Source organism: Cylindrospermopsis sp. CR12, from assembly GCF_001432185.1.
In the GTDB taxonomy this organism is placed as follows: Bacteria; Cyanobacteriota; Cyanobacteriia; order Cyanobacteriales; family Nostocaceae; genus Raphidiopsis; species Raphidiopsis raciborskii.
Window position 1 is genome coordinate 57,672 of sequence record NZ_LMVE01000021.1, and the last position, 57,671, is coordinate 115,342.

The following is a 57,671-nucleotide window of genomic DNA, read 5'->3' on the forward strand; positions in this document are numbered from 1 at the left end:
ATGTAATTACCTCTGTGGCCTGGTTTTGCTCCTCCCACCGCTGCCATTGGCTTTGAACCGTTTTTATCGCTCTTAAACTACGATTGGCTTTGCCTTTTTTTGTCTCATCTTTCTCATTTTCTACTTGAAGTTGTATATCCCTAGTGCGATCGCTCAGAGCCAATTCAAATACCTCCCCCGTACCCACACTTATACCATTGAGTAACATTTGGTAGATTTGATCCACGGAGCTAATTTTGCCTTTTAGTGTGTTATTGACTATCTCGTCGATTAAAGCTAGGTAGCGATCGCGTAAAGGAAGAGATTCGGACATAGGGAGATTAGAAACAGGTGAAGATAGAAATCCTATAGACATAATAACATTTTTAGATATTGGATATGGCAACGTTCTTTAAAATATTCATAGGGCCAATGTCCTTAACTAGCTGCATTTGTGCGGAATTTTTAACCAATAAACTACCTGCAAACCCCAGGGAATTGATAGGAATGGAGATAAAATCCTCCTTTGATCTTGGTACAACCAACATCCAATTTCGGGTTGCCAGAAAATTGTAGGCTGCGGATTGTTGAAGATTATCAGTTGCTGTAATGCTAACCATGTCTAACAAAGCATAATACTTAGACAGGATGTCTTGAGGAGTTTCATCGGGGGAAAAAGCAGTGAAAGCATGAAGGAAAGGAAATGCTGGTATGGTAGTAATGCCATTTTCCAATTTAGCTGTAGTCAATAATGGAGCTATGGGAATTTCAGTTTCAGCTAGGGGAATAATTTGTAAATGTTTATGGCGCTGACTAGCACCAGCAACTTTACCGCCATTATAGAATGCCAGTCCATCAAATTCGGCTAAACAGGCCCACATTGCTGCCAAATCTTCCCCAGTCAGCAGACTCTCTTGTTCTACGAAAGCACGGGTAATAATCAATAGGTGATAATTAACCACATTGAACTTATTCAATATACAAACATGAGTTTCTGAGATATCAGCTACAAATAGATCTTCTTGATATGGCAGAAAAGGGTTAAAGTCTGTTCCGGAAACCTTAATAATTTGATCTTGTTTTTTTTGGGCACTTTGTTTGCGATTCAGGTTAGACAAGACTCGTACTAAAAAGATTACTCCATCTTGTTCAACAAATTCGGACTTGGTAGATATGGGTATGAGTGCACCGCACTGTAAAGCATGGTGAGTAGTTTCCTGGAGTTTTTTCCACAACGTCCCAGGAGGGAGTAGGATTTGACTGTATGTCATGGGGAAGAAAACGATTCTGGGAGAGGTTCAATCAGTTCTCATGATAAGTGACAACTAAAGAAACATTAATCATTTAAGATATGAAAGTTATTTTTTTGTACGTTACATGTAAAGACCGGGATGAAGCTCTTAGTATAGGTAAGCTATTAGTACAAGAGCGTCTTGTGGCATGTGCTAACATAGTAGAAAATATGGATAGTATTTACTGGTGGAATGGTGAAGTTCAAGTAGAAAAAGAAGCAATTTTAATTATGAAATCTCGCCAAGATCTATTTGTACAAATAAAGGATAAGATAAGTTCCCTACATTCTTACGATACACCTTGTATTGTGGCTATGCCAATTGATTATGTAAGTGAGACTTATTTAAGCTGGCTAATTAAAGAAACAAAAACATTATGGAATATGGGAGCAAAAAACATTGAACTACTTTAACAACTGCATAGCATCATTGAAAAATTGACGATATAGATATCTAGTAATCAAAATTGCCGTTAGTAAATTAACCAGGACTACCATAAAAACGATAAGAATTTGGTAGGATAAGGCTTCCAGCGGTGACATACCTGCCAGTAATTGTCCGCTACTAAAAGTAGGTATGGTTACCATCCCCATGAACATCATTTGATTAAGTGTGGGAAAAAGAGCTGTTCTAATTGCGTCTCGGCGATATTGACTAACAGCTTGTTGTGGCGTTGCGCCTAAACTGAGATGGGTTTCGATTTCTTGAGGAAATTGACGAATACTGCCAACTAATCTTTCCCCTGCTACTGCTGCTGCATTCATGGCATTAACAAGCAATATGGCGGATATAGGAATTAAATAACGTGGTTCATACCATCTATCAAGTTTAATAATCAAAAAGTTTATATAGATAAGAATTAGTGATGTACTGACAAAAATAGTTATCCAAACCAGGGGAAGTAAGAAAGAAACTTTGGTACTGATACGGTTTCTGGCTACAATAGCTGTAATTGTCAACATAACCAGGAAAAACCCCCCAATAACCCAAACATTATCAGTGGCAAAAACGAAATCTAAAACGTATGCTAACACGACCAATTGGAAAAAGCTTCGCAACCCTGCTATGACTAGGTTTAATTCCAGTCCCAATTTTTCCCAGACGGATAAACCAATGGTAATAGCCATTAAACCCAGAGCAAAACCCAAATCCGTAATGTCCAACCTAACTAAATCTGACATAGTTCAGTAATACTAGTATATGACCATATTATAAATATAATAAATAGTATGACTAACCAGTACAATTAGAACAGGCGAATAGAATAGCCATTCCTATTAGAACAATACTTTTCCGTCTGATCCCTATCCCGCAATTAAGATAAAAACCATGATCCAAGGTGTAAATTCCGTTCCCGCATTTGATATCAAACAGCAGTATTTGGCCATTGAGTCCAAAATTAGTCGTGCTGTGTTAGAAGTTCTCAGTTCCGGACGTTACATTGGTGGCCCCGGAGTGGAGGGGTTTGAACAGCAATTTGCTGCCTATCATGGTGTTAACGAGTGTGTAGCTTGTAATTCCGGTACTGATGCCTTGTATTTATCGCTACGGGCTTTGGATATTGGGGCGGGGGACGAGGTAATTACCACACCCTTCAGCTTTTTTGCGACTACGGAAGTGATTAGTGCGGTAGGGGCTATACCTGTATTTGTAGATATTGACCCCACTACCTTTAACTTGGATGTGAGCAAAATTTCAGCGGCTATTACCAAAAAAACTAAAGCTATAATGCCTGTACACCTGTTTGGATTACCTGTGGATATGACAGCTTTGATGGAGATTGCTCACTCCCATAATTTAGCTGTTATTGAGGATTGCGCTCAAGCTACAGGTGCGAGTTGGGAGGGACAAAAGGTTGGTAGTATAGGAAATATTGGGTGTTTTAGCTTTTATCCCACTAAAAATTTGGGGGGTTGTGGTGATGGGGGAGCAATCACCACTAACGATAGAGAAATAGCGGACAAAATTAGACTATTAAAGGAACATGGTAGCAAGACAAGATATATTCATGAGGAAGTAGGTGTAAATAGTCGTTTAGATGCTCTCCAAGCTGCAATTCTGGAAATCAAACTACCCTATTTGGATATTTGGAATGAACAACGGCAAAAAATAGCCGCCTATTATTATCAACATCTGGGACAAATTTCTGGGATTACCCCACCGCAAGAATTATTGGGGGGGATAGGAGTTTGGAATCAATATACTATTCGCGTTTCCAGTCAAGAGAGAAATGGCGCTAGTTCTAAATATAGGGACTGGGTGAGAACTGCGCTACAAGAAAGGGGAGTGAGCACCATGGTCTATTACCCTGTACCTTTACACCTGCAACCAGTATATCAATGTTTAGGTTATGAGTGTGGAAGATTGCCAGTGTCTGAAGCAGCTTGTCATCAAGTTATATCCTTACCTATGTTCCCAGAACTGACTCAGGAGCAGCAAGACAGGGTGATTTATAGTTTGAAGGACTGTTTGAGTTAGTTGAATATGGGTTTGGTCCAGGACCAAACACCCTTTAAGAATTCTCTGACAACCGCTTACACAGGTGAACTAATATTACTATTAGACAAAGATTCTACTAGAGAGCGCACAGAAGCAATCATAGCAATTTCACTGTTAAGTTGATTAATCGCCGATCCTACGCCCACACCAGCAGCGCCAGCAGCTACAGCTAGGGGTGCGGTGACATTGGAAATACCAGAAGCGCACAAAACGGGGATGGACACAGCACGAGAAATTTCAAATGTTGCTGCTAGGGTGGGAGCAGCTTTTTCAATTAAACCCAGGGTTCCAGCATGGGTTGCTTTACTACTAGTTCCCCCTTCGGTTTGAATAATGTCAGCACCAGCTTGAACTAGGGCTTCAGCTAGTTGCACCTGTTGGTCTAGGGTGAGAATATGGGGAACAGTCACAGATAGGGTTATTTCAGGCAGTAAGGCACGAGTTTTATGGGTTAGGGATAAAACTTCGTCGGCTTCAAATTTGCGACCTTGTGCGTAAAATGAGTCAAAGTTGCCAATTTCAATTAAATCGGCACCAGCATTTACAGCCAGGACAAACTGCTCTGGTTCCACAGCAGATACACAAACTGGTAAGCTGGTTAAACTTTTGACTAAATGGATTAATCTTTGGTCAGCAGCAATATCAACGAATGTTGCACCGCCTAAATCCGCCGCTTTAACTATAGCAGCTACACTGTCAAGGTTGAAGTTATTTAAACCGCTAATTACTTTTAAAACGTTGCGGCGAAGAAAAGCATTTTGCAGCTGAGGAAGCATGATCATAGTTTTTATTTCTGGTATTTTTGGACTATTTCAAGGTAGAACTATTTTTACACCTTCTGAAGATATTCCACAAGACTAACTGTCGAGATAGTTGCCCTATGTCTGATCAAACCTGGCTGTCAAAATTAAAACAACATAAGGCGATCGCTGTTATTCGTACCCCAAAAATGTACTGGGGTGAACAGATGGCTATGGCCGTAGCATCCGCAGGTATGCAGTTAATAGAAATTACTTGGGATAGCGATCGCGCCCGGGATTTAATTTCTAAGTTAAGAGTTCATTTACCCCATTGTCTAATTGGGACTGGTACCCTATTTAATGTTCAACAATTACAAGAGGCGATCGCTGCTGGGGCCCAGTTTCTTTTTACCCCCCACACAGATGTAGAAATGATTAAAATGGCAGTTTTTAAAAACGTGCCCATTATTCCTGGAGCTTTAACACCTACAGAAATCATTACAGCTTGGCATCAGGGTGCAAGTAGTGTCAAGGTGTTTCCTGTGCAAGCTATGGGGGGAGTTAACTATATTAGGAGTTTACAAGGTCCTTTGGGTCATATTCCCCTGATTCCCACAGGTGGGGTGACTATAGACAATGCCTCAGCTTTTTTGCAAGGGGGAGCTATTGCAGTAGGTTTGAGTGGGGAATTGTTCCCTAAACAATGGGTACTAACGGAAAACTGGTCAGCTATTAGCAAGCAATCTAAAGATCTCATGGTAAGATTAAATGGGAGTTAACCTACTTGCGCAATAGCTGGGATATGAAATATTGGGTAGCGAGGGTAGGTTGTTCTGCTTCCATAAGCGACCTTACTACAGCTACGCGCTGGGCCCCAGCCTTGATGACATCATGAATGTTACCCATATCCACACCTCCAATGGCAAACCAAGGAATGGGACAGTTTCTAGCTGCATAACTTACATACTCAAATCCTGCTGCTGCTTTTCCTGGTTTAGTTGGTGTTTCATATACAGGACCGACACCAATATAATCCGCACCCTCTGTAATTGCTGCTTGCATCTCCTGGGGGTTGGTGGTGGAACGTCCTAGGATACGTTGTGAACCTAATAATTCCCTAGCTACAGCAACTGGTAGATCTTGTTGTCCTAAATGTACTCCATCCGCATCAACAGCTAAGGCTAGGTCTATACGGTCATTAACAATAAACAAAGCACCATAAGTTCGACACAACTCTCTGAGTTTCTTAGCCCTATCCCAACGCACCATGTCATCAGCTGTTTTTTCTCTATACTGCAGTATGGTCAGTCCACCTTGGAGACAAGACTCAACAATAGCTAATAAGTTATCCGCAGGAGACGTGACTAAATACAAGCGAGACTGCCATAATAGGTGATGACGTTGATGACCCATCAAGGTACTTTCTAGGGTATACACTTGATAGCGCATTTGCTTAAAAGTTTTCCCCATTTCTTCGTGATGTAGCTTGCCGTATTCTTCTAAAACCCTAAAGGCTTCCTGAATACGGCAAAAATTAGCCTGTAATAGGGATGTAATAGAACTACGCTGTTCCTCTTGAGGATGGCTCAAAACCGTGCCAGGATCACCTACAGTATCTCGTGCTGCTCTGATTTGTGGTGTGTGCCACCTAGCAACTTCTTGACGTAGGTTTTTACAGGTTTCAGCTAGGGAGGCATCATTTAAGCCAAAACGACACCATTCTTCAATGATTCGCAGCCCCTCCCGGGATCTATTTAAATTTGCATCTAGGATACGATAAACCACAATTGTATGTTGTAATTATATTTTGATTATATTTTGGGTAGGAGTTGATTTTACCTTGGGCTAAAGGATGCGATCGCTATATTATTTTACAGCTTGTGGGGAACTGTGGTTAAATAAAAATTGCTCAGATCAGGTAATTTTTTCTAGAATTTATCAAGAAGATCACGAGGGTAACAAGATTGGACGATAACTACCAAACCTACTTAAATCGGTTAGCGAGAATGACGCTACCAGATTCTTTCAGAACCCAGGTTCAACATATCCAGGAATCCTCTAAATTCCAGTCCGTAGATGGTGTCCTCAGAGCAACCCCCTTTCCCGGTTATACCCTGATTACTCCACCAGCAAGTGAGGATCCGCAAAATGCGGACTTTTACAAGCAAATAGAGACTTTTGGGCAATTGCTGTTAGAGTTACCAATTGCTTCCGATTTGATTGTACCCTTACCGGTGAGCAGTTTTCATGTTACTTTGGCAGATTTGATTTGGGATCATGCGTTTATTCACGCCTGCGAGAAAAAGCCTGATTTTGAAGAAGAGCTAAACTCTTATCTAGGAGACTTGTTTGGTCAGTACCAAAAATTGCGTAGTTCATCGCAAGGTCCCATTTCTTGGCAAGTCTTAGGAGTAATAGTAATGCCTAGAGCTATAGCATTGGGTTTAATACCAAAGGATGAACGCTCATACGAAGAAATTATTCAACTACGACGACTAATTTATCAAAATCGCAAATTAATGGGACTGGGCATTGAACAGCACTATCACTTCACAGCCCATATTACGTTAGGTTATTTTAGTGAAATCCCTGCTAACTTAGACCGGGTTAATCTGAGTAATTTATTATCGGAATTAAATCAATATTGGCTGTTAAATTTCTCAGAAATTGTGGTCAGTCAAGCTGAGGTAAGAAAGTTTGATGATATGACCCATTATTATCGTCAACCAAACTGGTCTAGTTTCAGGTTTTAAGGGGATAGGGGGAAATGGGGACTATAAATGCGATCAAACAAATTCCAATTTTTGATATCCTAGATAGACAGCTTCTAAAAACACATCAGCTGACATATCACCGGGCAAAACTGATAAATTAATTATGGACTGAACCTGCTGAGACAATTCCAGTGATAAAGAAGCTTTAGCTTTAGAAGACATACCACCACGGGTTTTTAAATACTCACGAATCACCGCAAAATCATCGGGCAACAACTGGGACAGGTCACAGTTTTGCTGCAGCTTGACACAAAGCAACTGCGCTTCTGGAGAAATAGTTAAGTTGACAACTTTATTTTCTATTTGAGACTGGATTACTATAGTTCCAGCAACCATATCACCCAGACGCTTTTCATTCTTAGCTAAGATGATTAAAAAAGCACCGATGAAAAAAAACTCATCCACAGGACGGAGTAAAGCTCGCAATACCGACTGTTGTAGTCCCACTAGTCTACCATCATCTCTGATTACCCGAATTTTAGCCATGCGTTTACCAGGGGTCTGTCCTTGCCATAAAGTCTCAAAAAAGACAAAATAGCCCGTATAAATAGTGAAAACAGTCAGGAAAGCGATCGCCCATATCCACAAACCAAAAGCTGAGTCTAAAATTGTTGATATAACTAATTGACTAAAGATAAATACCCAAGCAATGATCACCAAAATTAAAGTGGTAGTCAAGACCAAATAGTCAATTAAAAAAGCCCAAGCACGACTTCCTATACCAGCTAAGGTAAATTCCAGCTCCACACTTTCGGGAGTATTAAATTTGACTTTATTGAATAAGTGCATGGTTTAAATTTCCCGTTCTCGTAACTTTAAACCCAATCCTTCGCGACGACTGCGTAAGTCATAATAAATTACAGCTCTGAGAGATTGCCAAAAAGGTAAAATTAGGGCACTACCGCCTATAAATATAGCAATAAAAAGGAGGGGATTATTGTCAGATGTGAATTCCAATATTCCCTGAACAATAAAGGAAATAATTTGTAATAAAATTTGCATTGGTAAAGTGATTAAAGATGCTACAAAAAGGATGAGAAATATTCTCCATACATGACCTTTGGTTAACTCCCAGCTGCGACCAATAGTAGAGGTAGCATCCACATTTTCCTCAATTGCTAGAGGGAGAGTTACCAGAGAAAACCGAATTTCTAACCAGATAGATCCTACAATAGCGACAATAGCCAACAGAAGAACTAGGAGAAATATCAGAACCCACCAAGTACCTATATTAGTGGGATTCTGAATGTCTAACCCACCCAAAATTGCCGTAGGAATAAGCACCAACAAAAATCCTAGAATAGAAAAACTAACAAAAATCCCAACGTAGATGAAAAACATTAAAATCAATGTGCCTAAAAACTGCCACAATCGGGAATTAACAAATCGTTCACCCGAGTGAACACTTTCTGGTTGATTAACCAAATCACCAAAACCTAAACGACTAATCAGAGCTGATAAAGCACAAAATTTAGCCCAACCGTAGACTGGTACAAATATCCATAGCCAAGCTTTTAAAGACAGCAAAAAGTAGTCTTTAAAATGGGAACGATATAAGCGAACTGATGCGCTAACTGCATTTCCCACTGTTAAAACCTGTCCGGTGGTGTAAAAACCTCTATTCTCAGCCATAATAAAAAACACTCCAATTAACTACTAAGTCAGATCACAGTAGGCAATTTGCAAAAGGAACGGATATTATTGAGAGTAAGAATATATTAAACTAAATTCACCTCAGTACCGTAAATTTAATGAATATTAAACGTTGGATTAGCACAAGGGAAGAAAATTGGCAACGGTTAGACTCCCTTTTGAGCAAAATAGAGCGAAAAAGACTAAAATCCCTGAAATCGTCAGAAATTAGAGAGCTGGCTAGTCTTTATCGGTCTATAACAGCTGACTTAGCACGAGCGCGCACCTACAACGTGTCCCATACTTTATTTCAAAGTTTACAACTCCTAGCAACCCGTGCTTACACACAAATTTACCAAGGTTCTCGAAAACAAGAATGGGAAGGAGTCATACAGTTTTACCGTTGGAGATTTCCAGCTATAGTACAACAGACCTTTCCCTATATCATTGCTGCTACAGGACTATTCATCTTAGGGATGTTAGTAGGTTGGTGGTATAGTTGGCAAGATCCCAGTTTTATGTCCCTACTGATACCTGAGAGTTTGATTTCCCAAGTTAGAGATCAGGGTGAGTTATGGATGGGTTCCATAGTCGGTATAGAACCCTTAGCATCCAGTAATATTATGATTAATAATATTTCTGTTTCCTTTTCTGCTGTTGCTGGGGGAATTACGGGGGGAATATTCACTATTTACATATTAGTATTCAATGGATTATTGATTGGCTCTATTGCTACTTTAGTGGCTGAAAATAATCTAGCCTATCCATTTTGGGCCTTTGTATTTCCCCATGGTGCCCTGGAATTACCTGCCATATTTTTTGCAGGGGGAGCAGGTTTATTATTGGGTAGAGGAATTCTATTTCCTGGTAAATATTTACGTCTAGAAGCAATTAAATATTACAGTTCCCTTGCTGCACAATTGGTTTTTGGAATTGTACCATTACTAATTATTGCTGGAATAATCGAGGGGTTTTTCTCTCCCAACCCCATAATACCAGATCCAGTTAAGTATTTAGTGGGATTGGCAATATTTATTCTATTAGTGATGTACTGTAATCGTAAATAGTAATTGATAGAAAAATGAATAAATTATTATATAATATAGCCGACCTATCCCATAACACTATCTAAATACGCTAATCTTTCGTGAGGTAATTATGGAATTTAATATAGATAAACAAACTGTTCAAAATAAATCCCACTTATTGGAACATTTTAGAAAGCTGGTAGAGGAGAAAAGAAAAAACATTACAAAAAAAGTAAATAATGCTCCACAAAAATTAAGTAATGAAAAGCACAAGTTAGAGGCAAAGGAAATAAACACGGCAATATACCAAATTAAGGAGGGTTTTGTACGTAGGGTTATTGAAACTGCAAGGGAAAATAATTGGAATGATCAAGAGAAGTTATCATCGCTCCTTTTTGTAGTTTATTGCTCTCAGGTTGTGATGCTTGATTTACGTCATCAAGTTTGGGCTTATGAATATATGGCCTTTTCCCGAAGAGTTGGCGAACTCTGGGAGGATTTTGTTAAATTGCCATTTTTGCATCCACCCAGAACAGTGGATTTAGTTGAGTTTGTACCACCACTATTTTCCGATGTCATAAAGAATCTCAAACAAAGTACAGAAGAATATATTAGTGTATTACCTATTTCTTTAAAACAGAAACACGACTTAATCAAGTATTATGAAAAAGTGTGGGTATTAATTAATACTGGCAATATCAGCCTTGAGCTGGATTTTCATGCTACTATTAGAGGGAAAAAATTTAATATAGACTTTAAAAGTGGATTTGGATCCAACGAGAAAGGAAATACTAATCGGATGCTTATGATAGCAACTATCTATTGTAGTTTGTCAGACGAATATAATAATGTTTTATTTATTCGTGCTGAAGAAGATTCAAATAATCACTACTTTAGAACTCTAAAAGAATCCGGAGTCTGGAGTGCTTATTGTGGTCATCAAGCATATCGAAAAATTGCTGATTTTACGGAGTTTGATATTCATAATTGGATTAACTCCAATATTGACTGGGAACATGATTTATTAAATAGAACTGTTCAGGACTTTACTAATCGTAATTTAATGGGTTATCTGCAATGGTAAGTGAAACAATACTAAAAGATAAGTATCAAACTTATTTTACATCGAATAATTGCTTGTCCTCATATATGGTTGCACTTTTAAAACTGGAAAACAGTGACCAATTACTTGAACCCTCTGCTGGAGAAGGACATCTTTTAGAAGCAGCACTTCAATGTAACAATGCCATATCATCTGTCGCTTATGAATTACATCCAGAACATGCTAAAAAATTACGTTCCAAGTTTAATGACGTTAAAAATGTCCAGATCAGAGAACGTGACACCATTTTTTGCCCGGATTTGGATTTATGCGAGTCTTTTGGCCGCAAATTTACTAAGATTTTAGGAAATCCTCCCTATGGTGCTTGGCAAGACTATGAGCGTCGTAATCAATTAAAAAAGAAATATCCGGGATTTTATATTAAGGAAACTTATACGGTTTTTCTCCTGCGTTGTCTCAAATTACTTGCAGATAACGGAAGACTAGTCTTTATTATTCCCGATACTTTTTTATATCTTCACCGTCATATTATGCTTAGGCGTTATCTTCTTGAGGAATTTACTATTGAAAGTATAGATGTCTTTCGTTCATCTTTATTTCCAGGTATTTCCTTTGGCTATGCGGGTCTTTGCGTTGTTTCAATTTTTTGTCAAAAACCACAATCTCATCATGGCTTTTATGTTAGATCTGTTGATAAATTGGCAAATTTGCACTTATCTTTGAATCTTAAGGAATACAATTCTGGCTATGGTTCTAATCATAATTATATTCTCCAAAAAGATATTCGTATTACAGAATCTTTATCCATTCCCATATCAAGGAATAATTCAGTTGTTGCTGAAATATCTGATCATACAACCAAAATGGTTGATGTTGCTGATTGTGTGACAGGTTTTTATTCAGGAAATGATAAATTATTCCTACGTAAAGCATCTGGTTTAGTCAAGGGATCTAAAGATTACTTATTAGTGGATCCTATTTCTATTGAACCTAATCCTTGTAATTTGGAAAATTCTCTGCGAGGAATAGAGGGAACAAAGCATTTTGTACCTATGCTTAAAGGTGGGGGCTATAATTTTCTGAAACCAACTCAATGGTATGTGGATTGGAGTTTAAAAGCAGTTGAATTTTATAAAAACAATAAGAAGTCTAGATTCCAAAATTCTTCCTATTATTTCAAAACAGGAATTGGCTTTCCTATGGTAACCTCTAAACGTCCGACAGCAGTATTAATTGAGCAGACTCTTTTTGATCAGTCTATAGTAGGAATTTTTCCTAAATCTTCCATAGATTTATTTTTCTTATTAGCTTATTGTAACTCTCCTGCTTTTTGGCATTGCTTAAAATCTATTAACCCTTCAGCAAATAATTCTGCTAAATATATTTTAAAAACTCCTGTGATTTTGCCAGATGAATATGTGATGCAAGACATCTCTTGTCGCACTCAGGAGTTAGTATTACAGATGAAACACGGTCATAAAACAAGATTGTGTGAAATTCTTGAGGAAGAAATCATTGCTTCTATTATGAAATATATCAATCGACAGATATCTTCTAAGCTGGTGAATACATCTGTTATGAATATATTTTCTAGTTTTTAAGAATTCCTCAAACGGTAGAGGTGAAAGCACAAATATGTGAGTTTAGACAATCTAAACTCCAGAAATAACTCATATAATTAAATAACCACGCCAAACTAATGGTTGGTTTTCCGCACTTTTCTCAGGTATGAGTAGTCGCCAGCTTTTACCTTCCTTCTGAATTTGTAAATAGATATTAAAATGGTTGTGCGATTGAGTGATTTGTCTACTTGGTAATTTAACCTTCAAATCATAAACTCCTTCCAGATGATAACCCGGTAAATTTTCAATTGTGAGAGCTTGTTGCTGATTAATTACCAAATGTTCCACAGTAAACCCTTCAAAATCCAAATCTAGTTTTTGTTCCAGCTCCTGCTGAGCTTGCTCTATCTGCATACTGACCGCCTTAACAACTAACTCATAAGTTGGAATTAATACAAGACTACTACATGCAGTTATAGACAAAACTAATAAAGTTAAAATCCCTCCAAAAAGCAATCGTGCCATAATTACCCAAATTAAGTTAAAATACCAATGTAAAATATCTTAGAATCAATTAACTTGTTAATTAACTTGAGTAGTGAGAGCATACAGTAGCTTACCGCTGGTAAAAAATCCTCAGCAACTAGAAAGTCGCTTATCAGAAATCCCTCACGCACCAGGGGTTTATTTGATGCGAGATGACAGGGATACCATTATATATATTGGTAAATCACGAAAATTACGCTCTCGAGTACGTTCTTATTTTAGGGATTACACAAGTAAAACCCAACGTATCAATACAATGGTGCAACAGATTACAGATATTGAATTCATCATTACGGATACAGAAGCGGAAGCTTTAGCATTAGAAGCAAATTTAATTAAACAGCACCAACCCTATTTTAATGTTCTACTTAAAGATGATAAAAAATATCCCTACCTATGTATCACCTGGTCAGAAGAATATCCGCGACTGTTTATCACCCGTAAACGTCAACGGGGAACACAAAAACTTGAAGGAGATAGACCACGCAAGGATAAATATTATGGACCCTATACAGATTCAACCCTATTGCGGGGAGTTTTACATATATGCCAACAGATATTTCCCATGCGACAAAGACCTCAACCTTTATTTAAAGACCGTCCTTGTTTAAATTATGATATTGGTCGCTGTCCGGGAGTATGTCAAAAGTTAGTTTCTGTAGAAGACTATCATAAAGTTGTAGAAAAAGTGGCTATGGTATTTCAGGGAAGAACGGAGGAACTAATTGATATTTTAACATTACAAATGGAAACCGCCGTCAGTGAATTAAAGTTTGAAGCTGCTGCTGGAATTAGAGATCAAATTATTGGTTTAAAATCCCTAACTGCTCGTCAGAAAGTATCCCTACCCGATGATACAATTTCTCGAGATGCTGTTGCTTTAGCCACAGACAATCAACAAGCCCATATTCAGTTATTTCAAATTCGTGCTGGCAAATTAGTAGGAAGATTAGCTTTTGTAGCCAATGGTCATGCTGACCCAGGAGAGATTTTACAGCGGGTTTTAGAAGAGCACTATCAAACTGCAGATAGTGTGGAAATTCCCACAGAAATATTGGTGCAATATGAATTACCCCATGGAGATATTTTAGCTGATTTTCTTAGGCAACGTAAAGGCAAAAAGGTGAATATTATTACTCCTTTGAGACAAACTAAGGCAGAATTAATTGAGATGGTAGAGAAAAATGCCCAGTATGAATTAAAAAGAATGCAAAAAATGGGTGAGGTTAATCAAAAATGTCTGGAAGATTTAGCAGAAATTCTGGGTTTATTAGATTTACCTCATCGGATTGAAGGTTATGATATTTCCCATATTCAAGGTAGTAATGCGGTAGGTTCCCAAGTAGTGTTTATTGATGGTCTACCAGCTAAACAATATTACCGTCACTATAAAATTAAAAACTCTAATGTCACCATTGGTCATTCTGATGATTTTGCCAGTTTAGCGGAGGTTATTTATCGTAGATTCAGACAGTATATTGAAAATCCCCAATTGCCAAGACAGGGAAATGATGACTGGCCAGATTTAATTATGATTGATGGGGGTAAGGGTCAACTATCTACGGTTGTGAATATTTTACAAGAAGTTGACTTGTTAAAGGATTTACAAGTGATTAGTTTGGCAAAAAAAAGAGAAGAAATCTTTTTACCCCAGGAGTCTCAACCTTTGATAACTCAAACAGAGCAACCGGGTGTACAACTGTTAAGAAGACTTAGGGATGAAGCTCATCGATTTGCTATAGGTTTTCATCGTCAACAGAGAAGTAATCAATGGCAAAGGTCTTGTTTGGATGAAATTCCTGGTTTGGGTGTCCATCGACAGAAGCTATTATTGGCTCATTTTCGCACTATTGATTATATTCGTCAAGCAACAGTTCAGCAATTAGCAGAAGCTCCTGGAATTGGATTGAAGTTGGCACAGCAAATTTTTGCCTATTTCCATCCTTAAAGTAATGATACGCTACAAATAAAGAGCGATCTTTTCCAATCGCATTTATATCTCATAGGGGGTGTTGGGTCTAGTTCTTCTTCCGGTTTAGGTTTAATTGGATGCAGAAAATCTTGATTAAAATCTGTCTTCCTGGTTTTTGGGACTGATTATGTTTTTCTTCAATTAACTGTTGTGTCAATAGTTCTATGCGGTTTTCGTATTCTTGTTGCTGATTTAAATTTTGCTGTGATTGTAATTGGGCTTCCCTAAGTTTATTTTGTAGTTCAAATGATTCATTTTGGCACTGAGATTGTAATTGAGCTATTGATTGATTCAAAAGACCAATTTTATTATGCAACTGCTTAATTTCCTGCTCAAATTCACTTCTTTGACTATCTATTTGGACTTGTTGTAATTCACGTTCCTGAATTTTTTCCGCCAGGTCTATTTGCAGCTTCCTATTATTTTCTTGTAGTTTTTTTTCTCTTTTTCGAGCTAAAGTATGTTCTAAAGTCATCAAAATAATCATTACAATAGTGGCAATTATAGCGACAGCATAAGACTCAATCCAACCGCTAGTAGAAAAAGGATTAGCAGTTCGTTCGGTTGCACGAGGATTAGCATATACCGATTGAGGAAAAATAGCAGGGGGATCAAGCAGCAGGTCATAAGGAGGATTTTTTAATTCTTCAGGGTTAAGAGCTGCTCTCCAAGATATGGGTGTTGAAGAATTTTTACCAGAATAGGAGATAATATTTTTTCCATTTGGATCTGTAAGTATTAAACCAAATAATTGGGTGGGTGGAATTAAATATAAGATGAACGTAGGTTGGGTTGAAGTATGAAACCCAACGCCCCCATGGGTAACCCAATGAATATTAGAAGCAATTATACTACCTATACCTGTAAATATAGATGTTATTATACCCAGTCTAACTAATGCTTCTTTTCCCCGAATTCTACTTATTGATGTACTCATTTTATATTCCTTAACTTGGTAAGTAAACTAAGGCTTAAATACTGTATATCATAGTATTAATGTAAATTTACCATTGTCTTGATTATTGGTGCTTCGCAATCCCGTTTATATCCCATGGGGGTGTTGGGTTATTAAACTCAACCCAACCTAGATTATTCGCATTTCACATTCGGATCCTGCTTGATCAAAGATTGAGGATAAAGGGTTTTGGGGTAGGGGGTAGAGTGTTTTTAAAAACATGAGATCGCAAAGCACTCCACACGCGAGATTGCTACTTTAAAGGATGTTTTAAGTTCTGGGGCGATCGCATTTCTCTAGTTGTTCATGCGATCGCTAATTTAATAGCACTTCCCAAAGGGAAGTGCGCTTTAGTGCATACGAAGGACTTACGCAAAAAGGAAAGTATGGGTAATTCATTAAGTCCTATTAGATGTGGTTAGGGGAAAAATTTGTAAACAATTAGAAGGATCTTTTGTTAATTGCTGAACAAAATCTCGCCGTAATCCAGTGGTTGCACCAAACACAGTTATCACCTGATAATCAATCCCTGTTACATAATTTAATTGACGAATCCAAACAGGGGAGGGAATAGAAGATTTTCCACACACTTTTTCCTTCTTGTAAAAAGAAGGACCATGCAATACAGAAAGCGCAAAACATTTGTTACCACTTTGTTTTCCTTCACAGACGAAAATTTGACAATTTTTATCGACTGATTCAATCCATTCTCTACTTGTAGTCTGAACGGTTTTTAACTCATTATAGTCAAATGCTATCAGACTAAAAGTACGTAAACCTCTATAAAAGTCTTTGAGTCGGGTTCGGAATAATTCTTGAAATTCTAATATAGTATCAGGTAAATTCCAAAATTCGCCAGTTGTATCTGGGGGAATTAAAGTGGAACCGCGCCAATATGGATTGCTACTTCTCTTATAACAGGGTCGTCTTGCGCCTTGTCCAACCCCTCCTAAACGAAACATTAACCAAGTTAAATTATAGAGTAAAAGGCTTAAAGCTTGTTGTCTATTTTCTGGTAAATTTTGTGATTGAGAATTGTGGTGCAAGGTTAATTTACCTGAGAGAAAATTTGGTAAATCTTGCGAGTAATTTTCTTTAACTTCTATTTCTTCAATTTCTACCCGAAAAAGTCCTGTGTGAGAATTATCTGTTCTTGGATTTTTTTCAAGTCCTCCAAATATTTCCATCTCTAATCTTTTAACGTCACCAGGTGATAAAACCCCTAATGCTAGAGTCCGAAACCAATAACGTATCATTGACCGAAAAGCGGTGGGGCGGACTTCTGAAATTGCTTTCCCTCTGTATTTCCCAATATTGTTTCGTTGCCAGTGTTCGAAAGAATATGACCCATGAATCAATTGACCTTGTAATTCAAATTTAATCCTGAGAATAGGAGATAGAGGAACAATAATTTCCTTATCTTTAAGTTCTTTAACAAATTTTATTGATGGTCTTAATTTTCCATAACCAGTATTTACTCTATAACCGATTCCCTCAATTAATCCTTTAATTAACCAATTCCTAACTTTATATAAAATATCCTCCTCTTCATTGTTTTGTTTTGGAGAATATTTTGTTCTCCGTAAACCAATTACAAAAGAGGGGTTTTTTAAAGATAGAAAAATGCTAGGATTAGGATTACTATATTCAGGCGTTTTATCTCCATTCCATGTCCAAAGCATATTGGTCATATCACCCGATAATCCAGCTTTTTTATCCTTTCCAGGTAATGGATAAGCATCTAGAAAAATAACTTTTCCCATACTAGATTTTGTTTCAATATCCCCGAAAATATCTTTAACTTCCCCTTCCGTTATTGTTGAATCTTGCATGGCTATAGCGCGGGCAATACCTCTGAGCGTACTACTGGGAATATAAGGCATTCCTAACGCATCAAACACTGGTAACAACATCGATTCTGGTCCCTTATGTCCCCCCACTCGTATACGCCAAGGACATTTAACTTCAAAATGAGTATCCGCTAATCTAATTATCCGTTCAGTTAATCTTTTTAAGGGAATTGACCAATCCTGATCTTTAAACTCCTCGAATAATTCTAGAATTGTTCCACTATCAACAGTAGTATCCTTAGAAGGGGAACGCATCCAACGCAAATATTCAACAAAACTAGCATCCTTACTAGGTTGAGATTCTAAGTTTTTAATCCAAGGGTTCGGTAACATAATCACCACTCAAAGTAAATGAACATAAGAAAAATCAAATTCAGTCAAATTCATGATTTTGGATAAATCGCTTCCGCCCAAAAAGCAAATTCCCGCGCAACTTCTAGAGCTAATCCAGTTAATCCTAAATATTCAGACCCTGATAAATTATTTTGGGTTAAATAATCTAATCCTCCCTTGTCAATAAGAGTAGTCACTGGAGGAAGGTTACTTGTAGGTTGACTGGGTTGACTAGGTTGATTAAGTCGTCTAATAATAATAGGTGGGTTAGCAAGATTAGGCGGTTTAGGTTTATTAACAGAAATAGCTTGCTGATTAGATTGAGTGGGTTGTGGAGGAGTTAAATCTTTGTCTAGGGAGCCAAAATGAATCTCTTCTAAAATCTGAAAAAAACATTTGACAACTTTGCGTTTATTTTCTTGCGATAGGGCAAATTCTTCCGCTTTGAGTCTTAACAACCCCCAAGTGGCAATATAATTATAAAGCTCAACAGCTTGACCTTTTTGCTCTCTCTTATCATCAGCACTTGTTTTAGCGTTTAACTGATTTAGCTGAGAATACACTTTACTAGAAATAGTACGAGGATCATAGGTAAACATTATTTACTCCTTATTTATCGTTGTACGTCCAAATCTCCACAAAACCACGCCCTAAACTTTCTTGTCCCCCAATTTGAAAAGTTTCATGTGACCTTAAAAGAGTTTTTAAACATTCTTGGGCCTGCGCAGCATTTCTATTAGCATTTGTCGTTGTTCCCCAAGGAAAATACATCAAGGTTTCTGGGGGAATCGCTTCTTCATACCGAAAACCACCATCAACATTTTTGTTTTCATTTAGCTTAATTTTCACTTGTTGCCATAAGCTTAATTGAACCAATACTTGACAGTCTCTATCTGTTAAAACTAATGCTTGAGATATGATATCTGTTTCTGTACTTCCTGGAGGTAGATATTCTTTCCATTCATTTCCCCAGGGTATTAAGTCTCCCCTTTTAAAAATGGCATCTTTTAGATAAAGATTCTGGTTATTCCCCCCGCTAAAACTCCCTGGTTCCGGAATTTGTACGTTTGGCTGAGTCAACCGTGACCAACGACGCAACAAAAAGGGAGATGTCACCCAAACCACCCCATGACTCAGAGAAGGAACCGGAAACCACAGAATTGACCCATCTCCTACCCATAATTGACCTTGGGTGAGATTCTCATCTGCACACTCAGGATTGCGCACATCCTCCAGGGTATTTCCCCAAAGTTGATTACGTAGATTACTGTCGGTTTCCGCTCTTAAACGACCCCGTATGGTGCTAGAAGGAAGATAAGGAAGGTTAGTATGGGTTTCCCGTGCAATACCGACTAAGTTGCCTTCTTGACTTGCTCCCCCCGTATGTAAGGGCGAAAGTAAATATAAATGGGCTATGTTTGTCCTCATTGGTTTATCCCCCACAAAAGTTTGCCATAGTTAAGTGTGTAAAAACTTTTCAACCATTGTTGCTTTGAGTCATTTTTAGGTAAAAGGTGTGTAGGGTGTGTTAGTTTTGATGGCAGTTTTTTAAACCGATACACCGTCCCTGATGGCACAAATGCTCGTTGAGGTAATAGGGCAAATTCTTTGTCTCCTTGCTCCCCATTTGTTGACCTCTGTTTAATTTGCTCATCTTTATTTTCATAACCACCTATTTTACGCCTGATTTGGGAAACACCACCCCACAATAAAGGGCGATCGCTCGCACATCCTGCTAAGATAGATTGCCAATCAGAGGGATAAATGCCATAAACAGCTTCTTCCTTAACCCCCAGTCCGGGTGTGAGTAAATAAGCAAAGTTTCCCTTTTTCGGGGGGTCAGAATTAAACATTCTTCTTTCTGTGTCAGGTACTTGAAAAGGGGTCACTAAAGCTCGGTGTCCTTCACCACCCAAACGGATCACCGTTTCTGGCAATTCAACGCTAATCCCTGCAACTAATCGCCAACCTGGTTCTAGACGAATTGCTACTTCAGTGAAATAGCCATCTTCGTCTTTTACCTGTCGCTTATTGGCCTGCATTTGAATATGAGGCATAATCTGCACATCCCAAGGGGTTTCCTGAAAATGTGTAGGTTCTGTCAGCTCTTTTCCTTGCAAATATTCGCTTAAAGCTTGTGCTGTAATCCAAGGATAGGGACGACAGAAAAATTCTCCTTGCTTGAGCTTTTTAAAAGGCGCTACCATGGGAGCTAATCTCTCCACCTCATCGAACACCAAATGTTTCCAAGCTTCATCCGTTAGATCCACAGGTTCAAGGCGTAAAGTTCGATGCCATTTTGGGGACTGCTTTTGTAAATTATCTTCTTCTGTTGTTTCCTTATCTGTTGTGCTCCAACTCACTGCAAGTAAATCTTTAGGAGTGGGGAAACACAATCTATCTTGGGGATCTAAGAGAAATGGCCCCAGAAAATCTAAATCCTTGGTATGTTTGTCTAAAGCAGAGCGCAATGATTGAAAAACCGTACCGGGAAAGGGAGGAAAGAGTCCTTTTGCCCAAGCACTTTCACCAGGACTAAAAGGTTTAGCATCCCGAAATAACAATACGTCTATTGGTTCTATCTTATACCAGTACATTTGCCGTTCATTCATAATTTATTGTTGAGTTTCGCCCCATTTCACTTGTTCCATCATTTTCTCATTCCAGAAGGCACTAAAACGCAGAAGATTAGCTAAGTCATTCTCTGTAGTGCCTAAAGGCGGTTGTTTTTCAGTTTTATTTTGATTTACTTGATTATAGGTTTGATAAGCCCAGTTTTCCCACTGATCCAACCAATTGAGTAAGTTTTCTTGAATACGAGAATCTAATGTTTGATTTGGACGGTTGATGATCACTTGTGCGGCTTTTCTAAATAGATGATTGCTTTCGGTAATACAAGCATGGAGGGGTAATTCTTCGGCTAATCGATAAAACAATGTACTTAAATCTTCCTCATAATCCTGCATAAAATTCCACCATAAGTCTAATAACTCCCCCTTCATCAAAGCTTCTGAACTGTTACCCGAACCATAAATTACCCGAAAACAGAGTCCGTCTTTTCCATATAACCTTTTAGCCCCGTCTTTTTCAGCAGACCACAGGCTTTCTAGTACGGTAGGAAGAGGTACACTTTTATGAGCAATGACAATACCTATACTCATAGTTGCTCCATCTCCCATGGTAAAATAGGGACGTTTTTGTAATCCTTGCAGATCTTTTTTAGGGGTCCAGTAACCACCATCCGTACTGAATTCTCCCTCTGGATCTGAACCCCCACACCAAGCAGCACGGAGCGATCGCAAATAACCCGGTAAATCTGCCAGAGATAACACTGCCATCACATCATCCCCACCGCTATAGACCACCTTACCACAATAGCGTTTTTCTGTCAGATAAGGTACCAAACGATTAGAAAAATCTAATAGAGCGCGGTTCAAACCCACATGGGTTGCGGGTCCCATGCGTTTTTTAGTTGCTAGTAAATCCGGGTAATCTTGATGATTTTTAACATTTTCTGCGATCGCTTCCGTGATTACATACTCCTCATAGTTCTTTAACTTTGACCCGGAGACATACTTACCCATACCATCCCCATCTCCAAGGACAATCACCCACCAATTAGCCGGACTAGCTTCGCCAAAACCTGCTTTCTTATGAGCCTGTTGAACCAAACCTCGTAATTTTGCTGTTTCTTGGGCATTACAATTCATGTCATCAGCTAACCATTTACTGGAAAACATGACTCCATTAAAATTCTGTCCATTCCTATTATGTGGATTAATTTCCCTATCAACTTTTGGCATTTGATAAGCAACAGCACGGGTTCGAGAAGCAAAAGTCTTTACCTTGTCAGGTAAATCCTCAATAATCAATGTATTAAGATAACCCCAATAACTGCGTGTTTTGTTTCCCCCCTTGCAGAAATCGTCATAAGTAAATCGAGCTGCAGCAATAGAACTTAAATTAGGAAAACGAATTAAATTATCATAGTTAGTATCATCTCCCTCTCCCAGATTAATTCCCAAAGATTCAGCCACTCCCCCATATCGCCAAGCCATGCGTTTTGTTAATTCAATGGCATTTAACTTCTCCGAACCATTAAATAGACCTGGATAAACTTTAGCCATTAATCGCCAGAATAAACCCATTGATATGGCTGAAAGTCCACCTCCATTTTTAAACTGACCGTGATAATGCAATTGGGGATGAACTACGCTAAATTGACCGGATAAAGTAGAACGTTCCCCAGGAGCTGTAGGAATTGCCCAGGTGCGAGTATTTTTTACAGCTTGAATAGACTGTGCTAACCGTGCTTGTAATGCTCCCCACCAAGTACCAGTGTTTATCTGGTCGTAGAGTTTTTCTTCAGCTGTTGTAGGTATAGATTCTGTAAAATTAGGAGGGTTAATCACATTTTGTGCTTGTTTCCATTGCTGATAATTTTCCACACTAGGATTAATACTTAATAACCGGTCTGGATTGCCTAAAGGTACTGCTGTCCAGTAAGTTTCCCAAGTTTTGTCTATTTGTGCTTCCCACAATTTATTCCACTCCCAACAGCTACCATCATTACCCTTATGCCATTTATCCAAATCTTGTTGGCACAATTCTTGTATTTCCTCATTATCAGAAAATTCCTCTAATATTTGAGTTATTTTACCTGTATTTTGAGAATCCTTAAGGAATTTGATAGTTCGTTCTTTCACATCTTTTCTAACTTTTTGAGCAATTGCAGAGTATTCTTGAGTTAAAAATTCTCTCAGAGTTTTACCTAATTCTCTAGCTGCTTCCTTACCGGGAACTAAAACCGTAATCACATTAGGAAATCCAGCCGTACTCAAACTTGTAGAAACCCCATCATGAAATCTACCAACCGGATCTGTTTCGTTTTGAAAACTAGCGAAGTAGTCAGCAAAATCCGGATATTTTTTAATAATTAAAGCATCCACAATTTCTTGACTCCAAAGAGAAGGAGTAATAACCGCATCCGGTCCATATAACTCAGCGATTTTCCAGCAGAGTTTAACACTCAGATAGTGGAGTAAATATGAACCAGCCCAGAAATCTAAAAACTTTCGGGATGCTTTGATAAATTCTTGTACTGGGGAGAAAGTAAACAGTAGCAAATAAGGGTGTTGGTGTTTATTTTCGGGTTGCCAACGTGGGGGATACATTGCCCCAACTAGAGCGGAAACGGTACTTTTATAGCTATATAGGGGACAATCAGGAAGGATGCTATGAGCGGGATAGAGGAAAAAATCATTTTGGTTTTGTTGGATGAGTTCGGGATAAAATCGCCAAAACCACCAAAAAAGTTTTTCTATATCTGTTTCGGAGGCAATTTCTGGAGGAATTTCTGGTATGGAGGATTGTGAAGTAATATTTCGACTTTGTCCACTAATAGGATGCTTGACTCTATTAATATTAGTGCCTGGGATCTGTGCCAGATTAACCCGATCTGAGGAACTAGCTATTTGCTCAGGTAACTCTCCTGGAGGAATAGAAGGCCATTGTTGCAGAATAGAGTGGTCTTCTAGCAAGGCATAAAGTTTACGAGAATAGAAATTAGTTGAATTAATAGGTGAATCTGATTCTGGCATAATCATAAATCGCTAAAGCTTTTACTTTATCACGAAAATAAAGATACTTAATTAAAATAACTGATGATTTTGTTTTGTAAATCCCTGGGTCAGAGCATTTTAAAAAGGATATAAATCCCCAGCTTTAACCTGTGTTTACTTTTATTAGTTCCGCTTCCACTGAAGGAAGCGGTCTTTTTTGTAATACCAGACATTTCACGGGCTGATACTTTATTGAGTTTCCATTAATTCTGCTTCTTAGATAGAAGCGGTCTATCCCTTATTCTAATCCCTTACTCTTACCGTTGTCTAGACCCACTTGGCTAATTTGGCAAAATTTCTCTGTTTTTCACTATGGTTTTTCCTCCAATTCCATCACTACAACTGCTTTTAATACCTGTAAAAATTCCGTATAACTACGCTTCATATATAAATAGCCTCAGCCAAAACACGCTCACGAATCCGGGGTTTAAGCCCGTTCTTAGTAACAACATCCACCTTCAAGCCAAACAACTGACTTAAATAATCCCTAAGTTCCACTAACATAATAAAAGTAGGCGCTGTTTCATAATCAACCAAAATATCAACATCACTTGCTTCCGTCTCCTCACCCCTAGCATAAGAACCAAAGATCCCAATTTCTGTAATTTGATAAATTTCACAGAGAGATTGCTTTTGTAGTGATAAAAGTTGTCGGAGTTCATCAAAGGTTTTCATCACATTTCATCCTAATAAAACTTAAAATACAGTCAAATTAATCTTAACAAACACAATTATTTCAGCATCCCCTCTAATTTCTCCATCCCCTGCTGAATTTCCACCTCTAACTTCGCTAAATTAGCCAGAATTTCTTGAGGTGCAAGATGATCAACCTGCTCATGCACAACTTCCTTACTTCCGGGTGATGTTCCCGTAAATATTCATTAGCAGCCACCAGAAAGCCACAAGTCCCACTCGCTGGATCACAAATCGCCCAAAAAATACTGTGTTAGAATAGGGACTGGAGGATAAAAATATAGAAATGCGATCGCAAGAGAGAGACTAAATTTGATAAAACTAGAAGAGCTAAAACAAGGGTCAATAATAAATGGCATTCTACCTGGTCAAGGTGTTACAGTCATTGATGCCAAGTGGTTCGGAACAGACACAGTTGAATTAACCTACAAAGATATCCACGGTAGTCCTTACACAGAACTACTTTTCCGAGATAGAGAAGAAAGCCTACAAATTGTAAACGAGGGAAAACCCTGGAGCTTCGATGGTGACGGGGAAACATTGTGCCTAGTTTCTGAAGCTCATCGCATTAACCTAGCTTATCTATTTGACCCACTTCTAGCCGTTCACACATCACTAGTAGAACCTTTACCCCATCAAATCACTGCTGTTTACAGTGAAATGCTCAATCGCCAACCTCTCCGCTTCCTTCTTGCTGATGACCCAGGCGCAGGAAAAACCATTATGGCAGGGCTATTAATCAGAGAACTACTAATTCGTGGGGATCTAGCCCGTTGTTTAATCGTCTGTCCAGGAAGTTTAGCAGTCCAAAAGAGCTCATCTGATGGTTAACTACGACCTCCCCTGGAATCCCAACCGCCTAGAACAAAGATTTGGTCGCATTCATCGTATTGGACAAACAGAAGTATGTCATCTCTGGAACCTGGTCGCCCATGAAACCCGAGAAGGAGACGTTTATCGCACCCTCCTAGAAAAACTAGAAGCCGAACAAAAAGCCCTAGGAGGACAGGTTTTTGACGTCTTGGGCAAAGCGATCGCCGGCAGAGAAACAACGGGCACTAGTGTTAGTATCACAACCATGCATCGAGCCTTAGAAAAGTTGGGTCTACGTCATAAAAAAAAGTCTAAATGCCAGTGAACAGGAGACTCCACGTGTTCAAGAATTAAGGCATGATTATCGTGGTTGGGTAGATACAGTAGAATTAAGTAGGGAAAAATCTGAATGTGTTGAGGGGAGATTGCATTACACCCCCTATGGGCGATTGCGAAGCACTCGCTACGCGAGATCGCATTACACTCCCTACGGGCGATCGTAGGGGAGTAAGCTTTTAGCTGGGATGAAACCAAATGAAAGAAAGAGGAAATAAACATCACCAGGACAAGCTCTTTTGGGATGAGTTAAGTAGGGAGGCACAATTCCCTTTGAACCGAAAACTTACCTTCAAACCGTTCATCCAAGTAGGAGCAATCACTTTATCGTGCTGAAGCCTTCCTATCACAATACCGGGATGAATTCCAATCCGCTTGGCAAAGTCAATTACAGCCTCCTTCGACTTCAAATTAGGTAGTTCTAACTCGTGATGTAGCGGAATTAAAAACTCCCGTGACCAGCAGTTTGCTTCTTCCTCTTGCTTTGACTGCACTACTGCTCCTCCATCCCACTCATCTAGGAAGATATCCTTTTTGTCGTGAAGAAGAATGTGAGCTGCTTCGTGGAAGAAGGTAAACCAGAAGCGGTCGTTCTGCTTGCCATAGAGCGATAGCTGAATCAGTGCCTTGTGCGGATTTAACCACCGGGCCATCCCGCTTACGTGCGCCCTTGGAATTGACGGGACAATCACAAATACCACTCCGGCTTCCCAGCAGAGCTTCCGCATCTCTGGATCAAACTCTTCGGGTTCTAACATGGTGAGCGTGCGAATCTCTCGCACCGCCTTCTCGAATTTTGGCTTACTGTACTTCGGGCAGTTGAGCCGCTCCGCAAGAATTTCCCCTTGCCGAATCCAGGCGGCGATCGCTCCCACATCACTTTGAGCCTCTCGCGTCCGACGAAAGGCACACTCCATCCCAACGTAAAAGGTTTGCCAGTCATCTGGTGATGCCACACCAAAGAAGTGTAGTAGTTCCCTGACAATGCCAGGTTTACTCTTAGCATCAATTCGACGCTTTGGGATTACTCCTTGCTGCATCAGCTCCTTTACGGGTAATTCATCTAACCAGGGAGTCCAGGTTTGCAAACGCTCTTGTTCCTCAATCTTGGCAAGTTGAGCGCGGTACTGAGCCTCCCGGTTAAGCCAGAATCCAGCGGTACTTCCTAGTACCCGTTCTAACTTAAGCGCAGTCTCCTCATTAATCGGTGCTTTGCCGTTAATCAGTTGGCTTATGTGCTTTGTTGTATACCCCAGACGCTCTGACAGTTGGCCCTGCGTCCAATCGCGTTCCTCTAGCAGATCCAGAATAGTATCACCAGGAGGAGAGACCCAATCAGGGGTGAAGGGGCGTGTAATTTCAGTCATGGTAGTCCCCTATAAAAACGATACAGACGCGAGTGACCTTCGACCAATCAATACTTCGATCCTCATTTATAGGGATAGGAGTACTAGCTGGCTTGAAGACGAGTCGTCTCCCACCTTCTAGATCTACAGCAAACTCCCCAGCGCGATCGCCTCTTAAGGGATGCGGCCGCCCTGACACCAGCTCCCTTACCGACCCCGCAGCACGAAGGTCAGCGAAGTTTACGAGCGCAGGTTCGACCCAGTTTCTGTTGGGCGACCGATTGCTGCTCGCATAGCTTCTGAAGTTTGCTGTCAGCGAAGGTAATATCCATCGATGGAACTATATTTTAGTTTACCATTTTGGTAAATATTTTGCTGCCATTATACCCACATTCCGCACCCTCAACTATCAGGGAAAGGTTCTCCCGACTCTGATTTTTCCAATACATAATTCCCCTCTGGGAAAAAGTGATCATCAAAATCGGGCACACGATTCCTATAGATAGAATGTACACAGTTATATCTCTTAATTCCAGAATAAGTGTGCTTACACACAACTCGCTGACGACTGAGTTCTCGATTCTCCTCCTCGATTTCTTGGACAAGACTGAAATGCAATCGCAGTCTTTAACCAGTAAGTGCCAAATTATTATATTTTTTATTAGATATACTATTGGCTGTATTGTGACCTATATTCTTTGTAAGAACTCTCTATTGCTCGCAGCAGGCGACTTATGTTTGTTTTGAAGTCCCCCGGATCGGTGAGAAACATCTCAGCTGCAAAGATAGGGTCGCCCTCCTTGTCTAGGGAACATTTGATCACTTTACAGCAGTTTTCATCTATTTAAACCAGATTTTGATTACCTTCTCCCTTTGCGCGAAACAAAAACCGTGGTTCATTTACCTGAAATTCGCTGTAATCTTGTGGTTAGCAATGTTGCAACCCTCAAGTCTCCGCAGGCGCATCTGCGGTGATTTATCCTCCTGTATGAAGCCCATAAACATTCTAAAAAATGTTGGATCATCTTCATCCAATAATATCCAAAAGGTGCGTCCCTCACTACGGAAGGAGATGTCACCATCATTATCTACTTTAGGTCTGAAGCCTTCATTAACCAAATGGCTTGAGTATATTTCTTGTAGTTGCTGCTTAGTGTAGGTTTGTGCTTTGGCAGTACCAAATCCTAGGGCGAAGGTGATCAAGGTGGTGACCAGAGTGGCTTTGATCATGATAAGGGCGGAGTGGAAAATAGGGATAGAGGGACGGGAGGAGGAGTAGATGGTTTCCATAGTTAAATTGCTAGACTTAGTAAAAAAAGGTGGTTTCAATTGACTTTTGTTGTTGCGTGAATCTTTTCCCAAAATCTAGTTATTCAGGAAATTTGTTAGAAACTTTGGATTCGGTTGATAGGGTTTAGACGGAGCAGTAAAAGTTCTGTCCAATCCTTACTTTGGCAATCTATTAACCTTCTGGATGGTGGTAATGAAGAGTCTCTTGATTCAATAGCCATTCTCAATGTATTAGAGACAGGCATCTCAGAAGGAATACGTGTTTGATATGATCTAACCTGATAACGACAACTTTTGTTCTCAAAACTGGTTTTTAGAGGTACAAAAGGTGATATTACTAAGTATGCTAATACGATTATACCAATTGTTTTACTCATTTGTAATATTTTTGTAAGGGTTAAAAATGATTTGACTAACTATATTCACTATTTCCTTTGGCAGTCTATTATCCTTATAGACGGTGGTAAGGAGGCGTCTCTGGATTGAATAGCCATTCTTAAAGTGTCAGAAACAGGCATCCCCGAAGGAATACTTGTTTGGTATGGTATAACTTGATAACGACAATTTTTGTTGTCTAACTTGGATGATGTAGATTGCCGATGTACAGAGGAGGATTTTTTTCCATCCATAATATGTCTAATGGCTTTCCTCGTACTACTAGTTCGATATCTCCGCCGTTTTCTATTTAAGGGTGCAGCTTCTGCGGAAGAAGTAGAGAAACTAAGATCATTGCTATAATTAGATCTATTTAAAAAAGATTCAGTAGAAATATTTAAAAATAAACTACAACTGATTGTACTAGTAGTCAGAAAAGCAAGCATTAAGAGTCGTTTCATAAAGCACGATATTGAGATTTATACTGTTATCATAAAACACTACTTGCTCCTTGTATCTACCCTAAGATAGATATTTAATCCATCTTAGGGTAGATATTAAAACAGTCACCTGTAGATAAAATAACTTTAGTATGAGATTATTTTTCTATTTAATACAGCAACTTGATAAAAAACTTACTCAGTGTAACAGTACAAATCCAGAACTATACAACATATAGCAGGCTAAATATAGATGGATCCACATAAGAAAGTGATCTCCCATAGGGAGTGCTTCCCAATCGCCTGTTCGCCCAAAAAATACTGTGTTAGAATAGGGACTGGAGGATAAAAATATAGAAATGCGATCGCAAGAGAGAGACTAAATTTGATAAAACTAGAAGAGCTAAAACAAGGGTCAATAATAAATGGCATTCTACCTGGTCAAGGTATTACAGTCATTGATGCCAAGTGGTTCGGAACAGACACAGTTGAATTAACCTACAAAGATATCCACGGTAGTCCTTACACAGAACTACTTTTCCGAGATAGAGAAGAAAGCCTACAAATTGTAAACGAGGGAAAACCCTGGAGCTTCGATGGTGATGGGGAAACATTGTGCCTAGTTTCTGAAGCTCATCGCATTAACCTAGCTTATCTATTTGACCCACTTCTAGCCGTTCACACATCACTAGTAGAACCTTTACCCCATCAAATCACTGCTGTTTACAGTGAAATGCTCAATCGCCAACCTCTCCGCTTCCTTCTTGCTGATGACCCAGGCGCAGGAAAAACCATTATGGCAGGGCTATTAATCAGAGAACTACTAATTCGTGGGGATCTAGCCCGTTGTTTAATTGTCTGTCCAGGAAGTTTAGCGGTCCAATGGCAAGATGAACTACATCACAAATTTCACCTCCATTTCCAAATCCTCACTAATGAACGTATAGAAGCAGCTATAACTGGTAATGCTCTTGATGAAATGAACTTGGTTATTGCCAGACTAGATAAACTCAGTCGTAATGATGACTTACAAAAAAAACTCCAGCACACAGATTGGGATCTGGTCATTTGCGATGAAGCTCACAAAATGTCCGCCTCGTTTTTTGGTGGAGAAATTCGAGAAACCAAACGCTACAAATTGGGCAAACTCCTCTCCACCCTCACCCGCCATTTTCTCCTTATGACCGCCACACCCCATAATGGCAAAGAAGAAGATTTTCAATTATTCCTTGCCCTCCTGGATGGAGATCGCTTTGAGGGGCGATTCCGGGATGGTGTTCATGTATCAGACACATCCGACCTGATGCGTCGTATGGTTAAGGAAGAATTACTCAAGTTTGATGGCAAACCACTGTTTCCAGAAAGAATTGCCCATACAGTTAGTTATCCACTCTCTGACCAAGAAGCTCTTCTTTACAGCAAAGTAACAGATTACGTCCGAGAAGAATTTAACCGAGCAGAAATGCTCTCTAATAATGGCAGAAAAGGAACAGTCGGCTTTGCCCTCACCATCCTACAACGCCGTTTAGCCTCATCCCCAGAAGCCATCTATCAGTCCTTGAAACGACGACGAGAAAGACTAGCAAAACGAGTCAGAGAAGAACAACTACTCAAACGAGGAAAAAACCTAGAAGTAGAAAATGGTAGTATTATTGACCAAGAAGACATAGATGATGACTTAGAAAATAGCGATAGCACAGAGCGGGAATCCACCATAGAAGAAGTAGTAGATCAAGCCACAGCAGCACGTACAATTGCTGAACTAGAATTTGAAATCAGCCAACTAAAAAACCTAGAAGACCTAGCCAACAGCGTGCGTCTAAGCGGGAAAGACCGCAAATGGGAAGAATTCTCCCATCTACTCCAAGATAAAGCAGAAATGTTTGATCAAGGAGGATATCGACGTAAAATAGTCGTCTTCACTGAACATAGAGACACCCTTAATTACCTCAAAGATAAAATTGCCAACCTCCTAGGTAACTCAGAAACCGTAGTCACCATACATGGAGCTATGGGAAGAGAAGACCGCAAAAAAGCAGAAGAAAACTTTAAACAAGATAAAGAAGTACAAGTCCTCCTTGCCACAGACGCAGCAGGTGAAGGTATAAACCTACAAAGGGCACATCTGATGGTTAACTACGACCTCCCCTGGAATCCCAACCGCCTAGAACAAAGATTTGGTCGAATTCACCGTATTGGACAAACGGAGGTATGTCATCTCTGGAACCTAGTAGCCCATGAAACCCGAGAAGGAGACGTTTATCGCACCCTCCTAGAAAAACTAGAAGCCGAACAAAAAGCCCTAGGAGGACAGGTTTTTGACGTCTTGGGCAAGGCGATCGCCGGCAAAGAGTTGCGAGAACTGCTCATTGAAGCCATTAGATATGGCGATCGCCCAGAGGTAAAAGCCAGACTAAACGAAGTTGTAAAAGAGAAACTAGATCAACATAGACTGCGGGAACTACTAGAAGAAAAAGCCCTAGCCAAAGACTCAATGGATGCATCCAAAGTAGAGCAAATACGAGAAGAAATGGAAAGAGCAGAAGCAAGAAGGCTACAACCACACTTCATCAGTCAATTTTTTCTCCAAGCCTTCACCCACTTAGGAGGAACAGTACGCCAGAGGGAACCCAAACGATATGAAATCACCAACGTACCCGCAGTAATACGCAATCGAGACCGGCAAATAGGCATAGGAGAGCCAGTTCTCAAACGCTACGAGAGAATATGTTTTGACAAACAACAGATTAGCCGACCAGGTCAACCCCTAGCTACTTTTGTTTGTCCTGGTCATCCCCTATTAGATACCACCATAGACCTGATCTTAGAAAGACATCAGCAACTACTCAAAAGAGGAGCCATACTAATTGATGAAAATGATTATACAGAAGAGATTCGCGCCCTAGTATATTTAGAACATGCCATTCAAGATGCCCGATTAAATAGGGATGGAAAAAGAAGAGTAGTCTCAAAGCGCATGCAGTATGTAGAAATTCCCCTGAGAGTGAACAAGCAAAATGAAGACAGCAAAGAAAACCAAGTAAGAAATGCAGGCTATGCACCCTATTTGAACTATAGACCGTTAAAAGAGAATGAAAAATCCCTAGTAGATCCCATACTAGATTCACTACAAATAGAAAATAATATAGAAAAGAAAGCCATAGAATATGCCATTACCAATCTAGTTGTAGCACACCTGCAAGAGATAAAACAGAGAAAAGAAGAATTAATAGAAAAGACCATGAAAGCAGTAAAAGACCGATTAACCAAAGAAATCAACTATTGGGATTATCGAGCCAGCCAACTGCGTTTACAAGAAGAAGCAGGCAAACCTAATGCCAGATTAAATTCTAACAAAGCCCAAGCCAGAGCGGACGAACTAGAAAGCCGTCTTAACCAACGCCTGAAAGACCTGCAACAAGAAAAACAATTATCACCCTTGCCACCCGTCATAGTTGGTGCTGCACTCATTATACCACAACAGGTATTAGCCGATCTATCAGGGGAAAGTAAATCATACCCCAGGAATTTTGCTATAGACACCAAAAGGATAGAAAAGAAAGCCATAGAAGCAGTGATGGAGGCTGAAAAACAACTAGGTTACCAACCAAGAGACGTAAGTAACGAGAAATGCGGTTATGACATAGAGTCCCGCATCCCAGGAACCGGGAAACTGAGATTTATCGAAGTCAAAGGGAGAATAGAGGGTGCAGAAACAGTGACAGTAACCAAAAACGAAATACTCACTGCCCTGAATAAACCAGAGGACTTTTTCCTAGCACTAGTTTCAGTTCCCCATTTAGAGGAAGAGCAATCAAAACAGGGTGTTAAGGTTCAGGAAAGGGGAGGTAGTTATGGGAACTTTTCTAAGAGGTGTCAGATTCGATACCTGAGTCAACCGTTTCAGAGAGAACCAGATATAGGAGCGACCAGTGTTAATTACCGGTGGCAAGAATTGTGGGATAAGGGGACACCACAATAATCAAAAAAACACAATAACCGAAAAAAACACAATTTAGGTAGAATTTATATTAAACTAAGATGGTTACCCTCCTGATACCATCCTAATGTTAAACAGTAGTTCAATTAATTTACTTGATGTGGTCGTGTTAACCGTTGACCTACCAGCGGATAACTTGTGGCGCGGTCAGGTGGGAACTGTAGTTGAAACTTTAGCAGATGGAGCAGCATTTGAAGTAGAATTTAGCGATAAGAATGGTCGTGTTTATCAGTCCCTAGGGTTACGTCCAGAACAGCTCAAGGTCTCACATTTTAAACCGTCACGAAAAAAACTAATTGAAGTTGCCCTACCGTTAGAAGCCATCAACATCGAATCAGCAAGAGAAAAATCAATACGCCATGGCCACCCATCCACCCTACATCTTTGGTGGGCAAGACGACCCCTAGCAGCGTGTCGAGCAGTCTTATGGGCTTCATTAGTAGACGACCCTTCCAGTTGGCCCGATAAATTTCCCACGGAAGAAGTTCAGAACAAAGAACGGCAAAGATTATTCGACATTTTGGGAAGAATTGAAATTAAAAAAGATAAAAAAGGAAACATAAAAGAGACTGTCAAAGGATTAGTATCCTGGGATGACATTAATAATCCTAAATCAACAGTATTAATAGAAGCGCAAAAAGAGATTGCCCGCTGCCTAGCTTGGGAACGTGGAGACCAACCCCCGACTAAACCTGATGCCATAAGAGACTACATCGCTAAAAATGCTCCCCCAGCCTACGACCCCTTTTGTGGAGGAGGTTCCATCCCCCTAGAAGCCCAGCGATTGGGACTAGAAGCCCACGGTAGTGACCTCAACCCAGTAGCAGTATTAATTACCAAAGCACTCATTGAGATTCCACCCAAATTTAGAGACCAACGCCCAGTTAATCCGTCAGCCACCCCCACAGGAAAATGGTATAGTGCCCAGGGATTAGCAGAAGATATCAGATATTATGGACAGTGGATGCGGGATGAAGCCTTTAAACGAATTGGGCATTTGTATCCCAAGGTCAAGCTAACAAAAGAGCAGGGAGGCGGAGAAGCCACAGTTATTGCCTGGTTGTGGGCTAGAACCGTCAAATGTCCTAACCCAGCATGTGGCTGTCAAATGCCATTAGTGCGGAGTTTTCAGCTATCAACCAAAAAGGGGAAAGAGGCTTGGGTTGAGCCTTTGATTGAGCAGCAGGAGACCCTAGCTCCCAAAATAAGATTTGAGGTAAACATAGGAAAAGGAGAAGCACCGGAGGGAACTGTAAGTAGAAAGGGAGCAGTTTGTATAGCCTGTAAAACACCTGTGACCTTCGATCATATCCGTAGCGAAGGGAAAGCAGGAAGGATGAATGCTCAATTAATGGCTATTGTAGCTGAAGGAAAAAGCGGAAGGATTTATGTCTCTCCTAGTGATGAACAAGTTGAAATTGCTATGAAAGCTCAACCTGAATGGAAACCTGAGCAGGAATTAGAAGGAAAATGCCGAGTCAGCGTTCCCTTGTATGGAATGAATACTTTTGGAGATCTCTTCACCTCGCGCCAACTTGTAGCCCTGACCACCTTCAGCGACCTAGTACAGGAAGCAAGAGAGAAGATAAAAGACCATGCCATAGCAGCAGGAAAAACTGATGACCATCTCTCTCTCAATGATGGGGGAATAGGAGCTACCGCTTATGCAGATGCGGTAGCTACCTATTTGGCGATTGGAATTGATAGGCTTTCGGATAGGAACTCTGCGATTTGTACCTGGGATATTAGCCGTGATAGCACGCGCAACACATTTGCTCGTCAAGCCATTCCCATGACTTGGGATTTTGCTGAAGCTAATCCCATGAGTGATTCTACCGGCAATTTTAATGGTGCTATTGACTGGGTAATTCAGGTTATTGAAAAGTCTTCCTGTTTTCCCCAGGGAAAAGTTATTCAGCTGGATGCTACCACATCACAATCTGGCGACACTACACCCAAATTCATCTCCACAGATCCACCTTACTATGATAACATAGGTTACGCAGATCTTGCTGACTTCTTTTATGTTTGGTTGCGTCGTTCCCTTGGTTCTATCTATCCTAATATCTTTAGCACCCTCCTAGTACCCAAAGCACCGGAATTAGTTGCTACACCCTATCGCTTTGGTGGCAATAAACAAAAAGCGCGAGATTTCTTTGAAGAAGGACTGGGAAAAGCCTTTGAACGCATGAACTATATAGCCCATTCGGATTATCCTCTAACGGTTTATTATGCTTTTAAACAAGAGGAGACAGAGGATAGGGATGATAAAGATGATGTCATATCCTCCACCGGATGGGAAACTATGCTAGAAGGACTAATAAAAGCCAACTTTACCATTGATGGCACCTGGCCCATGCGCAGTGAACTGAGTAATCGCATGGTTGCATCTGGTACAAATGCTCTTGCCTCATCCATAGTTCTCGTATGTCGCCCCCGCCCCCAAGACTCACCCAAAACCACCCGCCGCCAATTCCTCAAAGAACTAAAAACAGGCCTTCCCCCAGCCCTCAAACTCCTACAACAAGGCAACATCGCCCCCGTGGACCTAGCCCAAGCCAGCATAGGCCCCGGCATGGCCATCTTCTCCAAATATGCAGCCGTATTAGAACCCGATGGCACACCCCTGCGCGTACGTAGCGCACTCCAATCTATTAACCAAATTCTGGACGAATTCCTCACCGAACAAGAAGGCGAATTCGATAGCGATACCCGCTGGGCCCTCACCTGGTTTGAGCAACACCAATTCTCTGATGGTCCCTATGGTGATGCAGAAACCCTTTCTAAAGCTAAAAACACTAGTGTTCAAGGTCTAGTAGAATCAGGCATTTTAGAAGCTAAAGCGGGTAAAGTCAGACTCCTCAAACGAGAAGACCTCCCTACAGACTGGAAACCACAAAAAGATACCCGCATGCCAATCTGGGAAATCACTCAACATCTTATCCACTCACTCCTATTTCAAGGAGAAGTCGGTGCAGCCAAACTCCTAGCTCATCTGGAAACTAGTCCCTACTTAGCCAGAGACCTGGCCTATAGATTGTATAACCTGTGCGATCGCAAGGGATGGAATCAAGAGGCTATAGCCTATAATAGTCTAGTCATATCCTGGACGGAGATTACCCGATTAGCCAACCAATATAGAACCCCTAGTGATCACCAAATTAGTCTTTCTTTATGAGCGCCATTGTTTTTAATGACCAAAATCGTGCATTATAGTTAATAACTGCATTAATAACATATATAAAAAACTCATGGCAATAAGTAATCGGGAACGTGTAGGAAGGGCACTTGATTCCCTTAAAGAAGGACTCTACCCCTTTGTGGACAGAGAAATGAAACAAACCTATGGTAAACAATGGACTACTATGGCCATAAATTGCCTCCCGGAAAGCTACACAACCCGAAAAACAGCAGATACTATCTTTCAAGAAGACGTATCAGCCCTACTTATTGTTATGTGGGAATATTGGAACGACGTTTTTAAAAAAACCCTGGGGAGAAGCGATCGCTCATTAGTGAGTGAACTAAGAGAGACCCGCAACAGCTGGGCCCATAACAGTTCATTTTCCCTAGACGACACCTACCGCGCTTTTGACAGTATTACCAGACTGCTAAATGCAGTTTCTGGGGATACCGAAGAAGTAGAAAAGCAAAAACAAGAAATCCTCAGAACCCGGTATGAAGAACAAGCCAAAAGAGAAACAAGACGCAAAGCAGAAGCACCCACAGAAGGACAACCATCATCATGGTTAAAACCATGGAGAGAAATTGCCACACCCCACCCCGACGTAGCATCAGGTCGCTACCAACAAGCAGAATTTGCCGCCGACCTGTGGCAAGTATATCAAGATGAAGGTTCTGATGAATACCGCCTCCCTACAGAATTTTTCCGACGCACCTACTTGACGGAAGGACTGAAAAAACTCCTCTCCAATGCTCTGATTCGCCTTACGGGTAAGGGAGGAGACCCAGTAATTGAATTACAGACTAACTTTGGTGGTGGCAAAACCCATGCTATACTTGCTCTGTATCATATATTTTTTGGACTAAAACGTCAGGAATTACCGGGACTGGATTCAGTATTTGAAGAAACATCTATTAAGGAATTACCCCAAAACGTCAATACGGTGGTGATAGTGGGTAACAAAATTTCACCTGGTACCATTTATAAAAAATCAGATGGGACTCAAATACGTACCCTGTGGGGAGAAATAGCCTGGCAACTGGGAGGGAAAGAGGGTTATGAAATGGTGAGAGACAGCGACCAAACAGCTACTAATCCTGGTGATACTCTCAAACACCTATTTAACCGCTATGCTCCCTGCATGATATTAATAGACGAGTGGGTTGCTTACGCTCGCCAACTTCATGAACAACCAGATCTGCCAGGAGGGAGTTTTGATACCCACTTTACCTTTGCCCAGACCCTGAGCGAATCAGCAAAAAATGCCGACCGCACCCTGTTAGTAGTGAGCATCCCCTCCTCCTCTGATAACGAAATAGGTGGAGATAGGGGCAAACAAGCCCTGGACAGATTAAAAAATGCTATGGGTAGGGTAGAATCTCCCTGGAGACCATCCAGTGCGGAAGAGAGCTTTGAAATAGTCCGTCGTCGCCTATTTGAGACTACTACAAACCCAGACCTGTTTGTGGAAAGAGATAGGGTGATTCGGGCATTCTATGATATGTATCGCCAGCAAAAGCAAGAGTTTCCTAGTGAATGCGCAGAAGCCAAATATCAAAACCGCCTAAAAGAGTCTTACCCCATACACCCAGAAATATTTGATCGCCTTTATTCAGAATGGTCAACTCTGGATAAATTTCAGCGAACTAGGGGAGTATTGCGTCTAATGGCCAAAGTAATCCATTCTCTGTGGGAAAGAGAAGATAAAGGTTTACTGATCATGCCAGGTCAAATTCCCATGGATGATGCTCAAGTTCAGTCAGAACTAACAAGATACCTGGATGACAACTGGGTTCCCATCATCGAAAAAGATGTAGATGGAATAAACTCCCTTCCTCTGGAGATAGACAGGCAAAACACCCCCATTGGTCGTTACTCTGCTTGTCGGAGAGTTGCACGCACCATATACCTAGGCTCAGCGCCCATTCAACAGGCCGCCAACATAGGATTAGAAGAACAGCGGATAAAACTTGGCTGTGTCCAACCAGGGGAAGTAGTAGCCACCTTTGTAGATGCTCTTAGAAGATTAACAGATAGAGCCACCTACTTGTATATTGATGGTAACCGCTACTGGATCTCTAATCAACCCAACGTTACCCGTACAGCACAGGATAGAACCAACCAATTTTTAGAGGAACTATACAAAGTCACAGAAGAAATAATTAGAAGATTAAAAAGCGACAAAGAGCGGGGTGAATTTACAGCCATTCATACTGCTCCAGACTCCAGCAGCGACATACCCGACGATCCTAACCTAGGAGTGAGACTTGTAGTTCTTAGTCCCGAACTCCAGCACAATAAAGCTAAAAAAAATAGCAGTGCTATAGAATGGATAAAAGACGTTCTGAATCATAGAGGAACCAGCCCCCGCTATTATAAAAACACCCTAGTATTTATTGCTGCGGAGGAAGACAACATAGAAAATTTAAACAAGAATGTTGCCCAGTATCTAGCATGGGATTCCATATTGAATGACAAAGACACATTAAACCTAAATGTTTCACAGACCAAACAAGCCACAGCTCAGAAAGAACAATCAGAAAAATATGTAAAAACAATTTTGAACCAGACCTATCAATGGTTAATTTCACCTGAGCAACCAAATCCCCACGAACCGATAGAGATTAACTGCGAACGAATACCAGGAGAGAGTTCTCCCATACTAAGAGCTAGTCGCCAACTAGTAAACGATGGACAACTGATTACAGAATATTCCAGCAACACCCTAAGAATGGAAGCACTAGACAAATACCTATGGAGAGACACCAACCACATAGATCTCAAACAGCTGTGGGAATACTTAGCCCAATACGTATATCTACCCCGATTAAAGAACCCAGAAGTGCTATTAGAAGCAGTAAAAAACGGAGTACAAAAAATAGACATACAGAATCACTTTGGTTATGCACAGGGGTGGGAAGAGAGCAAACAGAAATATAAAAACCTAGTAGTATTGCATAACATAAACCCCAGCATCAGCAGTGAAAACCTGATTGTAAAACCCGAAATAGCGACAAAACAGCTAAAAGAGGAGCAAGTCAAAGAACTTACCTCACCCAGTAGAAGTGAAAGCACCAGTAAAAAACCGATCCAACCCACCCAAGAACCCACCCCAACCGAGAGAACCAGAGAAACAAAACCCCAGCTCAAGAGATTTCATGGCACGGTGGAGATTGACCCCTTACGAGTTAATCGCGATGCTCCTGCGATCGCCAATGAAATCATTCAGCACCTAACCAGCTTAAAAGATGCGAAAGTTAGGATAGTATTAGAAATTGAAGCAGACATTCCCGATGGTGTACCTGATGATGTGGTGCGCACTGTCACCGAAAATTGTCGCACCCTCAAATTTAACAGTCAGGCCTTTGAGCAGGAGTAAAGTGATAAAAAGGTAGGGGAGTATGTCAATTTTAGTTCAGATGATTCCTATGATTGCAGTCAAAGAACAAGACCAGTTTTTTACACCTGAAGAGTATTTTTGCTGGGAAGAACAGCAGTTAGAAAAGCACGAGCTAATCGATGGTCGCGTATATGCAATGAGTGGTGGCACACAAAATCACAGTGCGATCGCAATTAATTTTTTATTATTAATTCGGTCTCATCTGCGAGGAAGTACATGTCAAGTTTTTAACTCAGACCTAAAGGTTAATATCCTTGGAACTTCTAACTATACTTATCCAGATTTGAGTGTAACTTGCGACAATCGAGATCGGGAGCATTCCCTCTATATTACCTATCCCTGTTTAATCGTTGAAGTTCTATCGAGCGGTACTGAGGCATATAGTCGTGGTAATAAGTTTGAAAAGTACAGACGTAATCCCAACTTGATTGATTACGTATTAGCCAGCTCTGACGAAATCGCAATTGATATTTATCACAAAAATGAGACAGGTGACTGGTTAATTCTGAGCGATCGCCCAGGTGATCGGGTGGAGCTAAAAAGCATTAGCTTGAGTTTGCCGATCGAGGAGTTTTATGAGGAAATTGTTTTCCCGGATCTGATCCAATAATTAGGACTTGCGGTGTAGTTACCAAAGATGGCAAAATTTTAATGTAGTTTGGGCACCGCACCACCAAGAAATTTTTTTGCCAAACTACTAGGACAGTGCACCAAGCATTTGATAACTTATTAATTGATTGGCAACAAAACTATAAATTACTAAATTACGGAAGGATCACCTTGAGTTACCATCGAGATGCGATCGCCCCCCACGGCGGAGAGTTAATAAACCGAGTTGCTTCACCAGAACAAAAAGAATTTTTTTGTGCTAAAGCTGATTTCCTACCGAGAGTGATCCTGGATGAGCGGGCTGTTTCAGACTTAGAAATGATAGCCATTGGTGGTTTTAGTCCCTTAACTGGTTTTATGAACCAGGTGGACTACAACCGTGTAGTAGAGGAAATGCGTCTGGCTAATGGTGTAGTTTGGTCAATTCCCATCACTTTGTCTGTGACAGAAGAAGTGGCAAGTCCTTTGCAGGTGGGTGGGTTAGTACGTCTAGATAACTCCCAAGGTGAATATATTGGCGTGTTGGAACTCAGTGAAAAATATACCTACAATAAAAAGCGCGAGGCTGCGAATGTCTATCGCACAGACGAAGCCCAACATCCAGGAGTTCAAGTAGTATATGCCCAGGGTTCTGTGAATCTGGCTGGGGATATCTGGTTACTGCAACGTGATGCTCACCCCCACTTTCCCACCTACCAAATAGACCCTGCAGCTTCTCGACAAATGTTCCGGGAAAAAGGCTGGAAAACTATTGTGGGCTTTCAAACTCGTAACCCCATTCATCGGGCCCATGAATACATTCAAAAGTGTGCGTTAGAAACTGTTGATGGTCTATTTCTACATCCCCTGGTGGGCGCTACCAAGGAAGATGATATTCCAGCGGATGTTCGCATGCGCTGCTATGAAATTTTAATCGAGCATTATTATCCCTTGGATCGGGTAATTCTAGCAATTAACCCTGCTGCTATGCGCTATGCTGGACCTAGGGAAGCTATCTTCCATGCAATAGTTCGTAAGAACTATGGTTGTACCCATTTTATAGTAGGTAGAGACCATGCGGGTGTGGGCGACTATTATGGTACTTATGATGCTCAATATATCTTCGATGAGTTTCAACCTTCAGAACTGGGCATTGTACCAATGAAATTTGAACATGCTTTCTATTGTACCCGTACGAAACAAATGGCTACCACTAAAACTAGTCCTAGTACCCCAGGAGAGCGAGTTCACCTCTCAGGGACAAAGGTTAGAGAAATGTTGCGTCGTGGTGAATTACCGCCACCTGAGTTTTCTCGTCCCGAGGTAGCAGCAGAATTGGCACGAGCCATGCGTATTGGACAAACAGCTTTGATATAGTATACTACCTAGAGTACCCGTTGACATTTGGCAAATTGCAGATAACCTAGGAGAGTGTAATTTCAAACTTTACTTTTTAGCTCTTTGCCATTTAAGCTATTAGCTGATGGACTCGGGGGTACTAGTTAACTTATGAAACGGCGTGGATTTTTACAACGAATTGGTTCCATACTGGGAACTGCAGGATGGACTAATCTTGCATGGTCAGGTTTAGGAGGTCAGTATTATCAAGCCTTAGCAACACCCCCTAGTCACAAGTTGGCTTTACTAATAGGTATTAATAACTACCCAGAAAGTCCTCCATTGAGTGGTTGCTTAACCGATGTTGAGTTACAAAAAGAACTGTTAATTCACCGTTTTGGGTTTTTGAGTTCTGATATCCTGACTTTAACCGAGGAACAAGCCAGTCGAGAATTTATTGAAGCGGCCATTTCTGAGCATTTGATTAAGCAGGTTAAGACTGATGATGCGGTGGTTTTCCATTTTAGTGGTTATGGCACCCGTGTTCAATTAGAAGACTTACCAGGGGGGGCTCATGCTTTAATCCCCGTGGATGAAAGTGCGTCAGATGGATCTAACAACCCAGAAGATAATAATTTTGCTAACTACCTGTTAGAAGAAACCCTGTTGTTATTATTGGGTTTAGTTCCCACGGATAAGGTAACAGCAGTGTTAGATACTGGTTATTATCCCAAAACCATATCCCAACCTTCTGGGTTAAGATTTCGCTCCCTGGTGACCCCCCCAACCAAGAGATTAAATCCCCAAGAGCTGAATTTCTTGAACCATCTCCTAACAGGGGGTTTGCCCATAAATAATGGCATCGCCAAGGGAGTTAGTTCAAGCAAGAATGGGTCCGTAATTTTAAGGGCCAGCTCACAACCCGACCAATCGCCAGGGGAGTCCCTGTTTTATGGTTTTAGTGCAGGTTTATTTACCTATGCCCTGACCCAGTATCTTTGGGAAGTTATACCGCCCAAAACTATTCATATTTTTCTATCCGACATTAATAATTATATATATAAACTAGGTAATCGTCAACAACCAGATTTGTTAACCTTAAATACAAAGGAAAATTCCCCATCCGTTTTAATTACCGATTTAATTACCGAGAATTTTCCCATGGAAAGCGCTCAGGGGGTAATTACCAGTATTGACCAGGAGGGGAAAACAGCCCAGTTATGGTTGGGAGGATTACCACCCCAAGTATGGTTACATTATGGTGTTAATTCCAGATTTACCGCAGTTGGGGGAGAAAAATTAATCTTGAAGTCTCGTAGCGGTTTGACAGCAAAAGCACAAGTCCAAGATACACCAGTTAATTCCTTAAAGGTTGGTCAATTAGTGCAAGAGACAGTGCGTGTCCTATCTCGTAATATTAACCTCATGGTAACCCTAGATTCAGGACTGGACAGAATTGAGCGTGTAGATGCTACTAGTGCTTTTTCTGCTTTAACTCGCATGGTAAATATCACTTTACCAGAGGGGAGCGCTGACTATCTTTTTGGTAAATTATCAGGTCTCCCCACCCGTTATGGTTTATTTTCCCTTGGTGGTGAACTCCTCGAGAATACAGCTGGGGAAGCGGGAGAATTAGTAAAATTGGCAGTGCAAAGACTAACTAGGAAATTTTCTCAATTACTGGCAATCAAATTATGGCGATTGACAGAAAATCAGGGTTCTTCTCAATTGTCTGTGAAAGTCAGCTTGGAAGTTGTTACCAAAAATCTCTTTTCCCAGTCTGGTACAATTTCACGTCACCTAGTGTGGGAAAGGGAAACCTATCCTGTTTCCTTACAGGATAGGACAAGCCAAAAAAGAGTTGTAGACCAATCAGCAGCTGTTCCTACTGTTCCGGTTAATAGCATCATGGTCTACCAGGTGGTCAATTTTGGCGATCGCCCAATTTATTGTATGCTAGTAGGGTTAAATAATCATAAAACTCCTGTGGCTTTTTATCCATGGGCAATTTCTTCCCCAGAGAAGGTTGGTGACAATAAACCTGTGTTAGAACAGATTGTGATTGCTCCGGGGGGATCACTTCAATTTCCCCAGAATGGTCAAAGTTTTAGTTGGTTATTGCCGAAAAAGTCATTATTTTGCGAACACCAATTGATTTTCAGCACTTCTCCTTTTACCAAAACCTTATTAGCTTTAGCAAGCTCCTATAGCAAATTTACAGATCAACAGTCTATTAGTGAATTATTTAATCCTCTGGATGTGACTCAAGCCATATTAGAGGATTTGCATGTTGCTAGTAGTGTTACTCCCAAGTCGGAAAGTAGTGTGAGCGGTACTGATTCTTATGCACTAGATGTGAACAACTGGGCAAGCCTAAACTTTGTTTTTCAATCAGAATCAGTTTAAAACTACCTGTCCCTTACTTTTTTTTGTGGAACCACGTCCAGACTTGTGATACTTTGTCTGCAATTTCCGTCTCAAAAATCAATAGGATAGGAAGAACTATCAAGGAAACTCGGTTGGGTATAGGCAAAGCAAAACTGATTAACAGGGAAAGAATCAAAACTATGGTAGCGATGCGACGAGAGTGCATAATCTGGAACACTTTTTGATAATGCTCCTGACTATAGCTCCGGGTATGGTTAATGATAGCGAGATTCAAGTGAATTAGCCCATCTATGGATAGGCAAACTGTTACAAACACAATATCAACAACAGCTCCTAGATTGAATTGACCAATCCAGGATGTTCGCTGACCGAAGTTATAAAGTAAAGTAGTTGCGAAAGGTAATATGCAAACGATCATCAAGGATAATCCATTTATCCAGAGCGTGGTACGCTGGTGCCTTACTACTAAATCATTGATGCGTCTTTGGTTATACCAAAAAGCGAAAAGTATAATAAAAGCTAGTCCATAATCTATAAGGAACTTGGATGACTCCCGTATCAGCTCACCAATTCCAGTAGTTGATTCGGGCTTAGGTAGTTCCAACACCAGTAAGGTCATGGCGATAGCATAAATGGCATCAATTAGACCTCCGAGTTTTTCTTTGTCCATAGATTTTTCAAAAATCTCCATATCAATTCTCAGTGTGCTGAGATCTTTTCCTAGAAGGCCGAGGATAAACTTGATGGGGAAAGGCTGGGCAGGGCTTGCCTCCTTCCCCTCAAGGTTATAGCGGCTGTAATTGGATTATAATTACCTATGAATACCGCCTATACCAGCACAAATTCCTCAAGTAACTCGCTTTCTTCTAGAATGGTTTTCAAATGATCGGGCAGGCCCTGCAGGCTAATGGTATAGGTCTCAGGGTAAGACTGTTTATTAAACACCAGGTAATTCAGCACACTATCGTCGATGGACTTGAGATGAGTAAGATCTAATACCAGGGCTGCTAATCCCGAAAGCCGTTCCAGGGCGGTTTGCAGATGCTTTAGTTGACTAACCACCAGGTTACCGTTCAGAGCTAGGGTGGCAACGCCATTTTTAAAGGAGATTAGATCAATATCGAAGTCACTTCCTGTCGGTACTACGCGACAACGCACCTTCATTTCGCTCACATCGGTGGGCAGGGTGACCGTTAAGGCCTCCTGATCAAAGTCATAGTAAGGCTGTCCATTAAGCCATACTTCAGCCAGGCGAATACTACCCTTAGGTAGAATATCCGGGGCCACCCGCAGCAGGTTATCTGACCAAGCTCCTGGTTCAGGGCTGAAGAAAAAGTCCATGGGTTGCTTATTAATCAACAGGTTGGTGTAAACTGCGGCTAGAAAACACAATTCAAAGGAGTGATAACCAGCCATGGAGTGGCTGCCTTTGTCCCGCTCAGTGCCAAGGGCGTAGGGTTGGCCATTAGCCAGCACATTAAAGTAAATCCCGCCAGCATCGTAATCGAGAAACCAACCATTGTAGAAGGCAGAACCTTCTCGAGCATAGCGCAGATACTCTGGTTTATCGTCATAAACTCCAGCCATGATGTAGTAAGCTAAAATGCCTTGCTCCTGCTGCCACCAGGCCTTGCGATCATGCCAGACCAAGCGATAAAGCTCTTCTCCATCCTTTAAAGTACGCTCCATCATGTCGTACCAGCCACCTCTTTGGTTATCACAGCCTGCTAATGGAATGATATTAGCAATCTTGTGAGCAAAGTCACGGTAGGTATCTTTAGGCCTGAGGCTTTGCATTCGAGTCAAGTTCCAGGCCACCTTCAAGTTGTGTCCAACTACACATCGAGCCTGGTGAATACCCCAACTAAGGTCACGGCTCCAGTCGTCGTGGAATTTTTCGTTCATAAAGGGGCTGTAGTCGTAGTCAGGGAAATACTTGCAGATCAAATCAAAGCAGTATTCCAGAAAGTCAGCGTGCTCAGGCTTTTCCGTTGCCAACCAGAGATTAATTAAGTAGGCAGGGGCATGGTCTCCAACAGAGTTCCAGTTCTTGCGAGCCTGGTTTATGCCGAGGGATGGGGCATGGGGAGAAAAGGTGACTGGGTCAACATGGGAGTAATAACCACCCTGGGGACTATGGTCTTTGAAATAACGATTGAGGAAACTAATCGTGTCCTCAATATCTCGCAAAATTTCTCGATTACCAGTGAGACGAAAGGTTTGGGTTGGGCCCGCCAAGGCGTAAATTTGTTCATAGCAAGGCATCGCGTTACCGCCTTCGTCCCCCCCCGCTTGGGAACCGATGAATTTGCGAATAGTGCCATTGGATTGGAGGTTAATTTGGCTATACCAGTAACAGATTCCCTCCGTTGAGTTGCGGAAGCGGAAGTGCCGTTGCATGTACTCTGTACCCTTCACAGCTGCTTCTAACGCCCGTTCGTCACCAGTGAGCATGTAGGCACTGGCAAAGCCATAGACTAGTCGGGAGATGGTATCCAAATTTTGCTGCCCATTTAGTTTTTTCCCCTCAGCGCTTAGATCAGTGCGAAAGTTACGAAAGTCAATAGTTTCACCCTCATCAAGATTAAACTGGGCTTCCAGATAGAAATTTAGCAATTGCTTAATTTGTGTGATCCACCAGTCCTGCTCTTCAAAGCGAAGATGATCTGCGGTACGACCAAATAACACAATATGCTTGGCTTCAAACTTAATGCCGCTGCTTTCTGGATAAAATAAACCATAGGCATGTATAAATCTTCCCTCTGCCAAAATGTTTTGAAGGCTGGGTGCAACCTGAAATGGTTCTCCTAGATTGCGTACCAACTCTGCATAACAGGCTTTAGTGACCTTGATATCAAATTCTCGCTTATCAGAGGTGCGCAGACCCACTATAGCCTGGCAGTCAAACAGATCAGGAAACTCAACCTTGGTGATGTAACCAGCAATCAGATCGGAAAAGGCGAAATTAATAGCGTTGGCCATGATAGGTATTTCCTTTGGGTAAAAAAGACGAAAGCTCCTAAAGAGGCTTGGCATCCAAAATGACAATGCTTCGACCAGTGACACTGTAGGTATTACCAGTTACCGCCACCTCTTGCCCAATCTCCACTACATCATGAGGGGAGGGCAGGGCCGTATCTAGCGATCGCCACCAGCAATAACCTGAAACTTGAGGCAACTGGAAAGGAAGGGTTTCCCAGTACATATTAAGCATGATGTGTACATCTGGATCTCCGTTAAATCCTCCTACAGTAAAGGCCAGACTACGGGCGTTCGGATCATCCCAACCTGGAGCATGGAGACAGGTACCGTGCCAGGTTAGATCGGCCACTCCCCGCTCATTGATGGCCCCTGTAAAGTAGCGAGGGGCTAGCAACTCCTTAAAGTGCTTGCGACGTCGGATCAATATCTGCCAGAACCGTAGGATATCGGCATTCTTTTCGGTTAAAGTCCAGTCAAACCAGCTGATCGGGTTATTCTGGCAGTAAGCGTTATTATTGCCCTGCTGAGTACGTCCAACTTCATCTCCCATGACTAACATGGGTACTCCCTGGGAGATCAGCAATAGAGTAGCGAAATTTTTAATTTGTCGTTGTCGTAAGTCATTCACCCATTGATCAGTGGTATCTCCTTCGGCCCCACAATTCCAACTCAGGTTATCGTTAATACCATCCTGGTTATGCTCACCATTGGCTTCATTGTGCTTATTGTTATAGGCGACTAAATCGTACAAGGTGAAGCCATCGTGAGCCGTGATGAAATTAACACTGTTCACTGGTAAATGTCCCCGCCATTGGTAGAGGTCAGCACTTCCAGTTAGACGTGAGGCTACTGCCCCGATTACTGCTGGATCACCTTTGACAAATCGGCGCATGTCATCGCGATAACGACCGTTCCACTCCGCCCAGCGGTAACCAGGAAAATAGCCAATTTGGTATAACCCAGCCGCATCCCAGGCTTCAGCAATGGTTTTAGTATCTTTGAGAACTTCATCCAGTTCGATTGCCCAGACCACCGGAGGATGTTCCATAGGTTGCCCATCCTCTCCCCGGGACAGAACTGATCCTTCGTCAAAGCGAAACCCGTCAACGTGCATATCCCTAACCCAATAGCGTAGACAGTCAAGGATAAATTTTTCTCCCACCGGGTGATTGCAATTAAATGTATTACCGCAGCCGGTATAATCGTAGTAGTATTGGCGGTCGTCTCCTACTAGATAATAGTAAATTCGGTTGTCCAATCCCTTAAAGGAAAACATGGGTCCTTGATGGTTGCCTTCATCGGTGTGGTTAAAGACCACATCTAGGATCACCTCAATACCAGCTTTATGAAGTGCTTTCACCATGTCGCGAAATTCCCGTACATGGTCTCCTGCCTCTGGGTTAACACAGTAGCTAGGATGGGGGGCAAAATAGCTCATGGTACTATACCCCCAGTAGTTATACAGAGGACTGTCGTTAACGGTGCGCAGTACTTCCGTATCATCGAACTCAAATATTGGTAAGAGTTCTACTGCCGTTACCCCGAGAGATTGTAGGTAAGGAATTTTTTCCACCAGGCCAGTAAAGGTACCCGGATGGCGAACCCCGGCGCTTGGGGATAGAGTAAATCCTCCCACATGCATCTCGTAGATAATACTTTCGGACATTGGTCTTCCTAGGGGGCGATCGCCCTCCCAGTCATAATCATTGATATCAATAACAACACAGCGGATGGAACTTTCGAGATTACTGCCGGGAGTACAGGCTTTGCCCCGATTCCATAGAGTTTTATTATTACCCTTTGAGTAGGGGTCAATTAATACCTTCTTGGCATCAAAGCGATGGCCGTCTTGCGGGCGGTCAGGACCGTTAACCCGGTAGGCATAATGGGTACCAGTGGGCAAGCCCAGCACTAATACATGCCAGAAGTGAAATGTCTTATTAATGATGGGGTCAAATGGAATGATTTGAAAGGGGTGAATATCATCGTGTTGATCAAACAGCAGCAGTTCGACCCCAGTAGCGGCCTCAGAAAATAGGGAGAAGTTTACCCCCTGCGGTGTTACTGTAGCCCCCAGGGGTTGGGAAAAACCCGGAGCTAGAGTATAGGTTGGAGTTGCAGACTGGATAGCCATGGTTACGGGAAAATCCTTACTAGGAAATGGATAACCGATCAATAATGGTACGGGCAAACAGATGGGCATGGGCACCGGTGCGTCCGGTAATCAAATCGCCATCAATCACCACATCTTCATCACGGTAGATAGCACCGTAGGCGATCGCATCACCATGGAGGTTGTTGTGACAAGTTAGGGGTCGTCCCTTAACCAATTCTGGAGCGGGGGCCACCAGCCACAGACCATGGCAGATAATGCCTTTGATAATACTGGGCTGGGAAAAAGCCCGCTTTAAAAATTCTGTAGCAGGTGGTATTTGGTTTACATTTTCAGTGTAGCGCAGGCGATCAGACACCATAGCCGAAGGTACGATAATGGCAGCAAAGCTTTTTAAGGTTTCATCATCCATACCCTCAAAAGATTCGTTACACTCAAAGGGAGCATGGTATTCATGTCCCTTGAAGGTAATCGAAGGTTGCCCCCATAAACGAGTCATGAAGTGCAGTTCTGCGCCTTCTTCTAGAAAACGGTAGTGATAATACCAGATTTCATGTTCGTAAAAATCGCTCTCGATTAAGATGCCGATTTTTTTATCTTTTAGTTTCATAATGCAGTCTCATGGTACAGTTGGGTTGCCATTTGATAAGAAATCATTGCGCTGAATCCAGTTTTTTTCTAATTAAACGAGTAATTTCTGCCCCCTCACCACAGAATTCCCGAGCTAAATCGAGAACAGTCTTACCATCATGTCCTTTGAGGTGCAAACAGGCTCCTGCATTGACTAAAATCTCAGCACATTCTGAAAAACCGTGCCATAGGGCATCATGCAATGGTGTGTAGCCATTAATAGCACCCTGAACATTTAAATCAATGTCAGGATGTTCTATCAATATCTTTAGAATCTCCGTATTTCCGTTGTAAGTAGCTTTGTGAATCGGTGATCCTTTAAAGACCCAGTCTACCACCTGAACCTTTGCTCCCGCTGCCAGCAGCTCACGAACAATATCAGTGTGACCATCTCGGGCAGCTACCAATAATGGGGTATGACCATCAGTAAAAGAGTTCATGTGGGGGTAGACAGTATTCACTTCAGCTCCAGAGGCAATCAGCTGTTTGACAGCCTCAAGATCACCTTGATTGGTCGCCCCCATCACAGTCTGACTTGCAATCTCAGATTGATGACGAGCTTTTTCAGCCTCAATTAAGTCCTTAATTCTTTCAAACTTTTGCTTTTCTTCTCCATGGTTAAGATTAAGTTCAAAGGTAATATGGTCGTCGAGCTTAAAGCCGTAGTGAGTATCGAAGTACAGATTTTGACCCCGATCAACTAGTAGCTTAACTAATTCTGGCCACTTGTACCATAGCGCATCCATAATTGGAGTATGTCCCATATTAGGTGTAATAGCATCTAAATGGGCACCCGCATCCAGTAACAACCCGGCAATTTCAACATTGCCCCCCTGGCAGGCTTTGTGTAGAGCCGTTGCTCCAGTTTTGGGGTCAGCAGTAAAAACATCGGCACCAGCGTTGAGTAGCAACTGAACCATAGCTAGATTGGCCTGACAGGCGGCCATCATTAACAGGGTCAACCCTGTTTTTGGATCTCGACCATTGGCATCACCTCGGTGACGAATTAATAAAGTTTCTACCTGGCTGACATCATTAGCCTTAACTGCTTCCAGCAACTTCTCAGGGACATTATCGGTAAAGGCATAAATAATGGGGGATAGATCACAGTAGGATTTCCGTTGGGTAATTTTACCATTTTCAACCTTTAACCAGGTGGCAAAAAGAATTTCAAAGTCTAGCCCAGTGGCTAAAACTGTGGAAATCTCGTGCACAGTGCCGACTGCTATGGATCCTTCGACAACTAAATCAACGAGATTAAAATGCTTAACGTTTATCACACTATCGCGAGTAGAAAACTTTTCCCACACCTCTTGTATTCCATGAGCTGTTCCCATCCAGGGAATTAGGTCACTGACTCCAGCGACTGTTGGGAAGTTAATCCACTCAATATCCTCTGCAAAACAGCCCAGAGCCGTTTCAACATCACCCCTATCTAAAGCATCAAACCATTTTTGGACGACTTTTCGGGTTTCTTCCGTACTCATCAGCGACCTCCTAATTTTTCTCTTACTCTTAATAAGAACCTGGGACTCTAGTCTGAGCTAGAACTAACGTTGGTATTTATCAAATGGTCCAAACAGCGTTCGGCAATGCCAGCAATACTTATGAAGGGATCACTTGGGCAACTTAAGCTCTGGCTTCTGGACCAATAATCCAATGTTCCTGAACAACGAAGGTATGTATATATTTCATCTCAATAAAGTTATTGAGATCGGCAGCTGCCAACTGGTTCTGCGGTGAGTTTAAAGCAATGTTGAGGCTTTCGAGGCTATCAAACCAGAGCATTGCCACACAGTCTAAGATCGCTTCGCCGATGGCATAAAAGCTGTCTCGGACATGACACTGATAGTAACGTTGTAGCCCTGGCAACTCTAAAACTAGAGGAGCATGCACTTGGAGGCTATACTGACGAAAGGTTTCCAGGGGTAAACCGATCTTCCGCTTCATCATTCCAATCAGCTTAATCCCGCCCTGCCTAAAACTAGAAGCTGAACCTTCCAATAAGCTATGGGTATCGGTATCGAGTACGACAGTGCGCCAGAAGGCTGCCCAGTTTGGTTCATCTAATCGTGCCCCTTGTAGAAACTCTGGGGTCTGTAACGAAGCTAGTTGTTCCGCCTCATTGTTTAACCAAATTTCTGCCACTCCACTAAAGCGCGGATCATCAGGCTCTGGACCGAAGGGAATGCGAGTGTCGATTAAATATTTCTTAATTTGTGGAATTTTGCTAGCATATTTAACAGCGTGGATGTTCACCCAGTAGTCTTGAAACTCTTTTTCGGTCATACCAGGTTTGGGGTGGGCAAAGATCAATTGATGAATCATAGTTAGCAGTGAAATAAACAAGTAAAGTGAACCGACACGGCATCAAAATCTCAAACTGGTCTTGACAGTTTATATAGTTTACTGCCCACACCGCACCCCAACTAGTTCAGGATGAACATCACCCTCAAGCACCAAATCAATTAAGAAAGGACCAGAATGTTCCAGGGCTTTTTGAATAGCTGGTTCAATTTGATTGGGATCTTCCACTCGAATAGCTTCTACCCCCATTGCTTGGGCTAATTGGGCAAATTGAATACTGGGCTTAGACAAATCAAAACTAAGAGGAAAGTCATGTAGTGGAATGTTGCGTTCATTCCAGTAGGCCTGAATATTTAGTTGGAGAAGTCGGTAGGAACTGTTGTTACAGATCACAAATTTAGCATCCACATTATGACGAGCAGCAGTCCATAATGCCTGAATGGTATACATAGCACCTCCATCCCCCGTAAACCCCCACACTGGTCGGTCAGGATAGGCTAACTTGACACCAATTGCCCCTGGAATGCCTACTCCCAGAGATCCCCCTCGGGTCAAGAAATAGGATCCCGGTTTAGTTACCCTCAGATAGCGACTGAGGGGTGGTGAATTGGTCAGGGCTTCATCAAAGACCACCACATTATCTGGTAAAAGACGACCCAAAGCTTCTGCAAATTGAACCATATGCAATGGTCTATTATCCCAGTCCTCGCGGTCTTTTACCCATTGAGCTGTTATAGCATTCTGTTTAGCATTTTTCAGCGATTTTACTCGAAGCTCTGCAGCCTCTTGTTGAGCTGGAGTCATGGACTCCCGTAGAATCTCTGCCATGCGAGCCAGTGTTAGTTTTGGATCTGCCACTAACCCAATATCCACAGGATGGTTTTTGCCAATCTCATAGGCATTCAGGTCAATATGAATGTTTTGAGCACCAGCTGCAAAGATGTCGCCTATCTCGGGAAATACCTCCGGCAAAAGATAAGTACCGCAAATTAAATTTACATCTCCTCTCTGCAGGGTAGAAAGGCTCTGGTATCCGAACATATGTCCCGTAGAGCCCATATAGAGAGGGTGATCCAAAGGAATATTAATTTCCCCCGCATCGGCTGACCATACTTCAGCCCCCAACAGCTCTGCTACCTGAGCTACTTCTGCTTGAGCTCCAGAATATGCCACACCATCTCCCACATACAGCATGGGATGGGCTGCCGCCGCCAGCATCATTGCTCCTGTGCGAAGTAAACTATCTTCTGGTACCACTCGAGTATTTGGCACCTTCGTGGGGCGCACTGGCTCCACGCCCACCGCATCCAAAATATCTTGGGGAAGACATACGTATACAGGCCCCATGGGTGGAGTGGCAGCGATCTTCATCGCCCGTCGCAGAACCCGCAGCAGTGACCTAGGATCTTGCACCATGGTGGCCCACTTAGTAACCGGTTCTGCCATGGCTACCAAATCCCCTGCCATTTGGGCATCCATACTTTGGTATCTAATACCCGCATCACCTCCAATCACCACCAGAGGAGAGTGTCCCCGTTTGGCTTGATACATGGCACCAATGGCATTGCCTAAACCAGGTGTGCTATGGATTTGCACCACTGTTGGTTTTTGAGTAGCTCTGGCATAACCATCAGCAATCAAAACTGCAATGGTTTCCTGTAGGGTAAGAATATATTTGAGGTCAGGATATTGCCACAGTGCATCCAAAAAACCTTGCTCTACCGTTCCAGGATTACCAAATATATGGGTAATATCATCAGCCAATAGTTGTTCAAGAATGGTAAAGTGTCCAGTTTTTGGGATCCCAGGGGAGCTACCAACCATAGCGTTTTAGCCCTCTCTCTAAAACTTCAACCATGAGTTCACCCACCAGTTGAGAATCCTGGGTTGACCTACCAGTTAAAAATGGATAATCTAAAATTGTTGATAGGGTTTTTCCCACACCCCCGTGGTACTGGCCCTCGGGCCCAACTGCATCTCGCAAAATGTATTCTAAAGGATAAAAAGGCGGACCAAAATTGGCAGAAGTATTCATAGGTTGGTCATCATACCCATACATTTGAGCAAAGCCTGTACCATCTTTATAGTCATATTCCCTAGCATGCCCAGTAACATGCTTACCCCAAATAATGCTTTTACGATCAGTCCAGTCTCTGGCAAAGGCTAAACAGGTAACGCAGTAACACTCTGCCGCAATGAGCTTGTTTTGAGCTAAAAATCCTAAAATCACAGCATGGAGACGTTCATTGTTGACCATATCCACCATGGGGCCAGAACCCCCCGGCAATAAAAGGGCATCATACTTCTCCAAATCTTTCCAGCACTGGTCTCGGCGATGGTAGTAAGCCTCCAATTCGTGTCCAAAGTTGGGAGCATTAAAGTAAGGCATTGCCGGAAACCACTCAGCTAGGTTAATCGGTTGACTAAGCAGGTCAGAACCATTTACTTCCTTGGTTCGTTGCGCATAGTGGCTACTAGTTACTCCCTTTCCCAAGGGAGGGTCAACATAGGTTTCATCCATACTGGGGGGTAAGGCCGGTGGCTTTCTTCCCTTCGGAGTTGCAAAATCAATACTATAACCTGCCTTCAGCAAAACGTCGTAGGGGCCAACCAGCTCCTCCCCCCAATAGCCCCATTCTGAAAGCACACATAGAATTTGCTTCATATAAAAGCGACATCCATTCTAATTTTGGACATGCTCAAATTATACTTCTATTGGAAAATCCGTCGAATTACTGTTCATAAATCTTAACAGATGGTTATAGCCCCAAGGAGGTAGAGGTAAGCCAGAACGCCCATCCAGAGTCTTAGAGTTGTTGGGTAATAAGCCAGAATATCCTTGAAAGGCTTTTCCGATAAGGATTTCTGCTATTTTAATCACTATTTCCCAACAGGCCTATTACATTTCCGCTCACTTGGGTTTATCTCGTAAACTTTTAAACCCCCAAGTATTTTTCTAGTAGCAGACCTAACTTTTGTTTTGTTTCCGTGGGGACATCGGCCAAATTTGTGAGAATGGCGTATTTTAGTGCGGAATGGGCCTCACTTGGGGGGGAATTTTCACTTAATCTTTTCACAGTTTCTATGATTACTTCTTGAGCATTTATGCCATTATGTTGTAAATTGGAGATTACCATATCTACCGTCACATGATCATGATCCGGATGCCAACAATCATAGTCAGTAACTAAAGCTAGGGTTGCATAGGCAATTTCCGCTTCTCTAGCTAACTTGGCTTCCGTTAAATTGGTCATGCCAATTACCGTTGCTCCCCAACTGCGATACATATTAGATTCCGCTTTGGTAGAAAAAGCGGGGCCCTCCATACATAAATAAGTACCTTCACGATGAAGAGTAACATCAGGTAAATTCAAAGATGCGATCGCATCTGCTAGAACTGCTGCCAAATTTTGGCAAATGGGATTGCCAAAAGCAATATGAGCCACAATTCCCTCTCCAAAAAAGGTAGAAACACGATTTTTAGTCCGGTCAATAAACTGGTCAGGAATCACCATATCCAGTGGTTTTACCTCTGCTCTCAAGGAACCAACAGCACTAGCTGAAAGTAGGTATTTGACCCCTAGCTGCTTCATAGCATAAATATTGGCACGGAATGGTAATTCACTAGGTAAGAGACCATGATTGCGACCATGTCTAGCTAAAAATGCCACTCTTGCTCCCGCTAAAGTACCGATAATAATCGTATCAGATGGGGAACCAAAGGGCGTTTTAATATCTAGTTCTTCCACATCTTGTAATGCTGACATTTTGTATAAACCACTGCCACCAATAATTCCAATATCTACGGGATTCATTTTGATATACCTGTTAAACCTGTTCAGAGCCATTTTACTGGAGTTTATACTAAAATGAGGAGCGATTGCCAGTTAGATTCATCAAAAGGATTTCAGGAATTATACCGTAAAATTCCTCAAAGCTAGACTGCATCAGGATTTCTGCCGTTTTAATTAGTATTTCCCAACAGGTCTAATCGGTGAGCTATCAGTTATGTTCATTGGATGGAAGATATAAAGTTTTGTAACGACATTCAACATTTCTGGATTCCGACAAATAAAATGTTATCAACTCACCGAAAATTAAACAGTCAACTAGTCAACTAATAACTATTAATAAGAGGAAATTGAAAATGAAAGTTAGAGGCATAAAACGGGGACAGAATATAGAAATATTAGAACAACTTAACAATATTCCAGATGGAACAGAAATCATAGTAGACTTAGAATTTATTGAAAACCAAATCAGAAAACCAAAACAACCATTAACAGAACAGGAGAGACTAGCTAAACTAAATAAATTATTCGGTACTTGGAAAAATCAACCTGAATTAACCCAAATATTTGCAGAAATTGACCAAGAACGCCATACTTATCAAGGTAGAATTATAGACTCAATTGATAATCAGGATAACGACTAATGTATCTACTAGATACCAACATTTGCATAGCACTACTCAGCGAAAACCCTCAAGCTGTTGCTAAATTCAATCGCTACTTTAGCCAATGTTATCTATCCATCATCGTAGTTTCAGAACTCTATAAAGGAGTTTATTGTTCTCAACAGGTAGCCAAAAATCTAGAAACATTAATTAGACATCTCCGGAAATAGCCAAAGCCCTACGAATAATGCTTTTTAAGGTGAGATACCCCAATGTAAAGGTAGCTGACTGGTACGCTAAAATAAGCGTTCGCTTTACTCGAAAAATCAATAAGATGACACCAGCTCACGGTTTTGGGTTGAGGATGACAAATTCACTATTTTGGATTTTCACCAAGATAGTTTTTTGCTGGCGTTGCATATTTTTTAGGACTGACTCTCTGTTAGGATTAGAACCTAAAGAATTAATTAGAACTTGAGTGGCATTATTTGTTACCCTATTGTTAAACTGACGTATTGATAAAACCATTACTTCTACTGGTTTTCCTATCAAGATATTAGTTCCATAAAGGGTATCTCCACCCAATAATTTTAACTTTCGGACTTTTTCACTTGATGATTCATACTTTGCATTGGCAATATCAACTGCTTTCTGACTATTTTCTCGATCTGGAAACAAGACAGCAACTGGAGATTTCAGTTGATTAACTTTTTCTTCGGTGTCAAACTCCTTATCTCCTAGATCAATCACCTCATCTACCTTACCACCCAGTTTTTGAAAACTACTTTCAAATTCTTTCGCCATAGCTTTGGTATAGTTAGTACCTGTATTAGCAAAAATTGTTGCACTTTTTAATTTTAAGTTTTTGTAAACATATTCAGCTAGCTTGTTAGCGCTATCAGGTCCAATATTTGTAGTTAGGATGGATCCCTGTGGTTTCATATCCTGGGTAGACAGAAAAATAAAGGGTACTCCTCCCTTCTCGTAGACTGATATGAGATCATTAGTATCAGCAGAATAGGGAGAATAATAATGTATTACTCCCAGTATTGATGGGTTATTTACCAATTCCTTTGCTTTCTTAGGTGCATCCGATTGTTGACTATACTCAACCAATATTTTGACTAATCTACTATTTTTTTGCTTCTGTTTTTTATTAAATTCGTCCTGTGCTTTGGCTACTCCATTCAATACATTTCCCGTAAC

General features: G+C 41.3%; 45 protein-coding genes and 1 pseudogene (2 of these 46 cut by a window edge). 18 read left to right on the forward strand and 28 right to left on the reverse strand.

The window, feature by feature from the left end; genetic code table 11:
- Nucleotides 1-313: the start of a tetratricopeptide repeat protein gene (locus ASL19_RS02415; protein ID WP_057177135.1), read on the reverse strand. Its footprint begins 1,520 nt before the window's first position; 313 of the gene's 1,833 nt are visible here — the first part of the coding sequence; it begins with the start codon at nucleotides 311-313; its stop codon lies beyond the left edge, outside the window.
- 52 nt (nucleotides 314-365) lie between these two features.
- Nucleotides 366-1,250 carry a phosphorylase gene (locus ASL19_RS02420; protein WP_057177136.1) on the reverse strand — a complete coding sequence of 295 codons (885 nt, stop codon included), beginning with the start codon at nucleotides 1,248-1,250 and terminating at the stop codon, nucleotides 366-368.
- An 80-nt stretch (nucleotides 1,251-1,330) separates the two neighbouring features.
- Between ASL19_RS02420 and cutA the strand changes: the two genes are divergently transcribed.
- A complete protein-coding gene (cutA, locus tag ASL19_RS02425; RefSeq protein ID WP_057177137.1) occupies nucleotides 1,331-1,684 on the forward strand; it encodes a divalent-cation tolerance protein CutA in 354 nt (117 codons plus the stop codon).
- Here the strand turns inward: cutA and fetB are convergent.
- Nucleotides 1,676-2,452, reverse strand: a complete 777-nt coding sequence (fetB, locus tag ASL19_RS02430; RefSeq protein ID WP_057177138.1) for an iron export ABC transporter permease subunit FetB — start codon at nucleotides 2,450-2,452, stop codon at nucleotides 1,676-1,678. The two genes, cutA and fetB, sit on opposite strands and share 9 nt — an antisense overlap.
- A 148-nt stretch (nucleotides 2,453-2,600) precedes the next feature.
- Between fetB and ASL19_RS02435 the strand changes: the two genes are divergently transcribed.
- A complete protein-coding gene (locus ASL19_RS02435) occupies nucleotides 2,601-3,749 on the forward strand; it encodes a DegT/DnrJ/EryC1/StrS aminotransferase family protein (protein ID WP_057177139.1) in 1,149 nt (382 codons plus the stop codon).
- 56 nt (nucleotides 3,750-3,805) lie between these two features.
- Here ASL19_RS02435 and ASL19_RS02440 read toward each other — a convergent pair whose 3' ends face one another.
- A complete protein-coding gene (locus ASL19_RS02440) occupies nucleotides 3,806-4,552 on the reverse strand; it encodes a DUF561 domain-containing protein (RefSeq protein WP_057177140.1) in 747 nt (248 codons plus the stop codon).
- A gap of 98 nt (nucleotides 4,553-4,650) precedes the next feature.
- Between ASL19_RS02440 and ASL19_RS02445 the strand changes: the two genes are divergently transcribed.
- The gene (locus ASL19_RS02445; RefSeq protein WP_057177141.1) at nucleotides 4,651-5,289 is read left to right on the forward strand and encodes a bifunctional 4-hydroxy-2-oxoglutarate aldolase/2-dehydro-3-deoxy-phosphogluconate aldolase; all 639 of its coding nucleotides are present in this window, start codon (nucleotides 4,651-4,653) and stop codon (nucleotides 5,287-5,289) included.
- Nucleotide 5,290: 1 nt separating this feature from the next.
- Here the strand turns inward: ASL19_RS02445 and ASL19_RS02450 are convergent, their stop codons facing one another.
- Nucleotides 5,291-6,295 (reverse strand): thiamine phosphate synthase, encoded by a 1,005-nt coding sequence (locus tag ASL19_RS02450; RefSeq protein WP_057177142.1) that lies wholly within the window; start codon nucleotides 6,293-6,295, stop codon nucleotides 5,291-5,293.
- A gap of 179 nt (nucleotides 6,296-6,474) precedes the next feature.
- On the opposite strand from ASL19_RS02450, the gene ASL19_RS02455 reads away from it, so the two are divergent.
- Nucleotides 6,475-7,263, forward strand: coding sequence for a hypothetical protein (locus tag ASL19_RS02455; RefSeq protein ID WP_057177143.1), 789 nt, complete (start codon nucleotides 6,475-6,477; stop codon nucleotides 7,261-7,263).
- Between the two features lie 33 nt (nucleotides 7,264-7,296).
- Here ASL19_RS02455 and ASL19_RS02460 read toward each other — a convergent pair whose 3' ends face one another.
- Entirely contained in the window at nucleotides 7,297-8,073 is a 777-nt protein-coding gene (locus ASL19_RS02460) for an RDD family protein (RefSeq protein WP_057177144.1), read from the reverse strand.
- A gap of 3 nt (nucleotides 8,074-8,076) precedes the next feature.
- Complete coding sequence (locus tag ASL19_RS02465; RefSeq protein WP_057177145.1) at nucleotides 8,077-8,916, reverse strand: glycerophosphoryl diester phosphodiesterase membrane domain-containing protein; 840 nt, start codon at nucleotides 8,914-8,916, stop codon at nucleotides 8,077-8,079.
- A 119-nt stretch (nucleotides 8,917-9,035) separates the two neighbouring features.
- Here ASL19_RS02465 and ASL19_RS02470 point away from each other — a divergent pair, with 119 nt between their 5' ends.
- From ASL19_RS02470 to ASL19_RS02480, 3 genes are all read left to right on the forward strand, one after another.
- Entirely contained in the window at nucleotides 9,036-9,983 is a 948-nt protein-coding gene (locus tag ASL19_RS02470) for a stage II sporulation protein M (protein WP_057177146.1), read from the forward strand.
- Nucleotides 9,984-10,074: 91 nt separating this feature from the next.
- On the forward strand, nucleotides 10,075-11,028 hold the full coding sequence (locus tag ASL19_RS02475) for a hypothetical protein (protein WP_057177147.1): 954 nt from the start codon (nucleotides 10,075-10,077) through the stop codon (nucleotides 11,026-11,028).
- Entirely contained in the window at nucleotides 11,022-12,608 is a 1,587-nt protein-coding gene (locus tag ASL19_RS02480) for an N-6 DNA methylase (protein ID WP_072149072.1), read from the forward strand. The genes ASL19_RS02475 and ASL19_RS02480 overlap by 7 nt, the downstream gene beginning before the upstream one ends.
- Before the next feature lie 69 nt (nucleotides 12,609-12,677).
- Here the strand turns inward: ASL19_RS02480 and ASL19_RS02485 are convergent, their stop codons facing one another.
- Nucleotides 12,678-13,094: a hypothetical protein gene (locus ASL19_RS02485; protein WP_057177149.1), complete on the reverse strand. Its 417-nt coding sequence runs from the start codon at nucleotides 13,092-13,094 to the stop codon at nucleotides 12,678-12,680.
- 73 nt (nucleotides 13,095-13,167) lie between these two features.
- On the opposite strand from ASL19_RS02485, the gene uvrC reads away from it, so the two are divergent.
- Complete coding sequence (gene uvrC, locus ASL19_RS02490; RefSeq protein WP_057177150.1) at nucleotides 13,168-15,063, forward strand: excinuclease ABC subunit UvrC; 1,896 nt, start codon at nucleotides 13,168-13,170, stop codon at nucleotides 15,061-15,063.
- Nucleotides 15,064-15,133: 70 nt separating this feature from the next.
- On the opposite strand, the gene ASL19_RS18085 is transcribed toward uvrC, so the two are convergent.
- The 7 genes from ASL19_RS18085 to ASL19_RS02525 all read right to left on the reverse strand — a co-directional run bounded on the left by ASL19_RS18085 (nucleotide 15,134) and on the right by ASL19_RS02525 (nucleotide 24,521).
- A complete protein-coding gene (locus tag ASL19_RS18085) occupies nucleotides 15,134-16,024 on the reverse strand; it encodes a hypothetical protein (protein ID WP_057177151.1) in 891 nt (296 codons plus the stop codon).
- A gap of 416 nt (nucleotides 16,025-16,440) precedes the next feature.
- Nucleotides 16,441-18,225, reverse strand: a complete 1,785-nt coding sequence (locus tag ASL19_RS02500; protein ID WP_057177152.1) for an RAMP superfamily CRISPR-associated protein — start codon at nucleotides 18,223-18,225, stop codon at nucleotides 16,441-16,443.
- Between the two features lie 50 nt (nucleotides 18,226-18,275).
- A complete protein-coding gene (locus ASL19_RS18090; RefSeq protein WP_006278125.1) occupies nucleotides 18,276-18,824 on the reverse strand; it encodes a hypothetical protein in 549 nt (182 codons plus the stop codon).
- Nucleotides 18,825-18,834: 10 nt separating this feature from the next.
- Nucleotides 18,835-19,653: a type III-B CRISPR module RAMP protein Cmr4 gene (gene cmr4 / locus ASL19_RS02510; RefSeq protein WP_057177155.1), complete on the reverse strand. Its 819-nt coding sequence runs from the start codon at nucleotides 19,651-19,653 to the stop codon at nucleotides 18,835-18,837.
- Nucleotides 19,650-20,837: a type III-B CRISPR module-associated Cmr3 family protein gene (locus ASL19_RS02515; RefSeq protein ID WP_050784643.1), complete on the reverse strand. Its 1,188-nt coding sequence runs from the start codon at nucleotides 20,835-20,837 to the stop codon at nucleotides 19,650-19,652. Before ASL19_RS02515 ends, cmr4 begins: the two co-directional genes overlap by 4 nt.
- A 3-nt stretch (nucleotides 20,838-20,840) precedes the next feature.
- Nucleotides 20,841-23,825 carry a type III-B CRISPR-associated protein Cas10/Cmr2 gene (locus ASL19_RS02520; protein ID WP_072149073.1) on the reverse strand — a complete coding sequence of 995 codons (2,985 nt, stop codon included), beginning with the start codon at nucleotides 23,823-23,825 and terminating at the stop codon, nucleotides 20,841-20,843.
- A gap of 402 nt (nucleotides 23,826-24,227) precedes the next feature.
- The gene (locus ASL19_RS02525; RefSeq protein ID WP_057177158.1) at nucleotides 24,228-24,521 is read right to left on the reverse strand and encodes a nucleotidyltransferase family protein; all 294 of its coding nucleotides are present in this window, start codon (nucleotides 24,519-24,521) and stop codon (nucleotides 24,228-24,230) included.
- Between the two features lie 330 nt (nucleotides 24,522-24,851).
- Here ASL19_RS02525 and ASL19_RS18095 point away from each other — a divergent pair, with 330 nt between their 5' ends.
- Together ASL19_RS18095 and ASL19_RS18440 are read left to right on the forward strand one after the other, a co-directional pair.
- Nucleotides 24,852-25,370, forward strand: coding sequence for a hypothetical protein (locus ASL19_RS18095; protein WP_057177160.1), 519 nt, complete (start codon nucleotides 24,852-24,854; stop codon nucleotides 25,368-25,370).
- Nucleotides 25,363-25,677 carry a helicase-related protein gene (locus tag ASL19_RS18440; RefSeq protein WP_057177161.1) on the forward strand — a complete coding sequence of 105 codons (315 nt, stop codon included), beginning with the start codon at nucleotides 25,363-25,365 and terminating at the stop codon, nucleotides 25,675-25,677. Before ASL19_RS18095 ends, ASL19_RS18440 begins: the two co-directional genes overlap by 8 nt.
- A 232-nt stretch (nucleotides 25,678-25,909) precedes the next feature.
- Here the strand turns inward: ASL19_RS18440 and ASL19_RS02540 are convergent, their stop codons facing one another.
- The 3 genes from ASL19_RS02540 to ASL19_RS17365 all read right to left on the reverse strand — a co-directional run bounded on the left by ASL19_RS02540 (nucleotide 25,910) and on the right by ASL19_RS17365 (nucleotide 29,160).
- Nucleotides 25,910-27,055, reverse strand: coding sequence for a helix-turn-helix domain-containing protein (locus ASL19_RS02540; RefSeq protein ID WP_057177162.1), 1,146 nt, complete (start codon nucleotides 27,053-27,055; stop codon nucleotides 25,910-25,912).
- An 879-nt stretch (nucleotides 27,056-27,934) separates the two neighbouring features.
- Complete coding sequence (locus ASL19_RS02545) at nucleotides 27,935-28,324, reverse strand: hypothetical protein (RefSeq protein WP_057177163.1); 390 nt, start codon at nucleotides 28,322-28,324, stop codon at nucleotides 27,935-27,937.
- A 425-nt stretch (nucleotides 28,325-28,749) separates the two neighbouring features.
- The gene (locus ASL19_RS17365) at nucleotides 28,750-29,160 is read right to left on the reverse strand and encodes a hypothetical protein (protein ID WP_152980388.1); all 411 of its coding nucleotides are present in this window, start codon (nucleotides 29,158-29,160) and stop codon (nucleotides 28,750-28,752) included.
- A gap of 364 nt (nucleotides 29,161-29,524) precedes the next feature.
- Here ASL19_RS17365 and ASL19_RS02550 point away from each other — a divergent pair, with 364 nt between their 5' ends.
- The 6 genes from ASL19_RS02550 (at nucleotide 29,525) to ASL19_RS02575 (ending at nucleotide 44,055) form a co-directional block, all read left to right on the forward strand.
- Complete coding sequence (locus ASL19_RS02550; protein ID WP_057177164.1) at nucleotides 29,525-33,121, forward strand: helicase-related protein; 3,597 nt, start codon at nucleotides 29,525-29,527, stop codon at nucleotides 33,119-33,121.
- Nucleotides 33,122-33,206: 85 nt separating this feature from the next.
- Entirely contained in the window at nucleotides 33,207-36,317 is a 3,111-nt protein-coding gene (locus ASL19_RS02555) for a DUF1156 domain-containing protein (RefSeq protein ID WP_072149074.1), read from the forward strand.
- A gap of 73 nt (nucleotides 36,318-36,390) precedes the next feature.
- Nucleotides 36,391-39,702, forward strand: a complete 3,312-nt coding sequence (locus ASL19_RS02560) for a Swt1 family HEPN domain-containing protein (RefSeq protein WP_057177165.1) — start codon at nucleotides 36,391-36,393, stop codon at nucleotides 39,700-39,702.
- Nucleotides 39,703-39,724: 22 nt separating this feature from the next.
- Complete coding sequence (locus tag ASL19_RS02565) at nucleotides 39,725-40,333, forward strand: Uma2 family endonuclease (RefSeq protein WP_341273474.1); 609 nt, start codon at nucleotides 39,725-39,727, stop codon at nucleotides 40,331-40,333.
- A gap of 170 nt (nucleotides 40,334-40,503) precedes the next feature.
- Nucleotides 40,504-41,688, forward strand: coding sequence for a sulfate adenylyltransferase (gene sat, locus ASL19_RS02570; protein WP_057177241.1), 1,185 nt, complete (start codon nucleotides 40,504-40,506; stop codon nucleotides 41,686-41,688).
- A gap of 132 nt (nucleotides 41,689-41,820) precedes the next feature.
- The gene (locus ASL19_RS02575) at nucleotides 41,821-44,055 is read left to right on the forward strand and encodes a caspase family protein (protein WP_057177166.1); all 2,235 of its coding nucleotides are present in this window, start codon (nucleotides 41,821-41,823) and stop codon (nucleotides 44,053-44,055) included.
- A gap of 13 nt (nucleotides 44,056-44,068) precedes the next feature.
- Here the strand turns inward: ASL19_RS02575 and ASL19_RS02580 are convergent, their stop codons facing one another.
- The 9 genes from ASL19_RS02580 to ASL19_RS02620 form a co-directional block, all read right to left on the reverse strand.
- Complete coding sequence (locus ASL19_RS02580; RefSeq protein ID WP_057177167.1) at nucleotides 44,069-44,728, reverse strand: TMEM175 family protein; 660 nt, start codon at nucleotides 44,726-44,728, stop codon at nucleotides 44,069-44,071.
- Nucleotides 44,729-44,865: 137 nt separating this feature from the next.
- Nucleotides 44,866-47,019 (reverse strand): AGE family epimerase/isomerase, encoded by a 2,154-nt coding sequence (locus ASL19_RS02585; RefSeq protein ID WP_057177168.1) that lies wholly within the window; start codon nucleotides 47,017-47,019, stop codon nucleotides 44,866-44,868.
- A 37-nt stretch (nucleotides 47,020-47,056) separates the two neighbouring features.
- Complete coding sequence (gene glgX, locus ASL19_RS02590; RefSeq protein ID WP_057177169.1) at nucleotides 47,057-49,153, reverse strand: glycogen debranching protein GlgX; 2,097 nt, start codon at nucleotides 49,151-49,153, stop codon at nucleotides 47,057-47,059.
- A 19-nt stretch (nucleotides 49,154-49,172) separates the two neighbouring features.
- Complete coding sequence (locus ASL19_RS02595) at nucleotides 49,173-49,742, reverse strand: DJ-1/PfpI family protein (protein ID WP_057177170.1); 570 nt, start codon at nucleotides 49,740-49,742, stop codon at nucleotides 49,173-49,175.
- A gap of 43 nt (nucleotides 49,743-49,785) precedes the next feature.
- The gene (locus ASL19_RS02600; RefSeq protein WP_057177171.1) at nucleotides 49,786-51,249 is read right to left on the reverse strand and encodes an ankyrin repeat domain-containing protein; all 1,464 of its coding nucleotides are present in this window, start codon (nucleotides 51,247-51,249) and stop codon (nucleotides 49,786-49,788) included.
- Between the two features lie 142 nt (nucleotides 51,250-51,391).
- A complete protein-coding gene (locus ASL19_RS02605) occupies nucleotides 51,392-52,090 on the reverse strand; it encodes an EthD family reductase (protein ID WP_057177172.1) in 699 nt (232 codons plus the stop codon).
- A 78-nt stretch (nucleotides 52,091-52,168) separates the two neighbouring features.
- Nucleotides 52,169-53,893, reverse strand: coding sequence for a thiamine pyrophosphate-binding protein (locus ASL19_RS02610; RefSeq protein ID WP_057177173.1), 1,725 nt, complete (start codon nucleotides 53,891-53,893; stop codon nucleotides 52,169-52,171).
- Nucleotides 53,883-54,734 (reverse strand): type 1 glutamine amidotransferase domain-containing protein, encoded by an 852-nt coding sequence (locus ASL19_RS02615; protein WP_057177174.1) that lies wholly within the window; start codon nucleotides 54,732-54,734, stop codon nucleotides 53,883-53,885. The genes ASL19_RS02610 and ASL19_RS02615 overlap by 11 nt, the downstream gene beginning before the upstream one ends.
- Nucleotides 54,735-55,005: 271 nt before the next feature.
- Nucleotides 55,006-55,884, reverse strand: a complete 879-nt coding sequence (locus ASL19_RS02620; protein ID WP_057177175.1) for an S-methyl-5'-thioadenosine phosphorylase — start codon at nucleotides 55,882-55,884, stop codon at nucleotides 55,006-55,008.
- A gap of 332 nt (nucleotides 55,885-56,216) precedes the next feature.
- Between ASL19_RS02620 and ASL19_RS02625 the strand changes: the two genes are divergently transcribed.
- Both ASL19_RS02625 and ASL19_RS02630 read left to right on the forward strand, forming a co-directional pair.
- On the forward strand, nucleotides 56,217-56,504 hold the full coding sequence (locus tag ASL19_RS02625; RefSeq protein ID WP_006277489.1) for a hypothetical protein: 288 nt from the start codon (nucleotides 56,217-56,219) through the stop codon (nucleotides 56,502-56,504).
- Nucleotides 56,504-56,674 (forward strand): annotated as a pseudogene (locus ASL19_RS02630) (type II toxin-antitoxin system VapC family toxin); the annotation flags it as partial. The gene ASL19_RS02625 and the pseudogene ASL19_RS02630, both read left to right, overlap by 1 nt.
- A gap of 136 nt (nucleotides 56,675-56,810) precedes the next feature.
- Here the strand turns inward: ASL19_RS02630 and ASL19_RS02635 are convergent.
- A protein-coding gene (locus ASL19_RS02635) for an ABC transporter substrate-binding protein (protein WP_057177176.1) crosses the window boundary here: on the reverse strand, nucleotides 56,811-57,671 show its 3' portion. It continues 396 nt past the right edge of the window; only the last 861 of its 1,257 coding nucleotides appear in the window; its start codon lies off the right edge, out of view; the stop codon is at nucleotides 56,811-56,813.

Bases quoted from the DNA above. Each gene is read 5' to 3' on its own strand.
- ASL19_RS02585 (WP_057177168.1), bottom strand. From the start codon at position 47,019: ATGGCCAACGCTATTAATTTCGCCTTTTCCGATCTGATTGCTGGTTAC.
- ASL19_RS02565 (WP_341273474.1), top strand. From the start codon at position 39,725: ATGTCAATTTTAGTTCAGATGATTCCTATGATTGCAGTCAAAGAACAA.
- ASL19_RS18085 (WP_057177151.1), bottom strand. From the start codon at position 16,024: ATGAGTACATCAATAAGTAGAATTCGGGGAAAAGAAGCATTAGTTAGA.
- ASL19_RS02515 (WP_050784643.1), bottom strand. From the start codon at position 20,837: ATGAATGAACGGCAAATGTACTGGTATAAGATAGAACCAATAGACGTA.
- ASL19_RS02600 (WP_057177171.1), bottom strand. From the start codon at position 51,249: ATGAGTACGGAAGAAACCCGAAAAGTCGTCCAAAAATGGTTTGATGCT.
- ASL19_RS02460 (WP_057177144.1), bottom strand. From the start codon at position 8,073: ATGCACTTATTCAATAAAGTCAAATTTAATACTCCCGAAAGTGTGGAG.
- ASL19_RS02520 (WP_072149073.1), bottom strand. From the start codon at position 23,825: ATGCCAGAATCAGATTCACCTATTAATTCAACTAATTTCTATTCTCGT.
- ASL19_RS02470 (WP_057177146.1), top strand. From the start codon at position 9,036: ATGAATATTAAACGTTGGATTAGCACAAGGGAAGAAAATTGGCAACGG.
- ASL19_RS02615 (WP_057177174.1), bottom strand. From the start codon at position 54,734: ATGAAGCAAATTCTATGTGTGCTTTCAGAATGGGGCTATTGGGGGGAG.
- ASL19_RS02575 (WP_057177166.1), top strand. From the start codon at position 41,821: ATGAAACGGCGTGGATTTTTACAACGAATTGGTTCCATACTGGGAACT.
- ASL19_RS02595 (WP_057177170.1), bottom strand. From the start codon at position 49,742: ATGAAACTAAAAGATAAAAAAATCGGCATCTTAATCGAGAGCGATTTT.
- ASL19_RS02540 (WP_057177162.1), bottom strand. From the start codon at position 27,055: ATGACTGAAATTACACGCCCCTTCACCCCTGATTGGGTCTCTCCTCCT.
- ASL19_RS18440 (WP_057177161.1), top strand. From the start codon at position 25,363: ATGGTTAACTACGACCTCCCCTGGAATCCCAACCGCCTAGAACAAAGA.
- ASL19_RS02560 (WP_057177165.1), top strand. From the start codon at position 36,391: ATGGCAATAAGTAATCGGGAACGTGTAGGAAGGGCACTTGATTCCCTT.
- ASL19_RS02435 (WP_057177139.1), top strand. From the start codon at position 2,601: ATGATCCAAGGTGTAAATTCCGTTCCCGCATTTGATATCAAACAGCAG.
- ASL19_RS02500 (WP_057177152.1), bottom strand. From the start codon at position 18,225: ATGTTACCGAACCCTTGGATTAAAAACTTAGAATCTCAACCTAGTAAG.
- ASL19_RS02485 (WP_057177149.1), bottom strand. From the start codon at position 13,094: ATGGCACGATTGCTTTTTGGAGGGATTTTAACTTTATTAGTTTTGTCT.
- glgX (WP_057177169.1), bottom strand. From the start codon at position 49,153: ATGGCTATCCAGTCTGCAACTCCAACCTATACTCTAGCTCCGGGTTTT.
- ASL19_RS17365 (WP_152980388.1), bottom strand. From the start codon at position 29,160: ATGAAACGACTCTTAATGCTTGCTTTTCTGACTACTAGTACAATCAGT.
- ASL19_RS02480 (WP_072149072.1), top strand. From the start codon at position 11,022: ATGGTAAGTGAAACAATACTAAAAGATAAGTATCAAACTTATTTTACA.
- ASL19_RS02555 (WP_072149074.1), top strand. From the start codon at position 33,207: ATGTTAAACAGTAGTTCAATTAATTTACTTGATGTGGTCGTGTTAACC.
- fetB (WP_057177138.1), bottom strand. From the start codon at position 2,452: ATGTCAGATTTAGTTAGGTTGGACATTACGGATTTGGGTTTTGCTCTG.
- ASL19_RS02445 (WP_057177141.1), top strand. From the start codon at position 4,651: ATGTCTGATCAAACCTGGCTGTCAAAATTAAAACAACATAAGGCGATC.
- ASL19_RS02525 (WP_057177158.1), bottom strand. From the start codon at position 24,521: ATGAAAACCTTTGATGAACTCCGACAACTTTTATCACTACAAAAGCAA.
- ASL19_RS02580 (WP_057177167.1), bottom strand. From the start codon at position 44,728: ATGGAGATTTTTGAAAAATCTATGGACAAAGAAAAACTCGGAGGTCTA.
- ASL19_RS02440 (WP_057177140.1), bottom strand. From the start codon at position 4,552: ATGATCATGCTTCCTCAGCTGCAAAATGCTTTTCTTCGCCGCAACGTT.
- ASL19_RS02610 (WP_057177173.1), bottom strand. From the start codon at position 53,893: ATGGTTGGTAGCTCCCCTGGGATCCCAAAAACTGGACACTTTACCATT.
- ASL19_RS02465 (WP_057177145.1), bottom strand. From the start codon at position 8,916: ATGGCTGAGAATAGAGGTTTTTACACCACCGGACAGGTTTTAACAGTG.
- cutA (WP_057177137.1), top strand. From the start codon at position 1,331: ATGAAAGTTATTTTTTTGTACGTTACATGTAAAGACCGGGATGAAGCT.
- ASL19_RS02545 (WP_057177163.1), bottom strand. From the start codon at position 28,324: ATGGAAACCATCTACTCCTCCTCCCGTCCCTCTATCCCTATTTTCCAC.
- ASL19_RS02625 (WP_006277489.1), top strand. From the start codon at position 56,217: ATGAAAGTTAGAGGCATAAAACGGGGACAGAATATAGAAATATTAGAA.
- ASL19_RS02475 (WP_057177147.1), top strand. From the start codon at position 10,075: ATGGAATTTAATATAGATAAACAAACTGTTCAAAATAAATCCCACTTA.
- ASL19_RS02420 (WP_057177136.1), bottom strand. From the start codon at position 1,250: ATGACATACAGTCAAATCCTACTCCCTCCTGGGACGTTGTGGAAAAAA.
- ASL19_RS18090 (WP_006278125.1), bottom strand. From the start codon at position 18,824: ATGTTTACCTATGATCCTCGTACTATTTCTAGTAAAGTGTATTCTCAG.
- ASL19_RS02620 (WP_057177175.1), bottom strand. From the start codon at position 55,884: ATGAATCCCGTAGATATTGGAATTATTGGTGGCAGTGGTTTATACAAA.
- cmr4 (WP_057177155.1), bottom strand. From the start codon at position 19,653: ATGAGGACAAACATAGCCCATTTATATTTACTTTCGCCCTTACATACG.
- ASL19_RS02605 (WP_057177172.1), bottom strand. From the start codon at position 52,090: ATGATTCATCAATTGATCTTTGCCCACCCCAAACCTGGTATGACCGAA.